Source organism: Dokdonella immobilis (assembly GCF_900115085.1).
Taxonomy (GTDB): Bacteria; Pseudomonadota; Gammaproteobacteria; order Xanthomonadales; family Rhodanobacteraceae; genus Dokdonella; species Dokdonella immobilis.
Genome location: NZ_FOVF01000006.1, coordinates 57672 through 115342, shown reverse-complemented (window position 1 = coordinate 115342; position 57671 = coordinate 57672). Strand labels below are relative to the sequence as shown.

At 65.7% G+C, this 57671-nt stretch carries 48 protein-coding genes and 1 pseudogene (2 of these 49 cut by a window edge); 34 read left to right on the top strand and 15 right to left on the bottom strand.

Features of this window, described 5'->3' with window-relative positions:
* The 5 genes and pseudogenes from secA to BM125_RS06680 form a co-directional block, all read left to right on the top strand.
* Nucleotides 1–56: the end of a preprotein translocase subunit SecA gene (gene secA / locus BM125_RS06695; protein ID WP_092406206.1), read on the top strand. Its footprint begins 2677 nt before the window's first position; only the last 56 of its 2733 coding nucleotides appear in the window; the start codon falls outside the window, past its left edge; the stop codon is at nucleotides 54–56.
* A gap of 85 nt (nucleotides 57–141) precedes the next feature.
* A complete protein-coding gene (locus BM125_RS06690) occupies nucleotides 142–1107 on the top strand; it encodes a Nudix family hydrolase (RefSeq protein WP_092406204.1) in 966 nt (321 codons plus the stop codon).
* Nucleotides 1108–1311: 204 nt separating this feature from the next.
* Nucleotides 1312–3465: pseudogene (locus tag BM125_RS06685) on the top strand (proprotein convertase P-domain-containing protein); the annotation flags it as partial.
* Between the two features lie 84 nt (nucleotides 3466–3549).
* The gene (locus BM125_RS20955; RefSeq protein ID WP_425429602.1) at nucleotides 3550–4005 is read left to right on the top strand and encodes a hypothetical protein; all 456 of its coding nucleotides are present in this window, start codon (nucleotides 3550–3552) and stop codon (nucleotides 4003–4005) included.
* A 327-nt stretch (nucleotides 4006–4332) separates the two neighbouring features.
* Entirely contained in the window at nucleotides 4333–8454 is a 4122-nt protein-coding gene (locus tag BM125_RS06680; protein ID WP_175497941.1) for a proprotein convertase P-domain-containing protein, read from the top strand.
* A 114-nt stretch (nucleotides 8455–8568) separates the two neighbouring features.
* Here the strand turns inward: BM125_RS06680 and coaE are convergent, their stop codons facing one another.
* From coaE to BM125_RS06645, 7 genes are all read right to left on the bottom strand, one after another.
* Entirely contained in the window at nucleotides 8569–9162 is a 594-nt protein-coding gene (gene coaE / locus BM125_RS06675; protein ID WP_092406198.1) for a dephospho-CoA kinase, read from the bottom strand.
* A gap of 9 nt (nucleotides 9163–9171) precedes the next feature.
* Nucleotides 9172–10002, bottom strand: coding sequence for an orotidine-5'-phosphate decarboxylase (gene pyrF, locus BM125_RS06670; protein WP_092406359.1), 831 nt, complete (start codon nucleotides 10000–10002; stop codon nucleotides 9172–9174).
* A 213-nt stretch (nucleotides 10003–10215) separates the two neighbouring features.
* Nucleotides 10216–11877 (bottom strand): energy-dependent translational throttle protein EttA, encoded by a 1662-nt coding sequence (ettA, locus tag BM125_RS06665; protein WP_092406196.1) that lies wholly within the window; start codon nucleotides 11875–11877, stop codon nucleotides 10216–10218.
* A 241-nt stretch (nucleotides 11878–12118) separates the two neighbouring features.
* The gene (locus BM125_RS06660; RefSeq protein WP_092406194.1) at nucleotides 12119–15058 is read right to left on the bottom strand and encodes a valine--tRNA ligase; all 2940 of its coding nucleotides are present in this window, start codon (nucleotides 15056–15058) and stop codon (nucleotides 12119–12121) included.
* 101 nt (nucleotides 15059–15159) lie between these two features.
* Nucleotides 15160–15582 (bottom strand): DNA polymerase III subunit chi, encoded by a 423-nt coding sequence (locus tag BM125_RS06655; RefSeq protein ID WP_092406192.1) that lies wholly within the window; start codon nucleotides 15580–15582, stop codon nucleotides 15160–15162.
* Between the two features lie 5 nt (nucleotides 15583–15587).
* A complete protein-coding gene (locus BM125_RS06650) occupies nucleotides 15588–16010 on the bottom strand; it encodes a hypothetical protein (protein ID WP_092406190.1) in 423 nt (140 codons plus the stop codon).
* Nucleotides 16007–17488 (bottom strand): leucyl aminopeptidase, encoded by a 1482-nt coding sequence (locus BM125_RS06645; protein ID WP_092406188.1) that lies wholly within the window; start codon nucleotides 17486–17488, stop codon nucleotides 16007–16009. The genes BM125_RS06650 and BM125_RS06645 overlap by 4 nt, the downstream gene beginning before the upstream one ends.
* A gap of 130 nt (nucleotides 17489–17618) precedes the next feature.
* Here BM125_RS06645 and lptF point away from each other — a divergent pair, with 130 nt between their 5' ends.
* Nucleotides 17619–18728: an LPS export ABC transporter permease LptF gene (gene lptF, locus BM125_RS06640; protein ID WP_092406186.1), complete on the top strand. Its 1110-nt coding sequence runs from the start codon at nucleotides 17619–17621 to the stop codon at nucleotides 18726–18728.
* Nucleotides 18725–19825, top strand: coding sequence for an LPS export ABC transporter permease LptG (gene lptG, locus BM125_RS06635; RefSeq protein WP_092406184.1), 1101 nt, complete (start codon nucleotides 18725–18727; stop codon nucleotides 19823–19825). Before lptF ends, lptG begins: the two co-directional genes overlap by 4 nt.
* A gap of 82 nt (nucleotides 19826–19907) precedes the next feature.
* Here lptG and BM125_RS06630 read toward each other — a convergent pair whose 3' ends face one another.
* Nucleotides 19908–20363: an RDD family protein gene (locus BM125_RS06630; RefSeq protein ID WP_092406182.1), complete on the bottom strand. Its 456-nt coding sequence runs from the start codon at nucleotides 20361–20363 to the stop codon at nucleotides 19908–19910.
* A gap of 61 nt (nucleotides 20364–20424) precedes the next feature.
* Here BM125_RS06630 and xerD point away from each other — a divergent pair, with 61 nt between their 5' ends.
* The 26 genes from xerD to BM125_RS06505 all read left to right on the top strand — a co-directional run bounded on the left by xerD (nucleotide 20425) and on the right by BM125_RS06505 (nucleotide 50743).
* The gene (xerD, locus tag BM125_RS06625; RefSeq protein WP_092406180.1) at nucleotides 20425–21375 is read left to right on the top strand and encodes a site-specific tyrosine recombinase XerD; all 951 of its coding nucleotides are present in this window, start codon (nucleotides 20425–20427) and stop codon (nucleotides 21373–21375) included.
* A 148-nt stretch (nucleotides 21376–21523) separates the two neighbouring features.
* Nucleotides 21524–22285 carry a DsbC family protein gene (locus BM125_RS06620; protein ID WP_092406178.1) on the top strand — a complete coding sequence of 254 codons (762 nt, stop codon included), beginning with the start codon at nucleotides 21524–21526 and terminating at the stop codon, nucleotides 22283–22285.
* Nucleotides 22286–22303: 18 nt separating this feature from the next.
* Nucleotides 22304–23035, top strand: coding sequence for a DsbC family protein (locus BM125_RS06615; protein ID WP_092406176.1), 732 nt, complete (start codon nucleotides 22304–22306; stop codon nucleotides 23033–23035).
* Between the two features lie 29 nt (nucleotides 23036–23064).
* Nucleotides 23065–23805: a DsbC family protein gene (locus BM125_RS06610; protein WP_092406174.1), complete on the top strand. Its 741-nt coding sequence runs from the start codon at nucleotides 23065–23067 to the stop codon at nucleotides 23803–23805.
* A gap of 112 nt (nucleotides 23806–23917) precedes the next feature.
* On the top strand, nucleotides 23918–27787 hold the full coding sequence (gene purL, locus BM125_RS06605) for a phosphoribosylformylglycinamidine synthase (protein ID WP_092406172.1): 3870 nt from the start codon (nucleotides 23918–23920) through the stop codon (nucleotides 27785–27787).
* Nucleotides 27775–28428: an exosortase H-associated membrane protein gene (locus tag BM125_RS06600; RefSeq protein WP_139224888.1), complete on the top strand. Its 654-nt coding sequence runs from the start codon at nucleotides 27775–27777 to the stop codon at nucleotides 28426–28428. Before purL ends, BM125_RS06600 begins: the two co-directional genes overlap by 13 nt.
* Nucleotides 28429–28449: 21 nt before the next feature.
* Nucleotides 28450–30177, top strand: coding sequence for a type II secretion system ATPase GspE (gene gspE, locus BM125_RS06595; protein WP_092406357.1), 1728 nt, complete (start codon nucleotides 28450–28452; stop codon nucleotides 30175–30177).
* Nucleotides 30178–30340: 163 nt separating this feature from the next.
* Nucleotides 30341–31558: a type II secretion system F family protein gene (locus BM125_RS06590; protein ID WP_092406169.1), complete on the top strand. Its 1218-nt coding sequence runs from the start codon at nucleotides 30341–30343 to the stop codon at nucleotides 31556–31558.
* A gap of 11 nt (nucleotides 31559–31569) precedes the next feature.
* Entirely contained in the window at nucleotides 31570–31992 is a 423-nt protein-coding gene (locus BM125_RS06585; RefSeq protein WP_092406355.1) for a type II secretion system protein GspG, read from the top strand.
* A 124-nt stretch (nucleotides 31993–32116) separates the two neighbouring features.
* Nucleotides 32117–32596, top strand: coding sequence for a GspH/FimT family pseudopilin (locus BM125_RS06580; protein WP_281243934.1), 480 nt, complete (start codon nucleotides 32117–32119; stop codon nucleotides 32594–32596).
* Nucleotides 32597–32631: 35 nt separating this feature from the next.
* Entirely contained in the window at nucleotides 32632–33210 is a 579-nt protein-coding gene (locus BM125_RS06575; protein ID WP_092406166.1) for a type IV pilus modification PilV family protein, read from the top strand.
* Nucleotides 33207–33944 (top strand): prepilin-type N-terminal cleavage/methylation domain-containing protein, encoded by a 738-nt coding sequence (locus BM125_RS06570; RefSeq protein ID WP_092406164.1) that lies wholly within the window; start codon nucleotides 33207–33209, stop codon nucleotides 33942–33944. The genes BM125_RS06575 and BM125_RS06570 overlap by 4 nt, the downstream gene beginning before the upstream one ends.
* Nucleotides 33941–34867, top strand: a complete 927-nt coding sequence (locus BM125_RS06565; protein WP_092406162.1) for a type II secretion system minor pseudopilin — start codon at nucleotides 33941–33943, stop codon at nucleotides 34865–34867. Before BM125_RS06570 ends, BM125_RS06565 begins: the two co-directional genes overlap by 4 nt.
* Before the next feature lie 30 nt (nucleotides 34868–34897).
* Entirely contained in the window at nucleotides 34898–36097 is a 1200-nt protein-coding gene (locus BM125_RS06560) for a PilN domain-containing protein (RefSeq protein WP_092406161.1), read from the top strand.
* A complete protein-coding gene (gene gspM, locus BM125_RS06555) occupies nucleotides 36084–36692 on the top strand; it encodes a type II secretion system protein GspM (RefSeq protein WP_092406160.1) in 609 nt (202 codons plus the stop codon). Before BM125_RS06560 ends, gspM begins: the two co-directional genes overlap by 14 nt.
* Entirely contained in the window at nucleotides 36689–37414 is a 726-nt protein-coding gene (locus tag BM125_RS06550; protein WP_139224887.1) for a hypothetical protein, read from the top strand. The genes gspM and BM125_RS06550 overlap by 4 nt, the downstream gene beginning before the upstream one ends.
* Before the next feature lie 13 nt (nucleotides 37415–37427).
* Nucleotides 37428–39725, top strand: a complete 2298-nt coding sequence (gene gspD / locus BM125_RS06545) for a type II secretion system secretin GspD (protein ID WP_245778825.1) — start codon at nucleotides 37428–37430, stop codon at nucleotides 39723–39725.
* An 11-nt stretch (nucleotides 39726–39736) separates the two neighbouring features.
* Nucleotides 39737–40189 (top strand): hypothetical protein, encoded by a 453-nt coding sequence (locus BM125_RS06540; protein WP_139224886.1) that lies wholly within the window; start codon nucleotides 39737–39739, stop codon nucleotides 40187–40189.
* Nucleotides 40190–40436: 247 nt separating this feature from the next.
* The gene (locus BM125_RS06535; RefSeq protein ID WP_092406154.1) at nucleotides 40437–42014 is read left to right on the top strand and encodes a hypothetical protein; all 1578 of its coding nucleotides are present in this window, start codon (nucleotides 40437–40439) and stop codon (nucleotides 42012–42014) included.
* 129 nt (nucleotides 42015–42143) lie between these two features.
* Nucleotides 42144–43373, top strand: a complete 1230-nt coding sequence (locus BM125_RS06530; RefSeq protein ID WP_139224885.1) for a hypothetical protein — start codon at nucleotides 42144–42146, stop codon at nucleotides 43371–43373.
* Nucleotides 43374–43796: 423 nt separating this feature from the next.
* Nucleotides 43797–44735, top strand: a complete 939-nt coding sequence (locus BM125_RS06525) for a peptidylprolyl isomerase (RefSeq protein WP_139224884.1) — start codon at nucleotides 43797–43799, stop codon at nucleotides 44733–44735.
* 361 nt (nucleotides 44736–45096) lie between these two features.
* On the top strand, nucleotides 45097–45867 hold the full coding sequence (locus BM125_RS06520) for an ABC transporter permease (RefSeq protein WP_092406148.1): 771 nt from the start codon (nucleotides 45097–45099) through the stop codon (nucleotides 45865–45867).
* Nucleotides 45864–47057, top strand: coding sequence for an ABC transporter ATP-binding protein (locus BM125_RS06515; protein WP_092406146.1), 1194 nt, complete (start codon nucleotides 45864–45866; stop codon nucleotides 47055–47057). Before BM125_RS06520 ends, BM125_RS06515 begins: the two co-directional genes overlap by 4 nt.
* Nucleotides 47050–47937: a class I SAM-dependent methyltransferase gene (locus tag BM125_RS06510; RefSeq protein ID WP_175497940.1), complete on the top strand. Its 888-nt coding sequence runs from the start codon at nucleotides 47050–47052 to the stop codon at nucleotides 47935–47937. Before BM125_RS06515 ends, BM125_RS06510 begins: the two co-directional genes overlap by 8 nt.
* A gap of 17 nt (nucleotides 47938–47954) precedes the next feature.
* Nucleotides 47955–49820: a hypothetical protein gene (locus BM125_RS19735; RefSeq protein WP_139224883.1), complete on the top strand. Its 1866-nt coding sequence runs from the start codon at nucleotides 47955–47957 to the stop codon at nucleotides 49818–49820.
* 17 nt (nucleotides 49821–49837) lie between these two features.
* Nucleotides 49838–50743 (top strand): glycosyltransferase family 2 protein, encoded by a 906-nt coding sequence (locus BM125_RS06505; protein WP_245778824.1) that lies wholly within the window; start codon nucleotides 49838–49840, stop codon nucleotides 50741–50743.
* A gap of 21 nt (nucleotides 50744–50764) precedes the next feature.
* On the opposite strand, the gene BM125_RS06500 is transcribed toward BM125_RS06505, so the two are convergent.
* From BM125_RS06500 to BM125_RS06485, 4 genes are all read right to left on the bottom strand, one after another.
* A complete protein-coding gene (locus BM125_RS06500; RefSeq protein ID WP_175497948.1) occupies nucleotides 50765–51118 on the bottom strand; it encodes a DMT family protein in 354 nt (117 codons plus the stop codon).
* 117 nt (nucleotides 51119–51235) lie between these two features.
* The gene (locus BM125_RS06495; RefSeq protein ID WP_092406140.1) at nucleotides 51236–51562 is read right to left on the bottom strand and encodes a PilZ domain-containing protein; all 327 of its coding nucleotides are present in this window, start codon (nucleotides 51560–51562) and stop codon (nucleotides 51236–51238) included.
* Nucleotides 51563–51618: 56 nt separating this feature from the next.
* Nucleotides 51619–54102: an ABC transporter permease gene (locus tag BM125_RS06490; RefSeq protein WP_092406138.1), complete on the bottom strand. Its 2484-nt coding sequence runs from the start codon at nucleotides 54100–54102 to the stop codon at nucleotides 51619–51621.
* On the bottom strand, nucleotides 54099–54788 hold the full coding sequence (locus tag BM125_RS06485) for an ABC transporter ATP-binding protein (RefSeq protein WP_092406136.1): 690 nt from the start codon (nucleotides 54786–54788) through the stop codon (nucleotides 54099–54101). Before BM125_RS06485 ends, BM125_RS06490 begins: the two co-directional genes overlap by 4 nt.
* Between BM125_RS06485 and BM125_RS06480 the strand changes: the two genes are divergently transcribed.
* Nucleotides 54787–55407 (top strand): arylesterase, encoded by a 621-nt coding sequence (locus tag BM125_RS06480; RefSeq protein ID WP_092406134.1) that lies wholly within the window; start codon nucleotides 54787–54789, stop codon nucleotides 55405–55407. The genes BM125_RS06485 and BM125_RS06480 overlap by 2 nt on opposite strands.
* A 39-nt stretch (nucleotides 55408–55446) precedes the next feature.
* On the opposite strand, the gene BM125_RS06475 is transcribed toward BM125_RS06480, so the two are convergent.
* The 3 genes from BM125_RS06475 to BM125_RS06465 form a co-directional block, all read right to left on the bottom strand.
* Nucleotides 55447–56010, bottom strand: coding sequence for a response regulator transcription factor (locus BM125_RS06475; protein WP_092406132.1), 564 nt, complete (start codon nucleotides 56008–56010; stop codon nucleotides 55447–55449).
* Complete coding sequence (locus BM125_RS06470) at nucleotides 56000–57316, bottom strand: ATP-binding protein (RefSeq protein ID WP_245778823.1); 1317 nt, start codon at nucleotides 57314–57316, stop codon at nucleotides 56000–56002. Before BM125_RS06470 ends, BM125_RS06475 begins: the two co-directional genes overlap by 11 nt.
* Before the next feature lie 64 nt (nucleotides 57317–57380).
* Nucleotides 57381–57671, bottom strand: partial view of a phosphatase PAP2 family protein gene (locus BM125_RS06465; protein ID WP_175497939.1) — the final stretch only. The gene runs 348 nt beyond the window's last position; only the last 291 of its 639 coding nucleotides appear in the window; its start codon lies beyond the right edge, outside the window — the gene reads right to left on this strand; it ends in the stop codon at nucleotides 57381–57383.

Genomic DNA, 57671 nt, shown 5'->3' with positions numbered 1-57671 from the left:
CCTGCCCGTGCGGCTCAGGCAAGAAGTACAAGCAATGCCACGGCAGCCTGACCTGACCCGCCATCTCTGCTGAACGAACACGGCAGCCCTGCAATCGCGTCGAGCTGAGCCCGACGCCCCGGAAGCGCGTCGCTGAATCGCATGGCTGACCCCGCCCCCGGTTCGTCCCTGGTCCATGTCGTTGCCGGAATCCTGCGTGATCCCGGCGGGCGTGTCCTGGTTGCCCAGCGACCCGAAGGCAAGCAGCACGCCGGCTGCTGGGAGTTTCCGGGGGGCAAGGTCGAACCGGGCGAGACCCCCGAGGCGGCCCTGACCCGCGAACTCCGCGAGGAACTGGGCATTCGCGCGCGCGTCGGCCGCCGCCGGATCGCGATTCCGCACGCCCCGATCCGGCTCGATGTCCGTGAAATCGAATCCTTCGAGGGTCATCCGCGCTCGCGCGAGCATCAGCGCCTGCGCTGGATCGAGCCCGAACGCGTCGATCGAACCCTGTTGCCGCTTGCCGACCGACCGGCGCTGACCTCCTTGTGTCTCCCTGACCGTTACATGATCACGCCGGTCCCCGAGGACGGCCGGGAGTCCGCGTTTCTCTCGACGATCGAATCGGCGCTGGAAGACGGTATCGGACTGATCCAGCTGCGCCTGCCGGCTTGGTCGCGCGAGCACGTGGCGGCGCTGGCCCGGCGCGTGCGCGATCTGTGCCGGGGAAGCGGGGCGCGAATCCTGCTCCATGCAGACTGGCGGCTCGCCGCGATCCTCGGCCTGGACGGCGTGCACCTGCCCGCTCGCGTCGCCCGCGCACTGGCGGCCCGTCCCCTTGGCCATGGCTCGCTGGTCGCCGTGTCCTGCCACGACCGGGCGGAATTGCGGCATGCCGCTGAGATCGGTGCCGATTTCGCGACCCTTTCTCCGATCGAAGCCACCCGCAGCCATCCACAGGCCAATGCGCTGGGCTGGAAGACGGCCAGCGCCTGGCTGGATGATGCCGGATTACCGGTCTTTGCCCTCGGCGGCCTCGGAGCCGAGCAGTGCATCCGCGCCCTCGATTCAGGCTTCCAGGGAATCGCCGCCATAAGCGCTTTCTGGCGACCGGACCGGATCTTCTGAGCATTTCGCGGCCGGCGGACTCGACTTTGGCCAGACATCGGTCTATTTTTGACAAACAGGTCACACTTTGCGGGGGTGAGTGGGCCGGCTTCATGAACCGCTGTGGCCGCATGCGAAGCTGAAGAAATGCGGCAGCTTGCGGTCTGACTGAAGTCTTCCCGTGATCCGGGAACACGGGTTCGCATTGCTTCTTTGATTCATGCCATGGCACTGGGGTCCGGACTCGTTGCACGAGCTGCCGGGGCCCAGCATCAATCACGGGGTAGGGAGAGGGCTTCCATGAAGAATGTTTCGTTGGCTTGCGGTACGTCCCGCTTTTCCTGGCGGACCAGCATGTTGCTGGTCACGCTGATTCTGCTGGCAGGTGCAGGTCAGGCCGCGGCCGATGTCGACAAGAGCGCCAGCTACGCCGAAATGGCGAGCCTCGGCCAGCAACTTGGCGCGTTGAAGCCTCAGGCTGCCGGAAATCCGACCGCGGCCCTGGCCTACGAAACCGCCATGAATCGCTATCTCGAGCTGTCCCTGGCCCTCGGCGGCGACGACCCCGCGCAGATCGCGCATCCGGTCGTGCAATCGGAAGTCCGTCCGTCGGCTGCCGGCACATTCGGCGGATTGCCGGCGGGATGCAATACCACGACGACCAATTTCACCAATACCACCCCGGCAGCGATCCCGACCGGGCCGGGCGTGGTGACCTCGACGATCGTCGTTTCGGGCGCGGCACCCTACCTGCTCGACCTGAACATGACGACCCAGATCCAGCACACTTTTTCCGCCGACCTCGACATCACGCTGACCTCGCCATCCGGCACCGTGGTGACGATCAGCACCGACAACGGCGCCGGCAACGACGACGTATTCAACGGCACGCTCTGGGACGATTCCGCCAATCCCGCTGGACAGGTGCCCTATACGACCAACAATGGGCTGGTGACCGACCAGGCCTACGTCAACCTGACCACGGCGACCCCGCTTGTGCCCGAAGAGGCCATGGGTGCGTTCATCGGTGAAGATCCGAACGGTACCTGGACCCTGACCATCTCCGACGATCTGGCCGGTGACGGCGGCAACCTGAATGCATGGTCGCTCGATGTGACGACGTTGCCGAATGCGCCGATCACTGCGACCGTGCCGACCCAGACCCAGGCGACGCCCGTGGCGATTCCGACCGGCCCGGGCGTGGTGACCTCAACCATCGTAGTCGCCGGCGCCGGCAGCGCCATCCTCGATGTCAACGCCACGACCTTCATCCAGCATACGTTTGATGCCGACCTCGACATCACGCTGACCTCGCCAGCCGGAACCGTGGTCACCCTGACTACCGACAATGGTGCCGGCAACGACAATGTCTTCAACGGAACCGTCTGGGACGACAGCGCCAACCTCGGCGGACAGGTGCCGTATACCACCAACAACGGACTGGTGACCGACCAGGCCTACGTCAATCTCACAACGGCCACTCCGCTGGTTCCGGAGGAGGCACTGGCTGCGTTCATCGGTGAGGATCCGAACGGAACGTGGACGCTGACGATCTCCGACGATCTCGCTGGCGACGGCGGCAATCTCGACAGCTGGTCGCTGGATATCGAGACCTTTACCTGCGCCTCCGCCGACCTTTCCATCACCAAGACCGACGGCGTCACCAACGTCGCGGCCGGGCAGTCGACGACCTATACGATCACCGCCAGCAACGCCGGCCCGACCGATGCGCCGGCCAGCCTGGTTTCCGACACCTTCCCGGCGCCGCTGACCGGCTGCAGCTGGACCTGTGCCGGCGCGGGCGGCGGCACCTGCGCCGCGTCCGGAGCCGGCAACATCGCAGATGTCGTCAATCTGCCGAATGGTGGTTCGGTCACCTATACGGCAACCTGCAGCGTGCCGGCGGCAACCGCGGCCGGAGTCAACATCGCCAATACCGCGACCGTCACAGGGCCGATGGGCATTCCGGATCCGACCCCGGGCAACAACAGCGCCACCGATACCGATACCACCATTGTTTCGGCCGACCTTTCGATCACCAAGACCGACGGCGTCGCCTCGGTCGTCGCCGGTGGCGCACTGACCTACACGATCGTCGCCGGCAACGCCGGTCCAAGCGATGCGATCGGCAGTACCGTTGCCGATACGTTCCCGGCAGCACTGACCTGCAGCTGGACCTGTGCCGGCAGCGGTGGAACCTGCGCGGCATCGGGCAGCGGCAACATCAACGACGTCGTCAACCTGCCGGTCGGATCGGTCGTGACCTATACGGCCAGCTGCACGGTCGCTCCCGGCACCCCGAACGGCACCGTAATCAGCAATACCGCCAATGCAGCGGTTGCTGGCGGTGCCAGCGATCCGGTGCCCGGAAACAACTCCGCTACCGACACGACCTCGGTCATTGCCGGATCCGGCGTCACCGGTACCAAGACGGTTGCCGGCGCGACCATACCGGGCGGTGCGATCGTCTACACGATCATCCTGAACAACGCCGGGCCGGGTCCGCAGGCCGACAATCCGGGCGACGAGTTCGTCGACGTCCTGCCGAGCCAGGTCACGTTCGATTCGGCCTCGGCCAGTTCGGGCACGGTCGCCAATGCCGGCAACACGGTGACCTGGAACGGCGCGATCGCGGCCAGTGGCAGCGTGACGATCACGATCAACGCCACGGTCAATGCCGGTGCATTCGGCCAGATCAACAACCAGGGCACGATCAACTACGACACCAATGGCGATGGCAGCAACGACGCCAGTGCCCTGACCGACAATCCGGCCGCGCCTGGGGCGGCCGATCCGACCGGGTTCCTGATTGCGCAGAACATTCCGGCGCTCGGTCCGGCTGGATTGCTGCTGCTCGCCCTCGGGCTGCTGATGCTTGCATACCGCCGCAAGACGTCGGGATCGCGTCTGGGCGGCTGACAGGCATTTAGATCGAAACAAGGCCGGATGTCGCAGGATGTCCGGCCGCTTCTTCCGGTTGAACGAGGCGCCTTCCCGGGGCCCTCGTGACCGTCTTCTGCTGCTGCGGCGCGCCGACAAATCCTCCTCGACAATTGCAGGGCGAAGGACTACCGTTCGCGCGTCGACCCCGTGCGGCATTGGCCGGGCGACCAAACGTCGTTCCTCTTGGGGAGAAAGTCCATGTTGCGGGGAGTTCGTGCTCTGGCGCGAGGTGCTGTCGCCCTCGTCGTTACACTGATGTGTGCGGGCCAGGCCCAGGCCGGCGCGGAATCTGTATCGCCCTCGGTGTCGCCGGCCCTTTGGGCGGCGGTTCGTGCGCAGGCGAGCACGTCAAATCCTGCTTCCACGCCGTATGTCTTCAATCAGGCCATCTCCGACCCGCAGGAAGTCAAGGGCCACAGCCCTGATGCCAAGCCCACTCCGCCGACACAGGCCCCCTCGGCCCTGGCGCCCGGGGCGGTTCTCGGCCAGACCTATGGCGACGAAATCGAGCCGAACGGTTCACCGGCAACGGCAACGCCGCTGGCAGGCACCAACCTCGTCCTGCACGCGGCGCTGTTTCCCAATGGCGATGTGGACTTCTATTCATTTACTGCGGCGGCCGGCGACCGCGTCTACGCGGCGGTCATGACCAGTTTCTCGGCAGGCAGCAGCACGGACAGCCAGCTGACGTTGCTGGCCAGCGACGGAACCACGGTGGTTGAATTCGACGACGACAATGGCAGCTTCGCGGCTCTGTCCTCGTCGATCGCCGGCGCTACGATCGCGAGCGCCGGCACCTATTATCTCAAGGTCAACGACTTCACTGCGGGGACCACATCGGAGCGCCCATACGAGCTTCATTTCCGTCTGCAAAGCGGCGCGCCGACCCCGGAAGTGGAGTCCAACGATACGCCGGCGACGGCCACGCCGCTGCCGGCAAACGGGTGGGTCAGCGGTGCGCGTAACCCGGCAGCGGCGACCGAACAGGATTGGTACAGCCTGAATCTCAATGCCGGCGATACCGTGTTCCTGTCCCTGGATGTCGACCCCGAGCGCGATGGAACAGTCTGGAATGGCCGACTCGGCTTCGGCCTGTTCGGTGATGCATCGAACCAGATCCTCGTTGTCGACGACGCTGGCACCGGCGATGTTGCGCCGAATCCGGTGATCCCCTCCGAGGCGTTCTTCCTGACCGTGAAGAACGCCGGCACGTATTTCGCGTTCGTGGATTCCGCCTCGGCCGCGACCGGGGGACCCACGGCCACCTATAACCTCAGCGTCAGCGTGCATCCGGCCGCGAACGAAGGCGTGAACTGCACGACCTATACCAGCACCGACGTACCCAAGACGATCGGGCCCGGAACCGGCCTGGTCAGTTCGGTCATCACGGTGCCCGGCAATCCGCGCATTGCCGATGTCGACGTCGATATCGTGCTCAACCATGCCCTGATGGCCGATATCGACGCCCATCTACGCTCACCGGCCGGCAACGACAACGGCTTGTTCACCGACATCGGCGCGGCGGCCACTGGTGGCCAGACCCAGATGGATGTCGTCTTCGACGACGAGGCCGGTGTCACCCCTGCCTTCACGGTCCTGAAAGGCCTTCAATTGAAGCCCGAAAACAATTCGACGGCCGGCACGGCGAGCACCTCGGGCGCCTATCGGCTCGCAGCCTACGATGGCGAGAATGCGGGAGGAACCTGGACGCTGGACCTGCGTGATGACACGGCAGGAGCCAATGGCGGAACGCTGACCTCGTGGTCGTTGCGCATCTGCGAGGCGCCGCCGCCGCCGGCCTGCCCGTCGGGCTTCGCGGTTCAGACCGTGTACGCGACGGACTTCGAGTCCGGTGCCGCGGGCTTCACGCATTCGGGTGCACAAGACGAGTGGGAACTCGGAACACCAGCGACGGCGGCGACCACGACGGCCAATCCATTGGCGGCGTTCAATACCTGCAACAGCGGGACGAGCTGCTGGAAGACCGACCTCGACAATAATTACAACGCATCCTCGAATCAGGATCTGCTGTCCCCGAATATCAACCTCTCCGGTCTTTCAGCGCCTATCGTGGTGAGCTGGGCTCAGCGGCACCAGGTCGAAACGGCGAATTTCGACCACTATTTCGTCGACGCGCAACAGGTTGGCGGCGCGACCCCCGTGCGTCTGTACGAGTGGCTTGATCCGACACCGATCAGCGCCTCCGCCGGTACCGGAAATCCGCAGGCGAACATCGGTGGCAGCTACGGCTGGGGCGTCATGTCGCGCCGAGCGGACAGTCTGGCCGGACTGAACGCCGAACTGCGCTTCCATCTGGACAGCGACACCACGGTCAATTTCTCGGGTGTCGGCATCGACGACGTCAGCGTCACCGGATGCCGTGCGCTGTCTGCGGATCTTTCGATCACCAAGACCGATGGTGTGACGACGGCGATCCCGGGCGGCAGCGTGACCTATACGATCACGGGCAGCAATGCCGGCCCGGATCCGGTCAGTGGCGCGACGATTGCCGACACGTTCCCGGCCAGCGAAACCTGCACATGGACCTGCGTGGGTGCGGGCGGCGGCACCTGCACGGCGGCCGGCTCGGGCAACATCAGTGATGGCGCGGTCGATCTGCCTGTCGGCGGTAGCGTCACCTACACCGCCAGTTGCAGCATCGCGGCTTCGGCGACCGGAAGCCTGAGCAATACGGCGACGATCAGCAGCGCGATCACCGACCCGACGCCGGGCAACAACTCGGCCACCGACACCGACACGCTGACCCCGCAGGCGGATCTCGCCGTAACCAAGACCGACGGCGTTACCACGGCGACGCCGGGTGGCAGCGTGACCTACACGATCACCGCCAGCAATGCCGGCCCGAGCAATGCTCCGGTCAGCACGGTCGCCGATACGTTCCCGGCGGCACTGACCTGCACCTGGACCTGCGTGGGAGCGGGCGGCGGTACCTGTACGGCCTCCGGCTCGGGCAACATCAGCGATCCAGTCAACCTGCCCGCCGGTGGCAGCGTCACCTACACGGCCAGTTGTGCCGTTGCGGCTTCGGCGACCGGAAGCCTGAGCAACACGGCTACGATCAGCAGCGCGATCACCGATCCGACACCGGGCAACAATTCGGCGACCGACACCGACACGCTGACCCCGCAGGCCGATCTCGCCGTGACCAAGACCGACGGTGTGACCACGGCGACGCCCGGTGGCAGCGTGACCTACACGATCACCGCCAGCAATGCCGGCCCGAGCAATGCCGCGGGCAGCACGGTCTCCGACACCTTCCCGGCCGCACTGGCCTGCACCTGGACCTGCGTGGGTGCGGGCGGCGGAACCTGCACCGCGTCCGGCACGGGCAACATCAGCGACATCGTCAACTTGCCGGCAGGCGCCAGCACGACGCATACGGCAACTTGCTCGATTTCCGCAGCGGCGACGGGCAGCCTGTCGAATACCGCAACGGTGACGGCGCCAGGTGGTGTCAGCGATCCGACTCCGGGCAACAACAGCGCCACCGATACCGATGCCCTGTCCGTGCTCGCCGACCTTTCGATCACCAAGACCGACGGCCAGACGACGGTCGCGGCAGGCGCCAACTCGACCTATACGATCGTCAGCAGCAATGCAGGGCCGCAGGCGATTGCCGGGGCGACCGTTGCCGATACCTTCCCGGCGGCGTTGACCTGCACCTGGACGTGCACCGGCACAGGCGGCGGCACCTGCACGGCAACCGGCTCGGGCAATATCAGCGACAGCGTCAACCTGCCGTCCGGGGCCAGCGTGACGCATACGGCGACCTGCACCGTGGCCCTCGCCACGCCGAGCGGAACGGTGATCTCGAATACGGCCACCGTGGCCGTCCCCGCCGGTGCGACCGATCCGACGCCCGGCAACAATTCGGCGACCGACACGACCACGGTAATCGCCGGCGCCGGCGTGAGCGGCACGAAGTCGGTCAGCGGCGCGACCATTCCGGGTGGTGCGATCGTCTACACGATCGTGCTGAACAACGCCGGGCCGGGTTCGCAGGCCGACAATCCGGGCGATGAGTTCGTCGATGTGCTGCCGAGCCAGGTCACGTTTGGTTCGGCCTCAGCCAGTTCCGGGGCCGTGACCAATGCCGGCAACACGGTGAGCTGGAACGGCGCAATCGCGGCCGCAGGGAGCGTAACGATCACGATCAACGCCACGGTCAATGCCGGCGCCTTCGGCCAGGTCGACAACCAGGGCACGATCAACTACGACTCCAATGGCGACGGCAACAACGATGCCAGTGCGCTGACCGACAATCCAGCCGCACCGGGACTGGCCGATCCGACCGGATTCCTGATTGCGCAGAACATTCCGGCGCTGGGCCCGCTCGGTCTGTTCCTGCTGGCAGTGGGTCTGATCGCGATCTGGTATCGGCGCGAGCGTGCCATTCGCCGATAGGGAAGGCGCATACCGCCAGGACTCGACGGCCAGGCATCGTCCGATGCCTGGCCTTTTTTCCGGGGTGGTTCCGCCAGGGCCACGGGACACTGGCCCAGGAGCGGATCGCGCAGCTCAGTCGGCCAACACGAGGTATCTCTCGTGCAATGCATCCACGGCGGCGTCGAGCGCCTCGAGGTCGGAGGTGTTGTCGATTACGTCGTCGGCCACCGCCAGGCGCTGTTCGCGCGTGGCCTGGGCGTCGAGCATCGCTTCGGCAAGCTCGGGCGTGATGCCGTCACGCTTGAGCAGGCGGGCGATCTGGGTCGACCGATCGACGTCGACGACGAGCACGCGATCGACCCAGCCGTATTCACCCGTTTCGACGAACAGCGGAACCACCACCAGGCAATAGGTGCCGCGCATGTTGCTGAGCGCCTCCTGCATGGCATGGCGGACGCGGGGATGCACGATCCGTTCAAGGCGGCGACGGGCCTCCGCATCGGCGAAGACCCGCTTCCGCATGGCCTTGCGGTCGAGCGAACCATCCGCGGCGAGGACCCCTTCGCCGAAGGCCTCGACGATTTCGGCCAGGCCGGGCGTTCCCGGCGCGACCACTTCGTGGGCGATAACGTCGGCATCGATGATGCCGACCCCACGCAGGGCGAAGCGGCGTTCGACGGTCGACTTTCCCGAGGCGATGCCGCCGGTCAGGGCTACGGTAAACATGTTGTCTGCCTAGTCGGTGGGCATGCGGCGATGGCGATTGATTTCATCGCGCAGGGCAAGCGTCGCCTGCCGCGCCGCAGCGGCGAAATCGTCCGCGGCACTCGCGTAGAGGATGGCGCGCGATGAACTGATCAGCAGGCCCGCGCCATCGCTGGCCTGGCCATGCCCGAGCACGGCCTCGACGTCACCGCCCTGGGCGCCGATCCCGGGGACCAGCAGCGGCATGTCGCCGACGATGCGGCGCACTTCGGCGAGCTGGCTGGGGTAGGTGGCGCCGGTGACCAGCAGGCAATTGCCATTGCCGTTCCACTCGTGAGCCACGCGTTCGGCCACGCGCTGGTAAAGCGGCATGCCGCCGACATCGAGATCCTGCAGGTCGCCGGCACCGGGATTGGAGGTTCGGCAGAGGATGACGGCGCCCTTGTCGGCGCGATCGAGGAACGGCTGCAGGCTGTCGCGGCCAAGATAGGGATTCAGCGTCACCGCATCGGCCCCGTAGCGCTCGAAGGCCTCGCGGGCATAGTGCTCGGCAGTCGAGCCGATATCGCCGCGCTTGGCATCGAGGATGACCGGCACCCCGGGCTGCCGGGCATGGATATGGGCGATCAGGCGTTGCAGAGCGCCCTCCGCCCCTAGCGCCGCGAAGTGCGCAATTTGCGGCTTGAAGCAGCAGACCAGGTCGGCGGTGGCATCGACGATGTCGCGGCAGAAAGCAAACACCGCATCGTCGTCGCCGGCGAATCGCGTCGGCAAACGCGCCGGCTCCGGATCGAGGCCGACGCAGACCAGCGAGCGGTTGCGCTGCCAGGCAGCCTGGAGGGATTCGATGAAGGTCGTCATGCAGTTTTCCACGAACTTGGGGGACTTGGCCTTTGGACGACCGGGATTCGAGATTCGGGATTCGGGATTCGACAATAGCGAAAAGCGCCATATCCCCCGAAAAACCTACCACCCGGCCATCCGGCTCTCCAACCAACGGCGAGGCTTGGCTCTTTCAAATCCCGAATCCCGGTTTTCAACAGCCGAAAGGCTGGTCATCCCGAATCCCCGCTTCTAGGCCAGCTTCTTGTAACGCAGCCGGTGCGGCCTGGCGGCTTCGTCGCCGAGGCGGCGCTTCTTGTCTTCCTCGTATTCGCGGTAGTTGCCGGCGAAGAACTCGACATGCGAGTCGCCTTCGAAGGCGAGGATGTGGGTGGCGATGCGGTCGAGGAACCAGCGGTCATGCGAGATCACGAAGGCATTGCCAGGGAATTCGAGCAGGGCGTCCTCGAGCGCGCGCAGGGTTTCGATGTCGAGGTCGTTGGAGGGCTCGTCGAGCAGCAGCACGTTGCCGCCCTGGAGCAGGGTCTTGGCCAGGTGCAGGCGACCGCGCTCGCCGCCCGACAGCGTGCCGACCAGCTTCTGCTGGTCCGGACCCTTGAAGTTGAAGCGGCCGATGTAGGCGCGCGACTGGATCTCGATGCCATTGATGTTGAGGATGTCGGCACCGCCCGAGACCTCCTGGAACACGTTGTGGTCACCCTCGAGCTTTTCGCGGCTCTGGTCGACGTAGGCGATCTTGACCGTCTGGCCGACGCTGATTTCACCGGAATCGGGTTTTTCCTTGCCGATGATCATCTTGAACAGGGTCGACTTGCCGGCGCCGTTGGGGCCGATGATGCCGACGATGGCCCCCGGCGGAACCACGAAACTGAGGTCGTCGATCAGCAGGCGGTCGCCGAAGGACTTGCTGACGTGCTTGAATTCCATGACCGAGGCGCCGAGGCGTTCGCCCGGTGGAATGAAGATCTCGTTGGTTTCATTGCGGCGCTGGTAATCGACCGATTGCAGTTCCTCGATCCGGGCCAGGCGCGCCTTGCCCTTGCTGCGACCGCCCTTGGCATTGCTGCGGGCCCATTCGAGTTCGCGCTGGATCGCCTTCTGGCGTGCCTTCTCGCTCGATTCTTCCTGCTTGAGACGCTCGTCCTTCTGCTCCAGCCAGGACGAGTAGTTGCCCTTCCACGGAATGCCGCGACCGCGATCGAGTTCAAGGATCCATTCGGCGGCATTGTCGAGGAAGTAACGATCGTGGGTGACCGCGACCACGGTGCCCGGAAAGTCGGCCAGGAAGTTTTCCAGCCACTCGACCGATTCGGCATCGAGGTGGTTGGTCGGTTCATCGAGCAGCAACATGTCAGGCTTCGACAGCAGCAGGCGGCACAGCGCGACGCGGCGCTTTTCGCCGCCGGAGAGCTTGCCGACGTTGGCATCCCACGGCGGCAGGCGCAGGGCGTCGGCGGCGACCTCGAGCTGGCGCTCGAGCGCATGCGCGTCGGTCACTGCGAGCAGGTTCTCGAGGCGCTGCTGTTCGGCGGCGAGCTTGTCGAAATCGGCGCCTTCCTCGGCATAGGCCGCATAGACCTCGTCGAGGCGCTTCTGCGCATTGATGACCTCGGACACGCCTTCCTCGACCACTTCACGCACGGTCTTGTCGGGGTCGAGTTTCGGCTCCTGTTCGAGGAAGCCGATCTTGGTGCCGGGATTGGCGCGCGCCTCGCCCTGGAAGTCGGTATCGATGCCGGCCATGATCCGCAGCACGGTCGACTTGCCGGCGCCATTGAGGCCGAGCAGGCCGATCTTGGCGCCCGGGAAGAACGAGAGCGAGATGTCCTTGATGATCTGGCGCTTCGGCGGAACGATCTTGCTGACGCCGATCATCGTGTAGATGTATTGCATGCCAACTCCGGGTGTGGGGCGATGCCGACGCGGCCGCGAGGCCAGGGCTGTCGGTCAGGGAAAAGGGGACTGCGGATTATCGCCGATCCGGGGGCGGGGCGGCAGGGGGCCGGGAATGGGGAGTGGAGAATAGGGAATGGTTGGAAGCGGCACCCCATGGCGCGCCCGAGGGTTTGCGCCCTCGGCTGAAGGCCAAATTGGTAGGGCCGCTCCCGATTCCCTATTCCCCATTCCCGGCTCTTCAGAGCCGCCCCAGCTGCTCCAGCAGTCCATTCAGCGTGGTCGTGAAATCAGCCAGGCGCTGGCGTTCCTGTTCGACCACCGCGGCCGGGGCGTTGGCGACGAAGGTCGCGTTGCCGAGCTTGCCGTTGCATTTGACGATCTCGCCTTCGACGCGCTTTATTTCCTTGCCGAGGCGGGCCTTTTCAGCGTCGAGGTCGATCAGGCCGGCGAGCGGGATCAGCACCCGCAGCTCGCCGACGATGGCCGATGCCGAGGCCGGCTCCTGTTCGCCATCGGCCAGCCAGCGCTGCGATTCGGTACGGGCCAGGAACGCGATCTGGCCGGCGAAGCGCTCGATGCGCGGGCGATCGCCGGCACTGCCGCGGGCGAACAGCAGCGGGATCTGCTTGCCCGGGGCGATATTCATTTCGCTGCGGATGCGGCGGACTTCGCCGAGCACCGACTTCAGCCACTCGATGTCGGCCACGGCCCGGGCATCGACACCCGGGGTGAATTCGACGCTGCGCGGGTAGGGGCGCTGGGCCACCGAATCGCCGCTGATGCCGAGGCGCGGCGCGACGTTGTGCCAGATTTCCTCGGTGATGAACGGGGTGATCGGGTGCAGGGCGCGCAGGATCGCTTCAAGCACGCGCATCAGGGTGTGCCGGGTCGAGCTGACCGCCTCGGCGTCGCCGCCATTGAGGGCCGGCTTGCTCAGTTCGAGGAACCAGTCGCAGTAGTCGTTCCAGACGAACTCGTAGAGAGCCTGGGCGACCAGGTCGAATCGATAGGTCGCGAACTGCGTTTCGATTTCGTCGAGCGTGGCCGCCAGTCGCGACAGGATCCATTGTTCGGCAGCGGTCGCCGGCAAGGCCGTGCCGGGTTCGGTCGATTCGACGTTCATCAGCACGAAACGCGCCGCATTCCAGAGCTTGTTGCAGAAGTTCTTGTAGCCCTCGGCGCGCTTGAGGTCGAAGTTTATCGTGCGCCCGTAGGTCGCCAGGGCGGCGAAGGTGAAGCGCATGGCATCGGTGCCGACCGCGGCGATGCCGTCGGGATAGTCCTTGCGGATGCGCTTTTCGACCTTCTCGCGCACCTGCGGAATGAGCAGCGAGGCGGTCGATTTCCGGACCAGCGATTCGAGGTCGATGCCGTCGATCAGGTCGAGCGGGTCGATCGTGTTGCCCTTGGACTTCGACATCTTCTGGCCTTCGGCATCGCGCACGATGGCATTGATGTAGACCTCGCGGAAAGGCACCTTGCCAGTGAAGTATTGAGTCGCCATGACCATGCGCGCGACCCAGAAGAAGATGATGTCGAAGCCGGTGACGAGCACCGCGCTCGGGATGAAGGCCTGGTCCTGCGACCAGTCGGCGACGACATGACCATTTTCGCTGACCGCGCCCATGGCCGGCCAGCCCATGGTCGAGAACGGCCACAGCGCCGAGGAGAACCAGGTGTCGAGCACGTCCTCGTCCTGGCGCAGCGCGCCGACCGGTTCGACCTCGGCATGGGCCAGGGCGTCGGCCTCGTCTTCACCGACGAAGATGTTGCCGGCCTCGTCGAACCAGGCCGGGATGCGATGGCCCCACCAGAGCTGCCGGCTGACGCACCAGTCCTGGATGTTGTCGAGCCACTGCGTATACGTGCTTGACCAGTTCTCCGGCACGAAACGGATCGCACCGCCGCGCACGGCTTCGAGCGCCGGTTCGGTGATCGCCTTGCGTCCGCCCGGACCCGGCTTGCCGTCGACGCGCGTTTCGCTGGTCAGGTCGAGGAACCACTGATCGGTCAGCATCGGCTCGATCACTGCGTCGGTGCGCTGGCTGATCGGCACCTGCAACTTGTGTTTCTTCGTCTCGACGAGCAGGCCGAGCGCTTCGAGATCGGCGACAATCTCCTTCCGCGCGTCTTTCGTGGACTTGCCCCAATACTTCGTCGGGATCAGCGCGCGAATCTCGAGCTGCGCATAAGCCGCTTCCGCGGCTTGATCGAGTGAGTGCTTTTTCGTCGCCGGCGCCGCTTCCTCTCCGAGAATTCGAGCTTGCTTGTCCAGTATCGAGAGTAGGCCTCGACTCGGAAGGGAATCGAATACGCCTGAATCAACGTGACGTTGCCAGACCTGATAGTCATTGAAATCATGCGCCGGCGTGATCTTGACGCAGCCGGTGCCGAATTCGCGTTCGACATAGCTGTCGGCGATGACCGGGATCTCGCGATCGGTCAGCGGCAGCCTGAGGGTCTTGCCGATCAGCGCCTGGTAGCGTTCGTCGTCCGGATGCACGGCCACGGCAACGTCGCCGAGCATCGTTTCTGGACGCGTCGTGGCGACGACCAGGCCTTCGCCGCCATCGCTGGCGGGATAGCGGATCGACCACAGGCTGCCATCCTTCTCTTCGCTGTTGACCTCGAGGTCGGAGACCGCGGTCATCAGCACCGGGTCCCAGTTGACCAGTCGGCGGCCGCGATAGAGCAGGCCGTCGCGGTACCACTGCACGAACACGCGGCGCACTGCGGCCGACAGGCCCTCGTCCATCGTGAAGCGCTCGCGCGACCAGTCGATCGAGGCGCCGAGCCGGCGCATCTGGTTGCTGATGGTCGAGCCCGACTCCTGCTTCCAGTCCCAGACCCGCTCGATGAACTTCTCGCGGCCGAGGTCGTGCCGCGTCTTGCCTTGGGCGGCGAGCTGGTTCTCGACGATCTTCTGGGTGGCGATGCCGGCATGGTCGGTGCCGCCCTGCCAGAGCGTGCGCGAACCGCGCATGCGCTGGTAGCGGCACAGCGCGTCCATGATCGTCTGCTGGAAGGCATGGCCCATGTGCAGGGTGCCGGTGACGTTCGGCGGCGGCAGCAGGATGCAGTACGGATTGCCGTTGCCATGCGGCTTGAACGCGCCAGCGGCCTCCCACTGCGCGTACCACTTCGGTTCGATCTGGCCGGGTTCGAAACTTTTGTCCATGGGCGGGAATCGGGAATGGGGAATAGGGAATGGGAAGATCAAGGGCAGAGCTTGGGGAACGTGGGGGAGTCCGCTTCTTCCATTCCCCATTCCCGGCCCCCTCACATATCGTGCTTGCTCAATTCGTAGCCGAGCCGCTTGTAGGAACTCCAGCGGCGGCGCGAGCCTTCGCGCTCGGCCGGATCGGCGGCGACGACTTCGAGCACGCGCTCATGCTTGCCGAGCGCGCAATCGTCGCGCAGGTTGATCGCCAGCGGACGATCGCCAGCATCGACGCCGGGCGGCACGATCAGCACGGCGGTGATCGCATCGTCGTCGTCGCCCGCGACCTGGTGCGGAATGAAGGCGTCTTCGTCGAATTCCCACAGGCGCGCGTCGATCGCTTCGGCCTGGTCCTGCGAGCGCGCGAAGATCAGGGTCGGCTGTTCGCTGGCGAAGGCCCTGTGCGCCAGTTCGCAGACCAGCAGCAGCGGATCCTCGCGGAAGCGCGGCTTGTCGATCAGGTAGAAGTCGGCGCGCGGCATGCGGGTCAGAACGTCGGCGGCGGCGGAGCGCCGGGCTGCACGGCGGCCATCAGGACCGTGCCTACCGCCGACGCCATGGCGCAGGCGATGACCAAACCGAAGAACGAAAGGATCGGCACGACACGGGCGCCGGCGGGGCGGGTCTTGTAGAAGTAATACGGAACGAAGACCGCAGCGAGCAGGATGATGCCGATGTTGAGCCACAGCGGGCGCCGGATGTCGAGCTCGGCACTGTCGATCTGCAGCCAGCGGAAGCCGAGCAGCAGCAGGGCCAGGTTGGCGACGAACTGCACCCACATCGGCACCTCGACGACGGCCGGATCCGGCGCCATCGCGGTGACGACGATGCCGGTCACCAGCGACACGCCGAGCATGCCGGCGATCGCGGCCTGCTTGCGCCTGCGGTTCTGGTCGACGATCTCGTTCACGCGCAGCGATCGATCAGGTACTGGGTCAGCAGCGGTACCGGACGACCGGTCGCCATGCCCTTGCGACCTTCGTTCCAGGCCGTGCCGGCGATGTCGAGATGGGCCCAGCGATAGCCGGTCGTGAAGCGCGACAGGAAACAGCCGGCCGTGATCGCGCCCGCATATTTTCCACCGAGGTTGGCGACGTCGGCGAAGGCCGATTCGAGCGCGCTCTGGTAATCGTCCCAGAGCGGCAGGCGCCAGGCCCGGTCGAGCGTGTGGTTGCCGGCATCGAGCAGTTGCCCGGCGAGTTCCTCGTCCTGGGACATCAGGCCGCTGGCGTGCTTGCCGAGGGCGACCACGCAGGCACCGGTCAGGGTCGCCGCGTCGATGATCACTTCGGGTTCGAAGCGCTGGGCATAGGTCAGCGCATCGCACAGGATCAGGCGGCCTTCCGCATCGGTGTTGAGCACCTCGATGGTCTGCCCCGACATGCTCGTGAGTACGTCGCTGGGCCGGTAGGCGTCGCCATCGGGCATGTTCTCGACCGCCGCGGCGATGCAGACCAGGTTGACCGGCAGGGCCAGTTCGACGGCGGCGACGAAGGTGCCGAGCATGCCGGCAGCGCCACACATGTCGAACTTCATTTCTTCCATGCCGGCGCCGGGCTTCAGGGAAATGCCACCGGTATCGAAGGTGATGCCCTTGCCGACCAGCACATACGGCTTGGCGCCTTCGCTGCCGCCGTTCCAGCGCAGGACGACGAGCTTGGGCGGATTTGCCGAGCCGCGCGAGACCCCGAGCAGGGAGCCCATGCCAAGCTTCTCCATGTCGGCGCGCTCGAGGATCTCGCAGGCCACGCCCTCGTGGGCGTCGGCGAAGGCCCTGGCCTGTCCGGCGATATAGGCCGGGTTGCAGATGTTCGGTGGCAGGTTGCCGAGTTCACGGGCGAAGCGCACGCCGCTGGCCATGGCGGCGGCTTCCTTGAGGGCGCGTTCCTGATTTTCGCCGGCCAGGGCCAGCGACTCCAGTTGCGGGGTCTTCGGCTTGTCCTTGGGCTTGAAGGTCGCCGTGTAGCGGTAGGCATGCTGGTCGGCGGCGAGGGCGGCCGTGCGCAGCTTCCAGGCCTCGTCGCGGCCGGGCACGTCGAGTTCGGTCAGCCACGAGCTGGCCGAGGCCACCGGCATCGCGCGCAGCGCGCGCCCGGCTTCGAGCGCGGCGCGGTTGAAGGCCGCGGCGTCGAACTTGTCCTTTTCGCCGAGACCGACTACGAGAACGCGACCTGCCTTGGTGCCGGCAACTCCGTACAAGAGCGAGCTGCTGCCCAGTTTGGCCGTGATGTCACCATTCGCGACCAGGCGCTTGAGGGTGCCGGAGGAGGCTTCGTCGATGCGCGCCGCCGCTGCGCTGAGGGTGCCGTCGGCAAAGGCGCCGACGATCACGCAGGGGGCTTCGCTGGCTTCGGGTGTCTCTCGGGTCAAGCTGAACGTCAGGGTCATTGCGGGTTCCGGATTCGGGAAAAAAATGGCGATAGCCACGCGCGGCGCCGTTCGGGCCGTTAGACTTGCGGGGCTGCGCGCGATTCTTTCGAGGCGCCAAACCCCTCATTCTAAGGCATAGAGAACCCCGTTGCTGCGCATCATCGATCGCTACCTGCTCCGCGAACTTGCGCTGGCGTTTCTCGCCATCACCGCGGTCCTGCTCCTGATCAGCATCGGCGAATCGCTGATCGCCGTGCTCAACCTGGTTGCGCGTGGCCGCGTGCCGGCCGATCTGCTGGTCGCCATGATCGGCCTGCGCGCGATCGACAGCCTCAACGTGCTGCTGCCGCTGGCCACCTTCCTCGGCATCCTGCTGGCCTATGGCCGGCTCTACCGGGACAGCGAAATGGCGGTCCTGAGCACCTCCGGGCTCCGCGTCAGCGGACTCATGCGCCCGCTCGCCCTGCTCGTGGTCCCGGTCGCCCTCGTCCTCGGCCTGGTCGGGTTCTGGATCGCGCCGATGGCAGTGCGCTTTTCCCAGCATCTGGTCGACGAGGCCAACCGATCCCTGCTGATCGCCGGCCTCGAGCCGGGGCGTTTCGTCGCCCTGCCGGGACGCGAAGGCATCATCTATGTCGGCGACATGTCGCCGGAAGGCTCGAAATTCGAGCGCATGTTCGTCGAGAGCGAACGCCTCGACGAGGACGGCACTTCGCGGATCAACATCATCACGGCCCGCCGCGGCGAGCTTTATCGCGATACCTCGGGCGGCGATCGTTTCCTCTCGCTGAAGGACGGTTTCCGCGTCGAGGGCCAGCCCGGCCAGGACGACTTCCGCCTGCTCCGCTTCGAGCGCAACGACATCAAGCTGGCCGACAACGACGCGGTCGACAACTCCGACGCGGTCAAGCGCGCGGCGCCGACCCGTGAACTCTGGACCAGCACCGACACCGTGCAGCGCGCCGAACTGCACTGGCGGCTGGCGCCGCTCGTTTCGACCATGGTCCTGGCCCTGTTGGCCCTGCCGCTGTCGCGCAGCAACCCACGCCAGCCGCGCTATGCCAGCCTGATCGTCGCCGTGCTCGGCTACATCGCGTACGCGAACTTCCTCGCCCTCGGGCGCTCGTGGATCGCGCACGGCAAGCTGTCGCCGGCATTCGGCCTGTGGTGGGTCTACCTGCCGACCCTGCTGATCGCGTTCTGGCTGATCCGTCGTGGTCAGCGTCTCGGCCGCCGGCGTCGGCGGGGGGCGGCATGACCCGCTGGCGTTTCAAGCGGGTCGACCGCCTGGTCGGCCTCTCGGTCCTGGCCGCGGTTGGCCTGACCTGGTTCGTGCTGGTCGGTTTCGACGCCTTCACGATCTTCGTCGGCGAGCTCAACGACGTCGGCCGTGGCAGCTACACCCTGGCCAAGGCCGCCAGCTACACCTTGCTGACCGTGCCGCGGCGGCTCTACGAGATGTTCGGCTATGCGGCCCTGATCGGTGGCCTGGCCGGTCTCGGCGCGCTGGCCGGTACCGGCGAGCTGACCGCGCTGCGTGCCGCCGGCATGTCAAAGCTTCGCATCTGCGCATCGGTCGCACTGACCCTGGTCCTGCTGACCGCTCTCGTCGTCGCGATCGGCGAGACCCTGGCACCCTTGGGCGAACAGAGTGCCAGGGCGCTGGCGCTGTCGGCGAAGTCGAAGGATGTCAGCCTGGCCAAGGGCGGCAGCATCTGGGCACGCGACGGCAATACCTTCGTCAATGCCGGCAGTGGCCGCACCCGGCAGACAGACGACGGCGAAGTCGTGGACCTGAGTCGCGTGCGCGTCTTCGAATTCGACGACGACGGCCGGCTGACCACGCTGTCGGTGGCGGCGCGGGCCGAGCACGCCGCCGGGCAGTGGACCCTTTACGACCTGCGTCGCACGGTGTTCGCCGAGGCCTCGGCGACGAGTACGCAGAGTGCCGAAATGCAGTGGTCATCGGGCCTCGATCCCGACGTGCTGGCGCTCAGCATCGTCAACCTCGACTACCTCAACCTGCGCGACCTCGGGCGCAACATCGCCTATCTCGAACGCAACGGCCAGGACTCGCGTAATTTCCGCGAAGCCTATTGGGCGCGGTTGTTCTATCCGGTCAACGTGCTCGTGCTCGCCTTTTGTGCCTTGCCGTTCGCCTTCGGCGCACTGCGCAGCGGTGGCCTAGCCAAGCGCCTGTTCATCGGCATCGTGCTTTCGATCGGCTTCTTCTTCCTGCAGCGCGCCGCGGTCAACCTCGGCGCCGTCTACGGATTGCCGCCGGCGCTGGCGAACATGATTCCGCCGGCATTGCTGATTGCGCTGGCGTTTGCCTGGTTCCGGCGGTTTGCCTAGAAAGCCGGGATTCGGGATTGGGGATTCGGGATTCGAAAAGCGCTAGCGGCCTGAGCCGCGGTCTGTGCCGAGGTTCAGGCGCTCAGGCGTCGGGCTTGTGGAGATGGACCATGCGGGTCCTCGCGAGGATATCGTGCAGGGCGCGGCGGTCTGGGTCGAACAGGCACCAGACGAAGCCCACGCCGAGCAGCAGGGCCGAGCCTGTTGCGAGCAGGAAGCGCGCAAGCGAGCGGCGCGTATCGGGGAAGTGGCCCTTCGCGTCGAGGATCGAGACGCGCCAGGCGCGCATGCCGATGGTCTGGCCGCCGCGGGTCCAGGAGACGATGAAATAGAGCGCGGTCAGGACCAGCAGCACGCCCTGCAGGACGAAGTGATAGAGCGGCGGCTGATGGGCGACGTCGACCTCGCCGCGAAAGGCCAGCAGGACCAGGGCCGCCGCGCCCATCCAGATCGCGACGAGGACCAGAGCATCGTAGAGGAGGGCAGCCAGGCGCCGCCAGAGCGGGGCGGATTCGAAGGTGTTCATGATCGTGCGCAAGGGAAATTCGCGCTAGCCTCCCCGTTTGTGCAAGCCCACGCAAGAAGGACCCCGCCCGCACGTGCCCGCCGAAGTCTCCAAGCGCAGCGAAGTATCGAGTGCCGATCGCGCGCTGATCGACCAGTTCCTCGAACGCGCCTGGTCCGAACTCGGGCTGGCCGACAATACCCTGGCCAGCTATCGCCGGGACCTCGAAGCCTTTTCGCGCTGGCTGGCGGCACCGGCCCAGGCTTCGGGCCTGGCCGTCTGCGGGCGCGAGCTGCTCTATCGCTATCTTTCGGCCCGTTCGCAGAAGGGAGGTGTCAGCGGACGTGGCTACAGTGCGCGATCGAATGCACGATTGCTCTCCGCTCTGCGTCATTTCTACCGTGCCCTGCAACGCGATGGTGCGATCGCCGAGGACCCGACCCTGCTGATCGACGCGCCGCGGCTGCCGCGCGGGCTGCCCAAGGCGCTCGCCGAAAGCGAGATCGAGGCCCTCCTGAAGGCGCCCGCCGAGACGCCGCTCGGCCTGCGTGACCGGGCCATGCTCGAGCTCATGTATGCGACCGGCCTGCGCGTCAGTGAGCTGGTCGGCCTGCGCTCGGACCAGGTCAACCTGCGCCAGGGCGTCCTGCGCGTGACCGGCAAGGGCGGCAAGGAGCGGCTCGTGCCGATCGGAGCGGAAGCGCAGCACTGGTTGGTGCGCTATGTTGGCGAGTCGCGCATGGGCTTGCTCAAGGGCGCGCGCGTCGACGCCCTGTTCGTGACCGCGCGGCGCAGCGGCATGACCCGGCAGATGTTCTGGAACCTGGTCAAGAAATACGCGTTGACTGCCGGAATCGCCGGCAAGCGCATTTCCCCGCATGGGCTGCGGCATTCCTTCGCCACCCATCTGCTCAACCACGGCGCCGACCTGCGCGCCTTGCAGATGCTGCTCGGACACAGCTCCCTGTCGACCACGCAGATCTACACCCTGGTGGCCAAGGAGGGGCTCAAGCGCCTGCACGCGCAGCACCATCCCCGTGGCTGAACGCCAGAGGCTCCATCCGACCAGGGCTGGCCTGCCGCATCGGGGTTCCGCAGGGCAGCGGTCCATGCGAAAATTGTGGGCTGCAACGGAACCATCGCCGGTTCCCAGGGTCCCTTGAGGACCGGATGCTCGAGGTAATTCCAGCTTGATGAAGGTTCTGTGCGCGCTTTGCGTGGTCGTATCCAGCGCCATCCTGGGCCAGGCCGAGGCCGCCGAGGGCGATGCGGCGCGGGCGGCAATCCAGAAAATCGCGCCGATGCAGCAGGTCAGCGCATTCCGCAAATCCGCGTTGCCCGGCTACTACGAAGGCGTCATCGCGGGCCAGGTCGCCTACGCCAGCGAAGACGGGCGCTACCTCGTCCGCGGTCCGGTCGAGGACCTCGAGAAGGGTGTCAGCCTGAGCGAGGCGAGCATGGCGGCGAAGCGTCGTGAATTGCTTGCAACGCTCGGTCCGAAAGAGCGCCTGAGTTTTGCGCCGGCCAAACCGAAATATCGCATCACCGTGTTCACCGACGTCGATTGCCCGTTCTGCCGCCGGCTGCATTCGCGCATCGACGATTACAATGCGCTCGGCATCGCCTTCGATTACGTGTTCTTCCCGCTCAGCATCCATCCGGGCGCCGATCTCAAGTCGATCGCAGTCTGGTGTTCGGCGGATCGTCAGCTGGCCTACACTGCGGCCCTGCGCGGGCAGTCGCCAGGAGCCCATGATTGTCCGAATCCGCTGACCCGGATGCGCCATGCCGGCAGCGAGATCGGCGTCGTGCAGACGCCGACGGCGATCGCCGCGGACGGCAGCGTCATCGATTCCACCATCCTCATGTCGCCGCAGCGCCTGCTCGCCCAGCTGCAGCGAATTTCCGCCGTTGCCGATCCATCCGCCCTGGCCGCTTCCGCGGCTGGTCGTTGAGACTTTCCGAGGTAATCCATGCGTCACATCGTCCTGCTTTTCCTGCTTCTCTTCGCCTTTGGCGCCTCCGCAGCCACGCCCGAGGAAACCGTGCAAGCGGCGATGGGCAAGCTCGCCCCCCAGGTCAAGATCGATGTGGTCCAGGAATCGGTGATTCCGGGCTTCTACGAGGCCATCGTCGGCAGCCAGTTCATCTATGTCAGCAAGGATGGCCGCTACGTTCTCGACGGCAGTGCCATCGACGTCGACAGTCGCCGTGACATCACCGAGGCGGCCAGGGCCAGGACCCGGCTCGCGTCGCTGAAGGCGATCGGCCCCGACAAGCGGATCATCTTCGCGCCGAAGGATCCGAAATACTCGGTCACCGTGTTTACCGACATCGATTGCCCGTTCTGCCGCCGCTTCCACCAGCAGATCCAGGCCTACAACGATGCCGGCATCGCCGTCGAGTACGTTTTCCTGCCGCTGGACATCCACCCCGGTGCCGACAAGAAGGCCGAGGCCGTTTGGTGCGCGATCGATCGCAAGACCGCGTTCAGCGCGGCCATGACCGGTGCGCCGACCGGCAACGCGACCTGCGACAATCCGATCGCCGAGTCGACCCGGGTCGCTCGTCAGATCGGCATCAACGGCACCCCGACCATGCTTGCCTCCGATGGCTCGCGCGTTGCGCCGCAGATCGCCCTGGCCCCGGACAAGCTGGCTGCCGAGCTCGAGCACCTGGCCAAGAATCCTGTTGCGCCGCGTTGAGCACGGCACTCACTCCAAAGGTAAAACTCATGAAATTCCCCGTCATTGCCGCGCTCGTGTTTTCCGCCGTGGTGCCGTTGGCCCAGGCCGCCGACAAGGGTGACCAGGCGGCCCGCGACGCGATCCAGAAACTCGTCCAGGACCGCAAGATCGAGGCCCTCGAAAAGGCCCCGATCGACGGCTACTACCAGGCCGTGGTCGGCAGCCAGCTGCTCTATGTCAGTGCCGACGGTCGCTACGTCCTGCAGGGCACCCTCTATGACGCCGACGCCAAGCTCGACCTGACCGCGGCGCGCCTCGCCCGCGTCAACGTGGCCAAGCTCGACGCCTACCCGGAATCCAAGCGCATCAGCTTCAAGCCGACATCCAAGCCGAAGTACAAGGTGACGGTGTTCACCGACATCGACTGCGGCTATTGCCGCAAGATGCATTCGCACATCGCCGAGTACAACGAGCGCGGCATCCAGGTCGACTACCTGTTCTTCCCGCGCAGTGGTCCCGGCACGCCTTCGTTCGCCAAGGCCGTTTCGGTCTGGTGCGCAAAGGATCGGCAGTCTGCATTCACCGCCGCCAAGGCCGGCAGCGATCCGGCACCGCTGCAATGCGACAATCCCGTGACCGAGGAATACCAGCTCGGCATCGATGTCGGCGTCGACGGCACACCGACCGTGTTCGCTCCGGATGGCAGCAAGATCGGCGGCTACCTGACCCCGGACCAGTTGCAGGCCCAGCTCGAGCGCGTCGCGGCGCAGGAAAAGCCCGGCGCCTGAGGGTTCCGGCGCGCAGGGGCGACGCCCGTGGCCGAGGGCCGGCCGCGGGTGCTCGGGTTCTCGTCGGGGCGCGGCTTCGGCTATCATTCGCGACCCTTGCAATCCGACTGCCATGATCGTCCTCGACGGCCAGCCGGCCCTCTCCGCCTTTCGCATTGAACGAATGAACGCGGCCCTTGCCGGCGTCGCCGCCGGCTGCACGCTGCGTTCGGCGCGCCATGTCTATGCCGCAGCGGCCGACGACGAAGGTGCGGTCGATCTGGATCGCCTGCAGAAGATCCTGCAGGCGTCCGGGCCACCGAAGCCGGCCGCGCTCTGGGTGGTGCCGCGGGTCGGCACGATTTCGCCGTGGTCGAGCAAGGCCACCGATATCCTGCACGACTGCGGTTTCGCCATCCGCCGGGTCGAACGCGCACTCGCGGTCGAACTGGAGCGCGCCCCGCAACCGGGCTCGGCGGGATGGAAGGCGGTGATCGGCATCCTGCATGATCCGATGACCGAGTCGATCCTGACCCAGCTCGCGGAAATCGATCGTCTCTTCGACGTCGGCGCGGCCCAGCCGCTTGGGCGAATCGCGCTTGGCGGCGAGCCGCTGGTTGCCCTCGAGTCGGCCAATCGGCGCCTCGGCCTGGCCCTGGCCGCCGACGAGATCGCCTATCTGGCCGAGAACTACGCCGTGCTGGGTCGTGACCCGACCGATGCCGAACTGATGATGTTCGCCCAGGCCAATTCCGAACACTGCCGGCACAAGGTGTTCAATGCCGAATTCACGATCGACGGCGAGAAGCAGCCGCTCTCGCTGTTCGCGATGATCCGCAACACGCACAAGCAGTCGCCGGCGCACACCCTCTCGGCCTACAAGGACAATGCCGCGGTGATCGCCGGCAACGTCGGCAAGCGCTTCCTTGCCGATCCGCAGACCGGCGTGTTCGCCGCCAGCAGCGAGGCCGTGCCCTACGCGATCAAGGTCGAGACCCACAATCACCCGACCGCGATTTCGCCGTTCGCCGGCGCGGCGACCGGATCCGGCGGCGAGATTCGCGACGAGGGCGCGACCGGTCGCGGTGGCAAGCCCAAGGCCGGCCTGACCGGATTCAGCGTCTCCCATCTGCGCATCCCCGGGCTGCCGCGTCCCTGGGAGCCCGAGCGCGCGCTGCCGCCGCGCTTCGCCACGGCCTACGAGATCATGCGCGACGGACCGATCGGTGCAGCCGCGTTCAACAATGAATTCGGTCGTCCCTGTCTGGGCGGCTATTTCCGCACCTACGAGCACGGCACCGACGAGACCGGCCTGCTGCGGGGCTATGACAAGCCGATCATGATCGCCGGCGGCCTGGCCAATCTGCGCCCCTCGCACGTGGAGAAACGAAGCCTGCAGCCGGGCGATTGTGTGATCGTCCTCGGCGGCCCGGCCATGCTGATCGGCCTCGGTGGCGGCGCCGCCTCATCGGTCGCGGCCGGCACCAGTTCGGCCGAACTCGACTTCGCCTCGGTGCAGCGCGACAACGCCGAGATGCAGCGACGCTGCCAGGAGGTCATCGACGCCTGCTGCGCGCGCGGTGCGGACAATCCACTGGTCTCGATCCATGACGTCGGCGCCGGCGGACTGTCCAATGCGATTCCCGAATTGCTCAACGATTCGAGCGTCGGTGGCGAGCTCGAACTGCAGCGCATTCCCAGCGACGATCCACACCTGTCCCCGATGCAGCTCTGGTGCAACGAGTCGCAGGAACGCTATGTGCTCGGGCTGCGTCCCGCGGATCTGCCGTTGTTCGAATCGATCTGCGCGCGCGAACGCTGTCCGTTCGCCGTCGTCGGCCATGCCACCGAAGAACGCAGGCTCCTGCTTTCCGATTCCCGATTCCCGATTCCCGATTCCCGGCGAACGCCGATCGACCTGCCGCTCGAGGTCCTGTTCGGCAAGCCGCCGCGCATGCAGCGCAACTCGCGACGCATCGTCGAGAAGCTATCCATCATCGCGGACACCGAGGGCATCGAGCTGCACGAGGCGATCGAGCGCGTGCTGCGCTTTCCGGCCGTCGGCAGCAAGTCCTTCCTCGTCACGATCGGCGACCGCAGCGTCGGGGGCCTGTGCTCGCGCGATCCGATGGTCGGGCCCTGGCAGGTGCCGGTAGCCGACTGTGCGGTGACCCTGAACGATTTCAGCGGCCAGGCCGGCGAGGCGATGGCGATCGGCGAGCGCACGCCGCTGGCCCTGCTCGACGCGGCGGCATCGGCGCGCATGGCGGTCGGCGAGGCCTTGACCAACCTGGTGGCGGCGCCGGTGCGCCTCGACGAGGTGCGCATGTCGGCGAACTGGATGGCGGCGATCGATCATCCGGGTGAAGACGTGGCCCTGTACGACGCGGTGCGGGCGGTCGGCATGGAGTTGTGTCCGGCGCTCGGCATCTCGATCCCGGTTGGCAAGGATTCGATGTCGATGCAGGTTGGCTGGACCCACGGCGAATCGGCGCAGCGCACCGTTTCGCCGGTTTCGCTGATCGCCACGGCGTTCGCCTGCAGCAGCGACGCGCGCCGCGCACTGACGCCGCAATTGGTGCTGGACCAGGGAGATACCGGACTCTGGATCATCGATCTCGGTGCGCGCCGCGGCCGCCTCGGCGGCTCGGTGCTGACCCAGGTCTTCCAGCGCGCCGGCGACCTGCCGCCGGATGTCGATGATCCGGGGCGACTGCGTGCTTTTTTCAATGCCATCCAGGAGGCCAATGCCGAGGGCCTGCTGCTGGCCTACCACGACCGCTCCGACGGCGGTGCCATCGTCACCCTGATCGAGATGGCCCTGGCCGGCCATTGCGGTCTCGACATCGAGCTGGGTGGCTGGGCCGACAACATGCTGCGCGGCCTGTTCAATGAGGAACTCGGCGCGATCGTGCAGGTGCGCGAAAGCGACCGCAACGCATTCCTCGCCCTGATCGAGCGCCATGGCCTGGCCAAGCTGTGCGCGCGGGTGGGTCGGCCGAATGCGCGCATGAAGCTGAAGATCCGCCATGACGACGAACGCGTCGCCAGCTGGGAATGGAGCGAATTGATGGCGATGTGGTCGGAGACCAGCCACGCCATGCAGCGCCTGCGCGACAATCCGGTCTGCGCCGACGCCGAGCTGGAATGGCGGACCAGCGAGTCGGATCCCGGCATCAGCCCGCGCCTGACCTTTGATATCAACGAGGACCTGTGTGCCCGCTACGTCGCCAGTCGCGGGCGGCCGCGCGTGGCGATCCTGCGCGAGCAGGGCGTCAATGGCCAGGTCGAGATGGCTGCCGCCTTCACCCGGGCCGGATTCGATGCGGTCGACGTGCACATGAGCGACCTCAAGAGCGGGCGCCGGAATCTGGCTGAGTTCAGGGGCCTCGCCGCCTGCGGCGGCTTCAGTTATGGCGACGTACTCGGCGCCGGCCGCGGCTGGGCCGCATCGATCCTGTTCAACGACGCCCTGCGCGACCAGTTCGCCGGGTTCTTCGCCGATCCGTCGCATTTCGCCCTCGGCGTCTGCAATGGCTGCCAGATGCTGTCGGGGCTCAAGGAGATCATTCCCGGCGCCGAGCACTGGCCGCGTTTCGAGCGCAATCTTTCCGAGCAGTACGAGGCACGCCTGGTCACCCTGGGCATCTCGGAATCGCCCTCGATCTTCCTGCGCGGCATGGCGGGCTCGCGGATCCCGGTGGTGGTTGCCCATGGCGAAGGCCGCGTCGTTTTCGACAATCCGGCTTCGGCGCGCAAGGCGAAGCCCTGTCTGCGCTATGTCGATGGCAGCGGCCGCCCGACCGAACGCTTCCCGCTCAACCCGAACGGCTCGGTCGACGGCGCCGCCGGCTATTCGGCCGCCGAGGGCCGCGTCACGATCCTGATGCCGCATCCCGAGCGCGTCTTCCGTAGCGCGCAGATGAGCTGGCATCCTCGCGAATGGGGCGAAGCCTCGCCCTGGCTGCGCCTGTTCCGCAATGCACGCGAGTGGGTCAACTGATGGCCGTGTCGCCGATCCGCGGACTGGGCCTGCGTGCCTTGCTCTGGCTGCCCCTGAGCTTCTTCATCTGGTTCGCCTTTTCCTCGCCGCTGGTCTGGCCGGTCGTGCAGATGGCGAAACTGGCCCTGCTGTCGATCTGGCCGACCCTGTTCTCCGATGTCGTGCAGAGCGGGCACAGCATGGAAGTGACCACGCATCTTCTGGTCAACCAGACCGCCCCGGACGGACGCAGCGGTATCGGCGAACTCGTGCTCGTGCAGAATCCGCTGCTCTACGGTTATTCGCTGCCCCTGTTCAGCGGCCTGGCCATGGCCACGCCGATCACGATCCGCCGCCGGCTCGTGCAGTTCGCCATTGCCCTGAGCGCGATGTGGCTCGCCCAGGCCTTCGGCGTCGTCGCCGAGTCCTTCAAGATGCTGGCCTTCGATTCCGGGGCGGCCGGGGCCAATGCGATCGTCGGCGCGGGCATAGCCCCGGACAGCATCGCCCTAGCCTACCAGTTCGGCTATCTGATCCTGCCGGCGGTCATGCCGGTCGCGCTCTGGATTGGCCTGAACCGAGCATTCATCGAGTCCCTGGTGCATCCTGTTGCGGAACCGGCGGCCGGTTTGCCGGGTCCAAACAATGATGCGCAGGAGTAACTGATGTCGGTCGTCACCGAAATGCCACCGCCCGCCAGCGAGGCACCCAAGCTCAGTGGGCCGGCCCTGGACGAGCGAATCTGCCAGTTCCTGGTCGCCAAGGGGCGCCTGAAGGAAGCCGACCTGGCCCGCGGTCGGCGCCTGCACGAGGAGGATCCTTCCGGTCGCCTGGTCGCCCTGCTGACCCGGCTGGGCCTGGTTTCCGAGCGCGAGATGGCCGACGCCGTCGCCGAAATCATGGGTCTGCCCCTCCTGCTGGCCAAGGATTTTCCCGAATCGCCGCCGCCGAGCGTGCAGCTCTCGGTGCGGTTCCTCAAGCACCATCACGTGGTGCCGATCGGCGAGACCGAAACCGAGGTCAAGCTGCTGATCGCCGATCCGGCCGACCACTACCCTCTGGAAGCCATCGAACTGGCAACCGGCCGCTCGGTCAGCCTGTGCGTCGGCCTGCGCCCTGAAATCGACGACCTGATCGAGCGTTTCTACGGCCAGGGCCGCTCGGCGATGGGTTCGATCGTGGAGAGCCTCAGCGACGACAACGCGCGCAGCGAGGATGACATCGAACATCTGCGCGACCTCGCCTCCGAGGCGCCGGTGATCCGCCTGGTCAACCTGGTCATCCAGCGTGCGGTGGAGCAGCGTGCTTCGGACATCCACATCGAGCCGTTCGAAAGCCGCCTCAAGGTGCGCTACCGCATCGATGGCGTGCTGCACGAGGTCGAGTCGCCGCCGGCCGCTTCGACCGCTGCGGTGATCTCGCGCGTCAAGATCATGGCCAAGCTCAACATCGCCGAGCGCCGCCTGCCGCAGGATGGCCGCATCATGATCCGCGTGCAGGGCAAGGAGCTCGACCTGCGCGTCTCCACGGTGCCGACCTCGCACGGCGAATCGGTGGTCATGCGTATCCTCGATCGCGAAGCGGTCGTGTTCGACTTCCACACGCTTGGCTTCACCGACGAGTTCCTGCCCAAGTTCACCAAGGTGCTCGAACTGCCGCACGGCATCCTGCTGGTCACCGGCCCGACCGGCTCGGGCAAGACGACCACGCTGTACACGGCGTTGAGCAAGCTCAACACGCCCGACGTCAAGATCATCACGGTCGAGGATCCGGTCGAGTACCAGATCGAAGGCATCAACCAGATCCAGGCCAAGCCGTCCATTGGCCTCGACTTCTCGCACGCGCTGCGATCGATCGTGCGCCAGGACCCCGACATCATCATGATCGGCGAAATGCGCGATCTGGAAACCGCGAAGATCGCGATCCAGTCGGCGCTGACCGGCCATCTCGTCCTCTCCACGCTGCATACCAACAATGCCGCGGGCGGCATTACCCGTTTGCTCGACATGGGCGTGGAGGACTACCTGCTGACCTCGACGGTCAACGGCATCCTTGCCCAGCGCCTGTTGCGCCGCCTCGATCGCGAGAGCGCCCAGAGCTACGAGGCGCTGCCCGAGGTCATCCGGGAATTCGGCCTCGATAAGCTGACCAGCGAGCGGCCGATCAAGCTCTACAAGCCGGTACCGACCCAGGCCTATCCGAGCGGCTATTACGGACGCACGACGATCATGGAATTCCTGGTCATGACCGACGCGATCCGCCGCCTGATCATGCAACACGCCGGCATGGGCGAAATCGAGGCCCAGGCCCGCGCCGAAGGCATGCGCACGATGTACGAGGACGGTCTGGTCAAGGCCCTCGCCGGGCAGACAACGATCGAGGAAATCCTGCGCGTGACGCAGGAGGGATGACCGTGGGGCCGGGATTCGGGATTCGAGATTCGGGATTGGGCGAGGAGCCGAGATTCGGGATTCGGGATTCGGGATTCGTCAAGAAGCCGGCACCTCGCGACAATATGCATCTCCGCTCTTTCCAATCCCGAATCTCGAATCTCGAATCCCGGCCCCCGAACCCATGACCCTCTACCACTACAAGGCCGTCACACCGTCTGGCGAGACCCTCGAGGGTCAGATGGATGTGGCCTCGGAAGACGAGGTCATCAGCAAGCTGCAGGACGCCGGCAATATCCCGCTCGACGTGCGCGATGCCGACAGCGTCGATTCGGGCGGCCTGCTCGCGGCCTTGATGAAGCGGCCGACCCTGAGCGAGGCGCAGATCGTCCAGTTCACCCAGCAGCTGGCGACCCTGCTCGGCGCCGGCCAGCCGCTCGATCGCGCCCTGCAGATCCTGCTCGATCTCCCGGAAAGCGAGAAGGCGCGCAATCTGCTCGAGCGCGTGCGCGACCTGGTCCGCGGCGGCGCGACGCTGTCCGACGCGCTCGAAGCGGAGCGTGGCACGTTCTCGCGCCTGTACGTCAACATGGTCCGCGCCGGCGAGGCCGGCGGATCGCTGGAAGACACCTTGCGCCGCCTGGCCGATTATCTCGAGCGTTCGCGCGCACTCAAGTCGAGCGTGATCAATGCGCTGATCTATCCCGCCTTCCTGGTCGGCATGGTCCTCGTGTCGCTGTTCGTCCTGCTCGTCGTCGTCGTGCCGCAGTTCGAGCAGATGTTCGCCGACATGGACGTCGAGCTGCCGCTGCTCACGCGCATCGTCGTCGGGGTCGGCTCCACCCTGCAGAATTTCTGGTGGCTGATGCTGGCCGGGCTGGTCTTTTTCATCGCCTGGTTCCGGCGCAAGCTGGCCGACCCGGACAGTCGCCTGGCCATCGACGAGCGCCTGCTGAAGCTGCGCATCGCCGGTGAACTCGTACGCAAGCTCGAGACGGCGCGCCTGTCGCGCACGCTCGGTACCCTGCTCAAGAATGGCGTGCCCCTGCTCGGTGCCCTGAACGTGGCCCGCAACGTCATGGGAAACTCTTTCCTCGGCATCGCGGTCGAAAAGGCCAGCGAGGAGGTGAAAACCGGCAGCGGCCTCGGTTTCGCCTTGTCCCAGTCCAAGCAATTTCCCAAGCTTGCCCTGCAGATGATCAGCGTCGGCGAGGAATCCGGCGAGCTGGACACGATGCTGCTGAAGGTCGCCGATACGTTCGACATCGAGGTACGCAACACGCTGGAGCGCCTGCTCGCCGCCCTGGTGCCGGCGACGACCGTGGTCATGACCGTGGTCGTCGCGATCATCATGATGGCGATCATCCTGCCGATCCTTAAACTGACCAGTTCGATTCAATGAGGAGTGCGATCATGAACAACCGATCCCTGCGCAACCTGCGCCCGATTCCGCGCGCCGCGGGCTTCACCCTGATGGAAATGATCGCCGTGATCGTCCTGCTCGGCATCGTCATCGCCATCGTCGGCGGCAATGTCATGGGGCAATTCGGGGGAGCCAAGTACAACTCCGGCACGATCCAGGTCAAGAAGCTGACCGGCGCGGTCGAGCAATACCAGATGGCGGTTGGATCGTATCCGAATTCGCTCGAAGACCTGACCAAACGCGAAGGCTTGGGCCCCTATGCAAAGGAAGCCGATCTCAAGGATCCGTTCGGCAATCCGTTCGTCTACAAGAAGCCCGGCGACGCCGGTCGCGACTTCGACATCATCTTCCTCGGCAAGGACGGCAAGCCCGGCGGCGACAGCACGAACAAGGATTACGGAAGTTGGGAGTAAAGCGACGGGATTCGGGATTCGGGATTGGGGATTCGTGAGAAGCGTCGTGCATGTCTCGCATTCCGGGCCGAAGAAGTCTGATCCTGGATTCGCTGCGCGTCGCGAGACGTCGCAGCGGGCGCCTTTGACGAATCCCGAATCCCGAATCCCGAATCCCCGCTCCAGGGGCTTCACCATGATCGAGATGATCGTGGTGATCGTGTTGATCGGCATCGTCGCCAGCGTGGTCGCCTTTTCGTTCGCGAAGAGCCTGTCGGGGGCGCGAATCCAGGCGGCCAGCCGCGATCTGGTCGCGGCCCTGCGCTATACGCGCGGCCAAGCCATCGTCAAGGGCGAGCAGAAGGTGCTGGTCCTCGATCTCGAGAAGAACACCTACCAGGCCCCGGGCCGGGGCGAGATCGAATTGCCCAAGGACATGGCCCTGCGCCTGACCACGGCGCAGAAGGAATTGACCGGCGAGAAATCGGGTGGGATCCGCTTCTTTCCCGATGGCAGCTCGACCGGCGGCAATATCGCCGTCGTTCTCGGCGAACGCGAGTGGAAGATCAACGTCGGCTGGCTGACCGGCGAAATCACTCTCGACAAGCCCGAGAACGAACGGTGACGAACTCCGTCGCGAGTCGGCGGTCTCAGCGTGTCATGCGCAAGACACTGCCAGGACGTGCCCGTGGATTCACCCTGATCGAGATGATCGCGGCGTTCGTGATCTTCGCGATCGCGGTCGGCGCCCTGATGCAGATCCTGACCATGTCGATGAACAATGCGCGGCGCTCGGCCGACGAGACGCGCGCGGCGTTGTGGGCGCAGACCCTGCTCGACAACGTCGGCGTCGGCGAACGTGTCGAAGCCGGCAGCAGCCACGGTGAATTCGATCGCAGCTATCGCTGGGAAATGCAGATCGACCAGATCGACCCGGAACTGGTCGTAGCCAACGCCAGCGAACCTTCCGGCAATCCCGTCAATGCCGCTCCTGCGGTCGCCGCCGGTGCGGCCCTGCTTCCGCAGATCGATCTGTTCCACGTGGTCCTCACCGTGATCTGGGGCGACGGTTCCCACGAACGCCAGGCGCAGTTCTCGACCTTGCGCACGGCGAATGCGGATCCGAACCATCCCGGCGGGATGTCGGGTGCGGATCTGAGCGGCGGGCGACGGGATCGCGGCATGTCGACCGAACGGGCAGGGCAGTCGGGGAAACCGGCGGGTCGGGGGCAACGATGAACCGTCCCGGGAGTCGCTCGCCGAGCGCCGGATTCACCCTGATCGAGGTCATGCTCTCGATCCTGCTGCTCGGCGTGCTGCTGGCGGCGGCGTTCGGCGGCATCCGTTCCGCGGTCAAGGGCATGGACGTTGGCGAAGCATTGATCGATCGCACCAACCGCTTGCGCGTCGCCCAGGAGTTCATTCGCCACCAGCTTAGTCGCGCCCTGCCGCTGCCGTTCGGGCAGGAGAGCGGTACCGGCTCCAATTTCCTGTTCCAGGGCGAACACGATTTCATGCGTTTCGTCGCCCCGATGCCGGGCTATCTGTCGAATGGGGGTTCCTACGTGCAGACCCTGGAACTCAAGAGCACGCGGGGCGGCAAGCAATTGTTGTTCACCCATGCCATGCTGAACGGATTCGACCTGAAGAAACTGAGCAAGGAGGACGCCGAGCCGGTCATCCTGATGGACCAGGTCGACAGTGGCCGTTTCCAGTACCGCAAGCTCGACGACCAGGGCGAACTCGAGGACTGGTCGGATGACTGGGACGATCCGAGCGTGACGCCGGTGACGGTGCGCATCCAGCTGAAAATGAAGCCCCAGGCGCTGGTCGGCTGGCCCGACATGGAAATTCCCCTGGTCCTCGACGTCGGCGCTGCGCGCCAGTCCGGGCAGATCCGTTTCGACGATCCGCCACCGCCACCGCCGACACCTGCCGAGGCGCAGTCTGCCGGAGTCAAGCCAAGCCGATGAACCTGACCAACCCGCCTTCCGGATCGCCCCGGCATAACCGCGGAGTGGCCTTTGTCCTGGTCCTGTGGGCGATCGCGATGCTGTCGGTGCTGCTCGGCAGTTTTGCACTTGTGGCGCGCACCGAGGGCCTGCAGTCCCGGCATCTGTTCGACACCACGACCGCCAGATATGCGGCCGAAGCCGGCCTCAATCTCGCCGTCTACGGACTGAGCAAAAGCGATCCCCAGCAGAAATGGGTGGCCGACGGTCGCCCCTACCACTTCGTCTTCGACGATGTCGAGGTGGAAATCTCGCTCACCGACGATTCCGGCAAGATCGACATCAACGCCGCCGATTCGGCATCGCTGAAAAACCTCTTCGTCGGTGTCGGCGTCGAGGAGGAAAGAGCCGAGGAGCTGGCCGATGCCGTCCAGGACTGGCGCGATCCGGATGACCTGACCTCCCTGCATGGCGCCGAGCGCGACGACTACCGGGCGGTCGGACTTCCCTACAGCCCGCGCAACGCCCCGTTCGAAACCCTGTCGGAGATCCAGCAGGTGTTCGGCATGGACTACGATCTGTACACGAAGATCGAGCCGGCGATCACGATGTTTTCCGGGCGCAGCACGCCGAGTGCCGCCTATGCGCCGATGGAGGCGATGCTGGCGATTCCCGGCATGACCCCCGATCTGGCCCAGCAGCTCATCGAGCAGCGCCAGCAACTGGCTCCGGGCTTGCTGAACCAGGGCGGCTCGGGCCTGACCCTGCCCGACGGAACCCCCCTCATGGCGGACGGTGGAGGCCTCACGTATAGTGTCAAATCCCGTGCCAAGCTCCCGAACGGAGCCAGTACCGTGCTGGATGCAACCATTCGCATGGGCGGCATGAATTCGGCGGGGCGACCCTTCGTGGTGCTTCGCTGGCGTGACGATGAAAACGCGTAACTCACTGTGAAAGAAGCCCTGGACAGACTGTTGGCCCGTCTGCGGACGCGCCTTGCCAAGACACCGCTACCGCGATTCTTCTCGTGGTGGGGCACGGAGCTGCTTGCCTGCCTGCCGAAACGCTGGCGCGAACGCCTCGGCGGCCACTCCGAAGCGCTGCTGCTCGAGGTGGGTGACACCGACATCGTCGTCCTGCGCGAACGCAATCAGACGGTTTCCGAATTCGGCCGGGTTGGCCGCGACCTGCCCGAGGACGCGCGCGCCGCCGAGATTCGTCGACTGCAGGCGCGGATCGAGAATCCCGGCGTGCGCACGATCTTCTGCCTGCCCGAATCGAAGGCACTGACCCGGACCATGACCCTGCCGGCCGCGGCCGAGGAGAACCTGCGCCAGGTCCTGACCTTCGAGATGGACCGGCAGACCCCATTCAAGGCCGACCAGGTCTATTTCGACAGCCGGGTGGCGGCGCGCGATGCGGCCACCCGCAGCCTGCGCGTCGAACTCGTGGTCCTGCCGCGTGCCCTGCTCGATCCGCAGCTCGCCGCAGTGGCCGGCGAGCGGATCCAGTTCGACGGCGTCGACGTGCGCAGCGATGATGCGGCGGGCGGAGTGCGCCGCGGTGTCAACCTGCTACCGGTCGAGCGCCGGGCGCGCCGCCGCGACCTGGGCCTGCCGATCAACCTCGGCCTGCTCGCGCTGGCCCTGATCCTGCTCATATTCAACATGTCCGAATCGCTCGACAATCGCGCACTTGCCGTGGCAACGATGCAGGCTGAAGTGGAAAAGGCGGCGGTTGCCGCACAAGAAGTGGTCGAACTCAAGAAGACCCTGCAGGATTCGATCAACGGCGCCAACTTCCTGGCCGAAAAGAAGCGCAACGGTCCGCTCATCGTCGCCCTGCTCGATGACCTCGCCGCCCGCCTCAACGATGACACCTACCTCGAGCGCCTGAGCATCGAGAACAACCAGATCCAGTTACAGGGCCAGAGCAAGGAGGCTGCGGGCCTGATCAGCGTGCTCAGCGCCTCGCCGTTCCTGGCCAACCCGAAGCTGGAGGGGCAGATCCAGCCCGATCCGCGCACCGGCAAGGACCGCTTCACGATCAGCGCCGAGCCGAAGAACGTTCCGGCCGACCGCGTGCCGGTGCCGGTCGAGCGGGCAGGCGATACCGATTCCGGGAACGCGACCGGCAAGGTCGAGGCAATGGAGAAAGCCGATGGCGCGCCTTGAATTGCGCCCCAAGGACGGGCGCTTGCTCGCCGTCACCCTGCTGCTGATCGTCCTGCTGGCGGTCTACCTGTTCGGCGTGCACTGGTGGTTCGTTGCCCCACACCTGGACTACTACAGCCAGATGGCCGACCTGCGCGAGCAGCAACAGCGCTACAGCCGGGTGATCTCGGAGCGGCCGGCGATCGAGCGCAAGCTGACCGAGGTCCGTGCCTACGAACAGAGCAACCAGGCCTTCCTTTCCGAAGCCGATGCGAATGCCGCTTCGGCCGGACTCATCACCCGATTGCGCCAGGCACAGACCGACCAGTCCGATCCGAAGCGTTGCTCGGTGATCAGCAATACCCCGTACAGCGGTGGCAAGGAAGAGCTGTACAAGAGCGTCATCGTGCAGGCGCGCCTGCGCTGCGATCTCGAATCGCTGGCTGCGATCCTCTACGATCTGGAGAGTGGCAAGCCCTATCTGTTCATCGATCAGCTGATGATCTACAAGCAGCAGACCTACGTGCCGCCGGGCGCGAAGCGCGTGGCCAGCCCGCTCGATGTGCGCTTCAACCTGTCCGGCTACCTGCGCGAGCCCGGGAAGCCTGCGCCATGATGGACGTCAAGGTTGCGCGCATGATCACCTTCGTGCTCGGCGGCGCCTGCGGCCTGCTCACGGTCACGGCGATGGTGCAGCTGGCCGGCTATGGTCGCGGCTACGGTTGGCTACCGCCCGATGCCGAAGCGGGGCCGGCGATCGCCGGCGACATCGACCGCAATCCGTTCACCCTGCCGCCCCTATCGGCATTTCGTGAAGTCGATGGTCGCCCGCTGTTCAACGAGGACCGCAAGCCGACTCCCGTCAGCGAAGGCGAAGTCGCCGACGCCGGTCCGGCGCCGGTTCCGCTCAATGTGACCCTGACCGGTGTCATTCTCGTGCGCAAGACCGAAACCACCCCGGAGTTGCGCATGGCCATGGTGCGCGACAACATGCGGAACGAATCGGTAGCCCTGAAGGTCGGAATGCCGTTGACCGGCGATCAGGCAGGCTGGACGCTGGTGGCACTGGCGCCACGCCTGGCCACGTTCAGGAACGCCAACGACGAGACGGCGGAAATCGAGCTTTATCCGGCGGCTGCAGCACCGCCGCCGCCGAAGGTCGATCGGCCTCCGCCGGTAGCGCCGTCGGCGCCGGGCACGGTAGCGCCGGGCAAGGACAACAACGCGGCCGAATCCGATCTGGCCCGGCGCATCGAAGAGCGTCGACGGCAGATGCGCGAAGAAGCCGAACGCCTGCGCTCACAACGCAACAGCTCGCCCAACGATCAGAAGAATTGACGGAGTGATCCACGTGTCTTCAAGAATCATCTATCTCTCGATCGCTCTGGCGTTCACCCTGCTTTCCGGTTGCTCGACCCTGCCGGCTGCGCGCGGCGATTCGGCGCGTTCCGCCGCCGCCGACGCCCCGTTGACCACGGATACCTTTGCCGCCAAGTCCTCCACTCGAACCGAAAGCGCCGATGCCGGCATCGACATGGGGGCCGGCGAGGAGAAATCCTTCGAACCGCCGAAACCCGAAATCCAGCTCGGTACCGGCAAGTTCATCGACGAAAAGGCCGCCAGCCGGCCGATACCGGGGCCCGGCGCAGAGGGACAGGTCGATTTCAACTTCGAGAACAATCCGATCCAGGCCGTGGTCAAGGCGATCCTCGGCGACCTGCTCCAGCAGAACTACACGATCGCGCCGAATGTCGGCGGTAATGTCTCGTTCTCGACGGCCAAGCCGATCCGCGCCGACCAGGCCATGTCGGTCCTCGAAATGCTGCTGTCCTGGACCGGCAACACCCTCATCTACAAGGACGGTCGCTATACGGTCCTGCAGATCAAGGATGCCTTGCCCGGCAACCTGACCCCGCGCACCGCGCCGCCGAACCTGGCTCGCGGCTATGAAGTGCGCGTGTTTCCGTTGCGCTATGTCTCGCCCAGCGAGATGGCCAAGCTGCTCAAGCCGTACGCCAAGGCCGACGCCTTCATCAACATCGATACGGCACGCAGCATGCTGGTCCTGGCCGGCACGGCCTCCGAACTCAGCAACTATGCCCAGACCATCGAGATCTTCGACGTCGACTGGCTCAAGGGCATGTCGATCGGCGTGTTCACCCTGCAGCGTGTCGAGGTCGGCACGCTGATGCCGGAACTCGAAAAGGTGTTTGGATCGGCAGGGGAATCGCCGCTGGCCGGCATGTTCCGCTTCATCCCGATCGAGCGCTCCAATGCGATCATCGCCATTACCGCGCAGCCGGAGTACCTGAAGCAGGCCGAGGAGTGGCTCAAGCGCCTCGATCGCGCCGGTGACGAAAGCTCGACCCAGCTGTTCGTCTACGATGTCAAGAACATCAAGTCGACCGATCTCGCCGACTATCTTGGCCAGATCTTCCTCGGCAGTTCGGGCGGCGGTGGCTCGCGACGCACCGATACCTCCGGAGCGGTGGCCCCGGGCCTCGCCGCGGCGACAATCGGCAATGCCGCGGCAACGAATGCGACCGGGAGCAGGGGCGGCGGCAGTCCGCGGCGCTCGAGCCGATTTGGTGGCAGCTCGGGCAATGCGTCCACCGGCGCGGCTGCCGGGCCGATCAGTGGCACCGATTCCGACATCCGCATCACGGCTGTCGAGGAGAGCAACCAGCTGCTGGTGATGGCGACGCCGGCGGAATGGGATTCGATGCAGGCGGCAATCCGGCGTCTGGACATCACCCCGCTGCAGGTGCACATCGAGACCAAGATTCTCGAGGTTACCCTCTCCGGCGACCTGCAGTATGGCGTGAAGTGGTGGTTTTCGGGCCTGACCGGCGAGAACTACGGCGGCGTGTACGAGAACGACCAGGGCAGGGCTTACCCGAATCCTCTCGACCGCCACCGGGGCCTCGGCGGTGCCGCAGCCACGCCAACGGCTGCGGGTTCGAACATCTTTGCCTCCTACCTGAACAGCAAGTTCCAGGTTGCCCTGAGCGCGTTGCAGAGCAGCGGCCAGGCCAAGGTGCTGTCGGCGCCTTCATTGATGGTCATGAACAACCAGGAAGCACAGATCAATGTCGGCACGCGAATTCCCGTACAGACGCAGAGCATCATCGGACTCGGTTCGGTCACCAACACCGGCACCGGCAACACGACGACGCAGACCGGCATCGGCAACACCTCGTATCTGGATACCGGCGTGATTCTGCAGGTCAAGCCGCGGGTCAATCCCGGTGGCTTGGTCTACATGGAGGTTTCGCAGGAGGTCAGCAAACCCGGGGCGGTGGGCGCCAGCGGCAATCCACCGATCAACACCCGGACTCTCGACACCAGCATTGCCGTGCAGAGTGGCGACACGATCCTGCTCGGCGGCCTGATTTCCGAGGACGATCAGACCGCCGAAGACGGCGTGCCGGGATTGAGCCGGATTCCGGTGCTCGGCAAGCTGTTCGGCAGCACCAAGAAAGGCCGCCAGCGCACCGAACTGATCGTCCTGATCACGCCCCAGGTCGTGAACAACTCCGACGAGGCGCGCGAGGTTACCGAGGAATACAAGCGCCAGTTCCAGAGCCTGGCCCCGCTGCGCGCCCAGATGCGCAAGACCCCATCCACAGTTGAAGAACCGCAACAATGAGGAATGCAACCTTGATTCACGCACTAGCACGTCGAGCAGCAGCACTACTGGCCCTCGGCCTCCTGTTGGCCGGTTGCGCCAGCGAAGGGACCCGGCCGGATGCCAAGCCTGATGGCAAGGTGGCCGAAAAGCGGGCCATCGAACGCTGGGAATTCCTGATCAAGCACGAGGCCGAAAAGGCCTACGACTATCTCAGCCCCGGGTTCCGCGCGACCAAGAGTCGTGAGGACTATGCCAAGGAAATGAACAACCGGCCGATCCGCTGGACCCGGGTCCTGCCCTATCGCAGCACCTGCGACAAGCCCGATGTCTGCGTTCTCGACCTGCAAATCGACTTTGCAACAAAGATGCCAGGGGTCGGAACCGACGTGAGTTCGGTCGGATTTGTGAAGGAAACCTGGTTAAGGACCGGTGGCAAGTGGTATCTGTTGCCGGAAGCCAAGTCGGAAACTGGTGGCAAGTGAGGGATGCGGGTATAGTGGGCGCAAGCGCGAACCTGAACGGTTCGCAGCCCGTTGGAGGTATTCCCGCCAGGTGTCTGGGGAGGCGGGCAACGATTGGTTGCCCGGGAGGGATTGCACCGCATTGGACCTTGCCGTACGATTGGTCCGCTGTTGCCTAACCCTGCCCTGTGAAAAGCGGGACAAAACTGCTGTTGGACAGAAGTTAGCCGTAAGCAAAAGCCCTGTGGTCAATTTAGGAGTGTCTGTAATGAAGCGAAATAGCTTGACGACCGCCGTCGTCGCCGGCATCGCCGGTACGGTGGGCATCGCGAATCTCGCGAGCGCAGTTAATCTGAACCCGGATGGTCTGGGTCAGGTTCTTATCTACCCGTATTACACCGTCAATTCGAATGGTTCCGGTGAGAACCTGCAGACCCTGTTCTCCGTCGTCAACACCACGGATCAGGGCAAGGCGGTCAAGGTCCGCTTCGTCGAAGGCTATAACAGCCGCGAAGTTCGCGACTTCCACGTCTACCTGTCGCCGTACGACGTCTGGACAGCCAACCTGTTCAAGCTCCCGGACCAGGCCCAGGCCAACCTCGTCACCGATGACAATTCGTGCACGGTTCCGCGCATCAAGGGCGCCACTGGCAACGGCCTCGGCCAGCTGCCGGACGGACGTTCCTACCTGCCGTTCACCAATGCCCGTTACTCGGGCGTTTACGAGGACGGCGGCCCGACCGGCCTGAGCCGTACCCGTGAAGGCCATTTCGAAATCATCGAAATGGGCACGGTCGTCAACCGCACGAACGATTCGCTCGATGCGATCACGCACATCGCTGGTACGCCGGCTGATTGCGCGCAGGTCGTCGCGGCATGGGTTGGCGTTCCGGCTGGCTACTGGATCACGGATCCGAACATCGACATCGATCCGCCGACCGGCGGCCTGTTCGGTTCGGCCCTGCTCGTCGACCTCAGCACGGGCGTCAGCTCGGGTTACAGCGCCGACGCCATCGACGGCTTCGTCAGCAACGGCATCGACAACCTGCACGGCGTGCCGGGTGACGTCAATCCGTCGCTGATCAGCGTGGGTGCTTCCGACGCGGATGCCACGGCTTACGTGTTCAACAACGGCCAGCTGATCCAGGCGACCTACGGTGCGTCCGCTCCGGGCAGCCGCAAGATCGACGCCGTCAGCGCCCTGTTCACCCAGAACAACATCTTCAACGAGTACGTTCTCGGTGGTCCGGCTGCTGCAACGACGGACTGGGTGGTCACGTTCCCGACCAAGCGCTTCTACGTCGACAACCTGATCGTCGGCGCAACCGCGATCGCTCCGTTCGTCAACGTGTTCGATGGCACCTCCGACGTCGAAGTCGGCCTGTTCCCGTTCAATCGTGAAGAGGCTTCCCCGGGTTCGTGCACGGGCTCCGACGCCGACAACCCGAACTGCGGCGTCTGCTTCTCGCCTTGCGACGATCCGACCTTCAACGCTCCGGTTCTGAGCTACGAAGCGCAGATCATCTCGTTCCAGACCGCTGCCGACTTCTCCGCGGACCCGACTTCTCCGGTCCTCGGTTCGGCTCTGGCCTCGAACGTCGACGTCCGCGCCGACAACCTCAACGAAGGCTGGATGCGCATCGGCTTCAACCCGACCAGCGAGCCGCATGCGCTCAATGCGTCGAGCGAAGGCGAAGTGTTCGATGGTCTGCCGGCTACCGGCTTCGCCATCTCCAACTTCGTCAACAACAACGTTGCTGGCAGCCTTGCCAACTACTCGGGCCTGTGGCACCACAAGGGTTCGCGTAGCTGCTCGGCCGCTGCCGGAACGCTCGCTTGCTCCTGATTGTGATCTGAGTCAGGTTTCAAGAGTGACGGAAAGCCCCGCGCAAGCGGGGCTTTCTTTTTTTTTAAGGCCCCAGGGTCTATGCTTCGCTCCATACCCCCGCAATTTGCGACCCGAGAGACTGCATCCGTGTCTGAATTCATGAAGAAATATCTAGTTGGCCTCAGCGGCGCCGTTGCCTTGTGCGTGGCGCTCGTCAATCCACAACCGGCCAATGCCGCCGATTTCCAGGTTGCCCTGAAGCGCCTGGCCGTCACGCAGTGCTCGATGACCGGTTCCCTGCTCAACATCGATCCGGTGACGGGCAACGTCTCGATCGACCTGAGCGCCGATATCGCCTGCTATCCAACGGTCGTCAACGCGATTGCGAACAACGCCTCGATCAGCATCACCGGCCCGACCACGGTGGGCGGCGGCCAGACCGGTTCGGGCACGGTCAACCTGCAGCTCAACACTGGACTCTCTGGCCCCACCAGTGGCGTAACCTGCACCGCCGACGGCGTCATCGCCAACAGCGTCACGGTTTCTGGAAGCGGTAGCGGTAGCTGGGGAACCGGCAGCCCGGTCTTGTGCACAAATTGCGGCCCGACCGCGACGGCCAGCGTCAGCGTGCAGAATCCGAGCACCACGGTCACAGGCAGCATCACGTTCAAGGCCAAGTGCAACTACCAGGATCAGGGCAACGCCAATCTTCAGATCGTGCGTACCAATATCATTTCAACACCGGCCGTGCAGGTGCTGCCGGGCCAGGCGCCACCGCCGCCCGACTACTGCGAAAGTGTGGCCGAGCTGGCCACACCGAACGGCCTGACCGACGCCATGCGCCAGTCCAGCGGAACGGTGACCGGTGGCACTACTCCGGGTACCAATATCGATTTCCTCAACTACACCTCCGTCTTCGGGGTTCGGCCGAACGTCTATCCGCCGGGTACAATCGACACCGCCGGCTATGGTTTCCCGGGAACGAATCCGACCAACGTGCAGTTCGGGCTGAAGAGAAATTTTTATATTTCGTGGAAGTTCCGCACTCCGACTGCGAGTAGCTATAGCGAACAGGGCGGCGCGTTCCAGTTCATTCCGGGCCCGGCCTTCACCTTGGCCTCGATCGCCCCGTGTCCGGGTCAGTTCTCGACCGACGCCAATTATCCTATGGTGGGCTTCTGTCAGATATCCGGCAAGGGTTCGGATTTGCCTTGGAAGATCACGACAGGCACGACTACGGCCTGCAAGCTCGAGCCCGGCAAGACCTATTATCTCAACGTGATCCAGGCGACCGGGGTCGGCACGTTGACGACGCCAACCTGCCCGAGCACGCTGTGCAGTCCGAAGGTGAATTTGATAGGTACCTTCCCCAACTGACCGGGATAGTCGGTGCGCCATCGGCCTGATGGGCCGTTTGGCGTATCCGCCCTGCATTGAAACTCTTCGAAGCGATGCCGTAGACGGTGTCGCTTCGTCGCTGCAGGTGCCTTGATCGCACGGCGGCAGATGCAACTTCGCGCAGTGGCGCCCCGCTAGCGAGAAGCTGCCATTGCAGATGTGGCGCGAGCGTCACGCCTCGCGGCAGAGGCCGCCAATGGCGCGACGATCCGACGGGATTGGGGGGTGCGCCCCAGAATGGGCCCCACCCGGCGTCGGAATCCGAGAACCAACGTCCTCCGCTGCAGTCAAAGCTACGGTCGAATGGACCCAGCGGCAGGCTGCGGCCGTTGCCCGCGGTGCCATCGGCCCTTTCCGAACCATCCGGCCACCGAACAATCAAAACCTTCGGAGTGATCAATCGTGTCAATTGCCCCGCGAATCCTCTTGCCCGCCGCCGCGCTGGTCCTCATCACGTCACTGGCCTCGGCTGAGCCGAAGTATCCCCAGGACACCGTGGTTGCCGAGCGCGGAGGCGCCGTCGTCACCATGCTTGATGTTGATGCAGCCATGCTCGCGGTTCCGCCGCGCATGCGTGCCAACGTCATGAACAACCCCAAGCGCATCGAGGAGCTGATCGATCGTCTCCTGATCAATCGCCAGATCGCCATGGAGGGGCATGCCGCCGGAATCGACAGCGACGGAGTGTTCAAGCAGGCCGTCAAGCAGCAGGAAGAGCGCCTGCTGACCGAGGTGCACCTGACCGACATGCGCGAAAACCTGGATATCGGTGACGTCGGCGCACTTGCGCGCGAACGCTACCAGGTCAATCCCGACGCCTACGCCCTTCCCGGCGCCACTTCGGCGCGTCACATCCTGATCGGTACCAAGCACCGTACGGACGAGGAAGCCAAGGCGCTCGCCGAAAGCGTTCACGCCAAGGTACTCGCCGGCGAGGATTTCGTCGCCCTGGTCAAGCAGTATTCCGATGATCCGTCCAAGGAGACCAACGAAGGCCTGATTCCGGGGGCGGATTCCGACTCGATGGATCCAGCCTTCGCCGAAGCGGTCAAGCAGCTCGGGAAGTCCGGTGACATCTCACCGGTCGTCAAGTCCCGCTTCGGTTACCACATCATCCGCCTCGAAGAGCGGATCGCGCCTACACCGCGCAGCTTCGACCAGGTCAAGGACAAGATCGTCTCGGAACTCGAATCATCGATGCGCGATGCGCGGGTCAAGGAACACGTGGACCAGCTCAAGGGCATGGAAATCAAGGCGACGCCCGACGTCGTTGCCTCGCTGCGCACACGCTATCTGCCCAAGGGTGCGCAAGCGGAGCCGGAGATTCCCGAGAAGAAGTAGTCCTGAGTATCTCGCCGGCCCCGGCATGTCCGTGCCGGGTCCGGCGGGCCACGATCTGCGCTGATGCGCCGCGGCGGCTTGACCCAAGCCGGGAGTGGCTGCTCCGCCGGCCAGGGTACGCTGGTCATGGCTGTTCGCGGCGCACCCATTCGCAGGGAGGGCGCAGCATCGGCTTACACCGGATGTGCGCCTATCGTGTCGGAAAGACCTGTTTGGCCGGGGACGGGATGCATGCCGTCCGCCGGTACACTGTTGCCATGGTGGCTGTCGCCACCCGGCAGGGGGAAAATGAAGATCCAGAACAAATGTTTGCCCGGGGACATGGCGTGTTGAGCAGCGATCAGCGGCGAGAAGCGCAGCCATGAGCCGGATGACGCTGGCTAGCCATTTCATCCGTCGCGAGCTGCGCGAACGTTACCGGGGCAGCTTTACCGGCTTCGGTTGGGCGTTGCTGCAACCGCTGCTGCAACTGGCCATCTATGCCTTTGTCTTCGTGCAGATATTCAAGGCCCGGGTACCTGGCGCCGGCGCGCCTGGATATGTCGCCTTCCTGGTCGTGGCGATGTGGCCCTGGGTGGCCTTTTCCGACGCCGTAGTCCGTTCCACGACCGCGCTGCAGGACAATGCAGCCCTGATCGGCAAGGTCGCGCTGCCGCGGGAGATCCTCGTTCTGGCACCTTGCAGCGCGAGCTTCCTTCTGCACGCCTGCGGCTATGTCGCCATCCTGGTCGTGCTCGCCATCGCCGGGCAGGACGTGCATATTGCGCGGTTGCCCCTCGCATTGCTGATGTACCTGCCCATGTTCGCCTACACCTTCGGTGTGGCGCTGATCTTCGCGTCCTTGCAGGTCTTCGTACGCGACCTCGTGCAGATGCTCGGCCAGCTCCTGACCCTGATGATGTTCGCGGCGCCGATCTTCTACGACCGGGCGAACCTGCCGGAGAGATTTCGCGGATATCTCGACCTCAACCCATTCTCGTTCTATGTCGAATCATTGCGCAGCATCCTGCTCGATTACGGGGATTTCCCGTGGCGGATGTTCGGCGTGGCCATGCTGACGGCATTGCTGACTCTCGGCTTCGGCCACTGGCTGTTCCGCCGTCTCGATCCGCACTTCGAGGATTTCCTGTGAGCCTGCTGATCGAAGCCAGCGGCCTGGGGAAGGCCTATCCGAAAGCCCATCGGTCGGCTGACCGGTTGCGCGCGCTCGGTCGGCTGCTGCGGGGGCGCGAGGATACCGACAGCCAGTGCGTGCTGCGCGATGTCGACCTGACGATCCGGCGCGGCGAGTCCGTCGCCATCGTCGGCGAAAACGGCGCCGGCAAGTCGACCCTGCTGAAACTGATCACCGGTGTGCTGACCCCGACCGCGGGCCAGGTCAGGGTATTCGGCAAGGTCGGTGCCCTGCTCGAGCTGGGCGCCGGCTTTCACCCGGAATACAGCGGCCGTGACAATGTCGCAATGGCGGCTGCCCTGCATGGCCTGGATGCCGATGCGCTGGCGCGGCGGCTGCCGGAAATCATCGCCTTTGCCGATATCGGCGACTACATCGACGAGCCGGTCAAGCACTACTCCTCGGGAATGGTCGTGCGTCTCGGTTTCGCCATCATCGCCTCGCTCAAGCCGGACCTGCTGATCACCGACGAGGTGCTGGCGGTGGGCGACGAATCGTTCCAGAAGAAGTGTGTGCGCTGGATGGAAACCTACCTCGCCGATGGCGGCACACTGTTGCTCGTATCGCACAGCATGTACCACGCGCAGAAGCTGTGCCGGCACGCGTTGTGGCTGAGCCATGGCGAGGTCATGCAGTTCGGCGATGTCTTCGAGGTGACCCAGGCCTATCTGGCCTGGCATGAGCGCAAGCAGGCGAAAGCGGCCGAGCGGCCGGAAACGAAGTCCGGGCTTGAATTCGAGGTCGACGAATTCCAGATCAACGGGGTTGGCGGGAACCTCGCCGAAGTCGTTTCGTTCGGTGAAACGCTGCGCCTGCGGGCCGCCGTGCGCTCACGCGAGGGACGCCCTCCCGTGATCATGTTCGGCATCGTGCGCGCAGATGGCACGCCGGTCTATGGAGTCAGCTCGGAAATGGATGCAATCGAGATCCGATGCGACGCCGAGGGGCGCTTCGTGGCCGAGGTCGAATTCGAAAACCTGAGCCTGCTTCCGGGCAGTTACAACCTTCGCGCCCATGCCATGGACAGCGAGGGCGTACGCCTGTTCGACAGCGAGGAGCGCGGCCTCAGCGTGCGCGGCGCCTCGCGGGAGTTCGGCATGGTCAGGCTGGCCCATCGATGGCTGCCGTCGGGCGGTGATCGTGATTGAGCGCGACGACACGCTCGAATTCACCGGCGAGCGCTTCACGCCCGAGTGCGTACGCGAAATCTGGTGCGAGCACTGGCATCGCTATGCATTCGCCATGCCGCTCTGTCGTGGCCAGCGCGTGCTCGATGCGGCCTGCGGCGAAGGCTATGGCTCCGACCTGATTGCCCGCGTCGCCAGCGAGGTCGTCGGTGTCGACATTTCCGAGGCTGCGGTCTGCCACGCGCGCAAGCGCTATGGGAGCAGGGAGAACCTGCAATTCGCAGCCGGCGATGCATCAGCACTGACCTTCGACGACGGTTGCTTCGATGTTGTGGTTTCGTTCGAGACGCTCGAACACCTCGACGCCCAGGATCGCCTGGTGGCCGGGTTCGCCCGCGTCTTGCGCGAGGATGGCCTGCTGCTGATTTCGTCGCCGGACAAGCGCACCTACAGCGAGGTCGCGGGTTTTCGCAACGAATTCCACGTGCGTGAGCTGTATCGCGAAGAATTGCTCGAGCTGCTCGGCCGGCACTTTCCGCATGTCCGTCTGTACGCGCAGAAGCTGCTCTTCCAGTCTGCGCTGTGGTCGCTCGATGGCAGCGGCCAGGGCAGCCTCGTGCAGACCGCCTCTGCCGATGGATCCAGCATCGAGGACGGCTTTGCCTACGCGCCGCTCTACTATGTCGCCGCCTGTTCCCGCCAGCCGCTGCCGGCCGTACTGCCGACCACGGCCTGGTTCGGCGATCGCGAAGAGGCGGTCTATACCCACTACAATGGCGAAGTGCGCAAGAACATGAAGGCCGGCGCTCGCATCGCCGAACTCGAAGCCGAGATCCTACGGCTGCGCCAATCCACCGTACCCAGGCCGCCATCCCGATGGCTGCGCTGGCTGCGCCGCTGACAAGACACGGCACCTTGATGACCACGACACCCGAATTCCAGTTCAACTACGGCAACCCGGGCCTTGCCACCACCCCGGTCGCGCGCAGATCCGCCGATGCGCCGCTGTTCGCCGCGATCGACGCCATGGTCGCCCCGCTGTCGAGCGAGGAATATGCCTTCATTGCCAAGGATTCCGGCGAGCGCCATGTGCTCAGCCACCATGTCCTGCAGTCGCTCGACCAGTGCAGGGAGTTCCGCAGCATCGACGAACACGTGGCCCGGGTCGCGGCGGTGGTTCCGGGCCTGACCCAGCATGAGCGCATCCGCAAGGGACTCGAAGGCCTGGCCTCGACCGGACTGCTGATTTCCGATCGCGACTACATCGCCCGCCTCGAGCGCGCGCCGGATACGCGGCCGCGGAGCCTGCACGCGGTGTACATCCGCGCATGCGACCGACCGGGCCAGTTGCGCCTGTTGCTCGATTCGCTGGCCAACTACGAACGCAAGCACCGCGTGGCGCGGTCGGTCGTCCTGCTCGACGACTCGGTCGAGGAAAAAAACCGCGACACGAACCGCGATCTGCTGCGCGAATTCGCGCGCGCGGTCGGCAACCCCGTCAGCTATGTCGGTCCGGCCGAGCGCGCGCGCCTGCGCCAGCGCCTGGTCAAGGCGGTGCCGCAAGCGAAATCGATCGTCGAATGGCTGCTCGACCGCGGACCGCGCACCCGTCGCGGCGGCGGCGGGCGCTCCTGGAACATCGCCCTGCTGCTGTCGGCCGGACGTCTGTTCGCGATGCTCGACGAGGACTTCCGTTTTCCGCTGCACCGGCATGCGGACACGCGCCCCGGTCTTGAGCCGAATCCCGCGGTCGCCGCCTCGGCGCGCTTCTATCGACGCCTCGAGGACGCCCTCGATTCCGGCGAAGAGGAAATGCAGGATCCATTCGAGGCGCATCTGGCCGTGTGCGGCGATCGACTCGGCGCTGCGATCACGCGCGACGAGTATCGCCTCGATCGTGAGAGCCTGCGTGGGATCAATCTCGGCCGCCTCGAGCACCTGCGCGGAGACGCCCGCATCCTCGGTACCCTGAACGGAACCAGCGGCAGCTCGGGCACCGAGAGCGCACTCTGGCTGTACCAGCTCGATGCCGAGAGTCGGGCCAGCTTCTGGGCCGATCGCGAGTCCTACCTGCGCAACATCGAGGCACAGAGCCTCTGGTACGGTTGGTTGCGCGCGAAACCGGCCACGCATGCCTACTTCCTGCCCTTTCTGTTCGACAACCGGCAGATCCTGCCGTGCACGAATCCCGACGGACGCGGCGAGGATGGCCTGGCCAGTGCGGCGACCCACTATTGCCATCCCGATTCGCTGGTCATGCACCTGCCGACGGCCATCGGCCATGCCCAGGAATCGCCGCGCAAGCGCTCCGAGGTGACGATGGCTCCGCACACGCCACGCTTCAACCACTATCTGCGCGACTACGTGACCAACCAGGTCGGCAGCGCCAAGGCCAGCGATCCGGCCCGCCGGCTCGCCCTGCTCGGCGAGATCACCGCCGATCTCGCCGCCGCCGATGATTCGACCCTGGTCGGCTCGTTGCAGGAGTATCTCGGCTTCGTCCGAGCCGACGTCGTCGAGCGCCTGCAGAACCAGTTCGAACTGCTGCCCGATGCGCCGGTCTATTGGCAGGCGGACGTGCGCGAAATCGTGCGCAACAACGGCAGCGCCCTGCTCAGGCAGGCCTCGCCGCGTCTCGCCGACTGGCCCGAGGACTTCGGTGCCGGCGCATGCGCGGAGGCCGCTCGTGCGGAACTGCTCGACATGGCCCAGGCCTGGCGCGACTGGCCGGCCTTGTGGAATGCGGCGCGAGAGCAGGGCGATCGATTGATCAGCGGACTTTGACGCGGGAGCGCGAGGCCGTGCCCCGACCCAGCGAGCGCGGACTCACCAGCGTCATCGTCGTCACCGCCAACAGCGGTCTGCTGGCCAGCCAGTGTGTGGAGCGCGTATTGTCCTCGGACACCGCCGTAGAACTGATTCTGGTCGACAATGCCTCGCGCGACGGCCACATCGAACGCATCCACCACCGCTTTTCGGCCGACTCGCGCCTGCGCATGCTGCGCAACGAAGCGAACATCGGATTCGGCCCGGCCTGCAACCGCGGCGCGGCGCTGGCCCGCGGCGACGCATTGCTGTTCCTCAATCCGGATTGTCTGATCGAGAAGGACACGATCGCCGGCCTGCGAGATTGCGCGGAACGCCACCCCGAGGCCGGTGTGCTCGGCATCCGCGTGCTCGATGCCGCCGGCAAGGTCGAAGCAGCCAGCCGTCGACGCGAGCCGACCCTGAGGCGTTCCCTCAACAGCCTGACCGGCCTTTCCCGTCTCGAGCATCGATTTCCAATCTGCGCCGGCATCGACATGCCGAATCCGAAAGCGTCGATCCAGGTCGAGCCAGTCGATGCGATTTCCGGCGCCTGCATGTTCGTGCCGCGCATGGCCTACGATCGGCTAGGTGGCTTCGACGAGGACTACTTCCTGCATTGCGAGGATCTTGACCTGTGCCGGCGCGCCCGCGACGCCGGCCTCGCCGTGTTGTACGTGCCGTCCCTGAGCGCTCGCCATGAGCAGGGCAGCTCGAGCTTTCGGCGGCCCTTGTTCGTGTCCCGGCACAAGCACCGCGGCATGTGGCGCTATTTCCGGAAATTCGACCCGGCCGCGCGCAACCCCGTGCTCAAGGCTCTGGTATTCTGCGGCATCTGGCTGCACTTCGCGTTGTCCGCGCCGATCCGTGCCTGGAGCGAGTATCGCCATCGTTCGCGTTGACGAACCTGCACCGGACCCCGCTCAATCGAGAAAGATGAAGAACGCGGCGATCACGATCAGCACGAATCCGACCACGTGGTTCCATTTGATCGTGGCACCCAGCCAGCCCACCGAGAACACGACGAAGACGAGCAGGGTGATGATTTCCTGGATCGTCTTCAGCTGCGCCGGGTTGTAGACCGTGTAGCCGATGCGGTTGGCCGGTACCTGCAGGCAGTACTCGAAGAACGCGATGCCCCAGCTGACCAGGATGACCAGCAGGAGCGGACGGTTGGTGTAGCGAAGATGGCCGTACCAGGCGAAGGTCATGAAGACATTGGACCCGGTCAGCAGCAGGATCGGCGCAAGGTAGTTCCACATCGGGGATGGCTCCAGGTCGGATTCCGGCAGGCGGCGGAATTCTGACATGCCGACGGATCTCAGCATGTCCCCAAGTGAATGAGAAACGGGCAGGCTGGGCCGGCGCCAGCGCAGGCCCCGTCAACCACCGCCTTATGGATCGTCCTTGTCGAGGAAGCGCGATTCGTAGAGCAGCGCCTCGAGCTGGCTTTCCTGGCCGTCCGCGAATGCGAATCCCAGGTCGTCGCTGCCCTCGCGCACGCAGCGCGAATCGATGCCGATGACGGTTTCCTGGTCGAAAATGAAGTAGATGCGGCAGTCCGAAGACGCCGCAGGTTGCCAGTGCCGGGGGCGCCCGAGGCAGGCACCACCTTGGGACAGGTCCCGCACTTCGCTGAGCCAGCCCTGGCCGGCCCGTGTGATCAGCGCCGCCGAGAAGATCGGCAGGCGCGGAAAGCGGCGTTTTTCACTGGCGTCCATCGCCGCACCTTAGCGGCCGGACGGCGTGGCGCGCAAGCGAGCGCGGACGGGCCGGGTCAGTTGCCGTAGCGAAGCACGCGCATTGGCGGCGTGCGCGCGATGCGACGCGTTCCGGCGAGTCCGGCAAGCATGACCACGAGCGCCGAGGCCAGCGCCATGCCGGCCAGTTCGACGGCCGGCGGCCAGTAGTCGGGCATGCGGAACACGTTGCGCGCCAGCGCGATTCCGGTGCCGGCCGCGCCGGCCGCGGCGACGGCGCCAGCGAGCAGGCCGAGTGCGGCGAATTCGCCGAGCACCGCGGCCGTCAGCTGCCGGCCATGGGCACCGAGCGTGCGCAGCAGGGCGATTTCGAAGCGTCGTTCGTCGGCCGTCGCAGCGAGTGCGGCGAGCAGGACGAGGATGCCCGCCGCGAGGCTGAAGCCGAGCACCCAGGTCACCGCCGAGGAGACCCGGCTGATAATGTCGCGGACCCGGTCAAGGATCGAATTGACGTCGATCAGCGAGAGGTTCGGCATCGCCCTCGAAAGGGTCGCAAGGGCGGCATTGCCCACCGGCAGGTGGAAGCTCGAGATCAGGCTGTGCGGCAGCGGATCGCCATGCGCCGGATCGAGCATCATGAAGAAGTTGACCCGGAACGAATCCCAGTCGATCTCGCGCACGCTGGTGACCGTCGCGGTGACTTCGCGGTCGCCGACGCGCAGGGTCATGCTATCGCCAAGCTTGAGCCGAAACAGTTCGAACCAGCCCCGGTCGACCGACAATTCGGCGGCTTGCGGATCGGGACCGGGCCAGGTGCCGGCGATGATGCGGTTCGACGGCGGCAGCTGTTCGCTCCAGGACACCCGTACCTCGCCCTCGATCCAGTTCCCGGCGCGCGAATCTTCGGCGTAGTCGCTGGCGCGCAGCGGCTTGCCATTGATCGCGACGAGCTTGCCGGCGGCCAATGGCAGCAGGCTCAGGTTGCTGGCGCCGAGCGCGGCCAGGCGCTGTTCGAATTCGGCGCGCTGCCCGGGCTGCAGGTTCAGGACGAAATAGTTGGGCGTGTCCTGCGGCAGGTCGGCGCGCCAGCGATCGAGCAGCGAGGGGCCGACCACGGCCAGCAGGTTCAGCGCCGTCAGGCTCAGGGCCAGGGCGCCGACCTGGATCAGGGTCAGTGCACGCCGGCGGCTCAGGTTGGCCAGGCCGAAACGCAGCGCCCCCGGCAGCTTGCGCGAACTTGCGCGCAGGCCCTTGAGCAGGAGCAGGCTGAGCAGCAGGGTCGCCACGGCCACTGCGCCGAGCGCACCGGCGAGGACCCCGGCCAGTTTCGTTGAGCCGCTCTCCAGCAGGATCAGCCCGCCGCCGACCAGCAGCGGCAGCAGGTAGAGGGCGTCGAAGCGGCGCAGGCGGGTCTGCAGATCGCGTCGGAAGACGCGCATCGGTTCGACATCGCGCAGACGCAGCAGCGGTGGCAGGGCGAACCCGAACAGCACGGCGAGGCCGACCACGAAGGCCGAAGCGGCCGGCGCCAGCGGCAGGGCCGGGGCGGCGCCGCCAAGCAGCTCGCTGGCGAACAGGAAGGCGACCTGTTGCATACCGATGCCGAGTGCTCCGCCCAAAAGGCAGGCGGGCAGGGCCAGCAGGACCAGTTCGAGGCTCAGGGCGAGGACGATTTCGCGGCGGCTGGCGCCGAGGCAGCGCAGCAGGGCGACCTCCTCGGTCTTGCGCCGGGCGAAACGCTGCGCGGCCAGGGCCACCGCGATACCGGCCAGCAGGGCGGCCAGCAGGGCCGCCAGGCGCAGGAAATTCTCGCCGCGCTCGAATGCGGTACGCAGATTGGCCTGGGCTTCCGCGACCGTGGTCAGGCGTGCCATCGCGGGCAGGTTCTGCCCGGCCCACCCGGCGTAGCGGCTGATTGCGTCGGCATTGCCGGCAACGAGAACGCGGTAGGTGGCGCGGCTGCCGATGCCGAGCAGGCCGCTGGACTCGGCATCATCGAGGTTCATGAGCAGGGTCGGGGCAAACTGGAACACCGAGCTGCCGGGCGCGGCGACGATCTCGCCGGCGATGGTCAGGTCATGGCCCCCCAACTGGAGGACGTTGCCGACCGAAGCCGCCAGCGCACTGAGCACGGCGCGATCGGCATAGACCTGTCCTCGCTTTGGCGCATGCGCCACGACCTGACTGCCGGTTGCGTCGGCGACGACCAGCTTGCCGCGCAGCGGGAAGGCCGCGTCGACCGCACGGACTTCACTGAACTGGCTGTTCTCGCCGGCGAACACGACACTCGAGAATTCGACGCTGCGACTGCTGGCGAGTCCAAGACGGGCCGCCTCGGCGGAAAACGATTCGGGCAACGCCTCGCGACGCGCACTGACCCCGAGGTCGCCTCCAAGCAGCTCGGCGGCCGAGGCGAGGATGGCGCTCTCGACGCGGCTGGCCAGGGTGCCGACCGCGCTCAGGGCGGCCACGGCGAGGACCAGGGCCGCCGCCAGGGTCGCCAGTTCGCCGTGGCGGAATTCGCGGCGCAGGCTGCGCGCGGCGAAGGCGACCGGCTTCACTGGTCGCTCTCGACGACGCGGCCGTCGCGCAGGCGCAGCGTGCGCGCGCAGCGCGAGGCGAGGCCGAGGTCATGGCTGACCAGGACCAGGGTGGTCTGGTGTTCGCGATTGAGATCGAACAGCAGGTCGCTGACCGCGGCACCGGTGCGCTGGTCGAGGTTGCCGGTCGGCTCGTCGGCGAACAGCAGCTGCGGTCCGTGCACGAAGGCGCGGGCCAGGGCCACGCGTTGCTGTTCGCCGCCGGAGAGCTGGTGCGGGTAATGATGCAGGCGCTTGCCGAGCCCGACCGCGGCCAGCACGCTGCCGGCGCGCTCGCGGGCGTCGTCCAGGCCCTCGAGTTCGAGCGGCAGCATTACGTTCTCCTCGGCGTTCAGGGCCGGCAGCAGGTGGAAGGACTGGAACACGAAACCGACCATGCGCCGACGCACGCGGGCGCGCGCTTCCTCGTCGAGTGCGCCGAGATCCTCGCCAGCGATCACGACCGAGCCGCTGCTGGGCCGATCGAGCCCGGCCAGCAAGCCGAGCAGAGTGGTCTTGCCGGATCCGGAAGCACCGACGATTGCGAGGCTGGCACCGCGTTCGACGCCGAGGCTGACCTCCTCGAGGATGGTCAGGCGGCCGTCGGGACCCTCGACCACTTTGCTAAGCTTCTCGGCACTGAGCACCACCGCGGGTTCGATCGTCATGCTTCGATTCATCCTTCCTGTCTTGTTCGTCTTGCTGTCGTCGGTCCCAGCGCAGGCGCTGACCTCGCCGCAACCGGTGCTCGTGCTCGGCGATTCCCTGTCGGCAGGCTACGGCATCGAGCCCGAATCCGGCTGGGTCAACCTGTTGCGCGAGCGTCTGGGCACTGAAGATCCCGCGCGCGATGTGGTCAATGCGTCGATCAGCGGCGAGACCACGGCCGGCGGTCTCGCCCGTATCGAGAAACTGCTCGACGAGCACCGGCCGGCCCTGGTCGTGCTCGAGCTCGGCGCCAACGACGCCCTGCGCGGCTTGCCGCTCAGTGCGCCCCGGCAGAACCTGACCCGCATCATCGAGCTCAGCCGCAAGGCCGGCGCCCGAGTCGTGCTGGTGGGTATCGAGATTCCGGTCAACTACGGTCCGCAGTATCGCGACGGCCTACGCAACCTGTATCGGGACCTGGCGACGGAATTCAAGCTGCCATTGGTCCCGTTCCTGCTCGATGGCGTGGCCCTGGACCCCGAACTGATGCAGGCGGATGGCCTGCACCCGACCGCAGCCGCGCAACCGCGCGTGCTGGCCAACGTCCTGCCGGCTCTGGAAAAGGCCCTGAAACCCTGATCGACTGGCCCCGGCCGGCAGGCCGGTGGACCGCGTGATTCAGCGCGGTGGTGTCTCGCGCACCGGCCGCTTGGCCAGCTTGCGCTGCAGGGTGCGCCGGTGCAGGCCGAGCCGGCGCGCGGCCTCGGAGATGTTGCCGTCGCATTCCGTCAGCACGCGCTGGATGTGCTCCCATTCCAGGCGCTTCAGCGGCGGTGGCGCATCCGGTAGCGGTTCGCTGGTGGCGACCGCCGACGATGACGTACCGAGCAGGGCCTGAACGACCTGGTCGGCATCGACCGGCTTGGCCAGGTAGTCGTGGGCGCCGCGCTTGATCGCCTCGACCGCCGTGGCGATCGAGGCATAGCCGGTCAACAGCAGGATGCGTACGCCGGGCCGTGCCGCGATCAGGCGCGGAATCAGGGCCAGTCCGCTTTCCGCGCCGAGCTTGAGGTCGAGCACGATGAAGCGCGGCTGGAAATCGGCGCAACGCACGAGGGCTTCCTGGCTGCCGTGGGCGCCGGCCACTTCGAAACCGCGCGCGGCCAGGGCGCGCGAGAGGACGCGGACAAACACGGCATCGTCGTCGACGAGCAGGACACGGCCTGCGGTTTCATTGCTCATGCGGGGGATTGTCCAGTGTTGCCAGTGGCAGACGCAAACGCTGCCGGGTGCCGCCGGATTCGACGGCCTCGGCGCTCAGGGTACCGCCGAAGCGCTCGGCCGTCGCGTTGGCCAGGGCCAGGCCCAGGCCCAGGCCATCGCGTTTTGTCGTTTCGAAGCGCAGTCCTGCGGTCGGTTGCAGCGCGACAGCCATGCCCTTGCCATGGTCGCGGACGACCAGCTCGAGGGTGCCGCCGGCGCCGCCGACGCGCATCTCGACCCGCGTATCGGCGTTCGCCAGCGAGGCATCGGCGGCATTGTTGAGCAGGTTGATGATGGCGTGGTGCAGGGCCGGAACAACCGCAATGCGACGTTCGCCGAGGGCCGGGTCGATCACGTACTCGATTTCGATTTCCGGTCGCAGCAGGCTGAATGCATCGCGCGTCGAATCGGCGAGGTCGGCGACGCTGATCCATTCGGCCACGCCGGCCAGCTGGTTGCTGCCAACCTTGACCAGTTCGCGCAGGATGTCGCGGCAGCGGTCGGCCTGGCCGATCAGCAGATCGAAATCCTCACTCAACGCTGAGTCTTGCGCGTGTTCGCGACCGAGCTCACCGAGCAGGGTGCGCATCGTAGACAGCGGCGTATTGAGTTCATGCGCGGTGCTCGCCGCCTGGGTGGCGATGGCGAGTATGCCTTCATCGCGCAGGGCGCGCTCGCGCTCGAGCTCGGCCTCGGCCTGCTGGGCGCGCAAGGCGCGCGCCAGGCGGGCGATGAAATAGCCGAGCATGCCGGCGGTGATCGCGAAGCTGATCGCCATGCCGGTCAGATGCAGGTTGAATCCACTCAACGTGTCGACCGCCCCAGTCTCGGGCAGCGGCACGTAGAACCGCATCAGCAGCAGGTAAGTGCTCACGGCCAGCGCCGCCACCAGCGAGACCGAACGCAGCGGCAGGGCCGTCGCGGCCAGCGTGATCGGCATCACCAGCAGCGAGATGAACGGATTGGTCGCGCCGCCGGTCAGGTACAGCAGATAACCGAGGACGACGGTATCGATGGTGATGTGGATCATCGATTCGGTGGCGCTGACCCGGGTCTGCCGACGCAGGCGCCAGAATGCAACCAGGCTGAATGCCGCAAGCACGCCGATGCCCGCGAAAAGCGGCCCGACCGGGATGGCGATGCCGAGCCAGACGGCTACGAAGGCCACGGTCAGGGCCTGGCCGCCGATCGCGCACAGGCGCAGCCAGGCCAGCGTGCTGAGCAACTGTCGCGAGCCGTGCGGCCAGGTCTGTCCCGTGGCCACGGTGCGTTTGCGCGCGCCCACCATCAATGCGCACCGCCAGGGAATCCGCGAGCGTGCCGGGTCGATGCAGGGCGCGGCACGCGGTTCACTGCACTGGCCGCCAGCGCCGGATCGCCGCGACCATGAGCAGGGACCAGGCGGAGGCGACCAGCGCCGAACTGGCTACGTCGGAGAGGAAATGCCGGCTCATGTCGATACGCGCGAGGGCGACGAAGATCGGAACCAGGATCAGGCCGACGCGTTGCCAGGTGCGCGGCGCGCTGGCCGCCAGCGGCAGGAAAAGCCCGAAGTAGAACGACGCGTGCCCGGACGGAAATGAACCGCCCGCGGAAAACCAGATCGCACTCCAGTCGCCCGATTCGAACAGCTGTTGCGG

Bases quoted from the DNA above. Each gene is read 5' to 3' on its own strand.
- BM125_RS06565 (WP_092406162.1), top strand. From the start codon at position 33,941: ATGAACCTGACCAACCCGCCTTCCGGATCGCCCCGGCATAACCGCGGA.
- BM125_RS06475 (WP_092406132.1), bottom strand. From the start codon at position 56,010: ATGAGCAATGAAACCGCAGGCCGTGTCCTGCTCGTCGACGACGATGCC.
- BM125_RS19735 (WP_139224883.1), top strand. From the start codon at position 47,955: ATGACCACGACACCCGAATTCCAGTTCAACTACGGCAACCCGGGCCTT.
- gspE (WP_092406357.1), top strand. From the start codon at position 28,450: ATGCCACCGCCCGCCAGCGAGGCACCCAAGCTCAGTGGGCCGGCCCTG.
- BM125_RS06570 (WP_092406164.1), top strand. From the start codon at position 33,207: ATGAACCGTCCCGGGAGTCGCTCGCCGAGCGCCGGATTCACCCTGATC.
- BM125_RS06520 (WP_092406148.1), top strand. From the start codon at position 45,097: ATGAGCCGGATGACGCTGGCTAGCCATTTCATCCGTCGCGAGCTGCGC.
- pyrF (WP_092406359.1), bottom strand. From the start codon at position 10,002: ATGACGACCTTCATCGAATCCCTCCAGGCTGCCTGGCAGCGCAACCGC.
- BM125_RS06610 (WP_092406174.1), top strand. From the start codon at position 23,065: ATGAAATTCCCCGTCATTGCCGCGCTCGTGTTTTCCGCCGTGGTGCCG.
- BM125_RS06550 (WP_139224887.1), top strand. From the start codon at position 36,689: ATGATGGACGTCAAGGTTGCGCGCATGATCACCTTCGTGCTCGGCGGC.
- gspM (WP_092406160.1), top strand. From the start codon at position 36,084: ATGGCGCGCCTTGAATTGCGCCCCAAGGACGGGCGCTTGCTCGCCGTC.
- purL (WP_092406172.1), top strand. From the start codon at position 23,918: ATGATCGTCCTCGACGGCCAGCCGGCCCTCTCCGCCTTTCGCATTGAA.
- BM125_RS06645 (WP_092406188.1), bottom strand. From the start codon at position 17,488: ATGACCCTGACGTTCAGCTTGACCCGAGAGACACCCGAAGCCAGCGAA.
- BM125_RS06655 (WP_092406192.1), bottom strand. From the start codon at position 15,582: ATGCCGCGCGCCGACTTCTACCTGATCGACAAGCCGCGCTTCCGCGAG.
- BM125_RS06690 (WP_092406204.1), top strand. From the start codon at position 142: ATGGCTGACCCCGCCCCCGGTTCGTCCCTGGTCCATGTCGTTGCCGGA.
- BM125_RS06535 (WP_092406154.1), top strand. From the start codon at position 40,437: ATGAAGCGAAATAGCTTGACGACCGCCGTCGTCGCCGGCATCGCCGGT.
- BM125_RS06660 (WP_092406194.1), bottom strand. From the start codon at position 15,058: ATGGACAAAAGTTTCGAACCCGGCCAGATCGAACCGAAGTGGTACGCG.
- BM125_RS06480 (WP_092406134.1), top strand. From the start codon at position 54,787: ATGCTTCGATTCATCCTTCCTGTCTTGTTCGTCTTGCTGTCGTCGGTC.
- BM125_RS06495 (WP_092406140.1), bottom strand. From the start codon at position 51,562: ATGGACGCCAGTGAAAAACGCCGCTTTCCGCGCCTGCCGATCTTCTCG.
- BM125_RS06620 (WP_092406178.1), top strand. From the start codon at position 21,524: ATGAAGGTTCTGTGCGCGCTTTGCGTGGTCGTATCCAGCGCCATCCTG.
- coaE (WP_092406198.1), bottom strand. From the start codon at position 9,162: ATGTTTACCGTAGCCCTGACCGGCGGCATCGCCTCGGGAAAGTCGACC.
- ettA (WP_092406196.1), bottom strand. From the start codon at position 11,877: ATGCAATACATCTACACGATGATCGGCGTCAGCAAGATCGTTCCGCCG.
- BM125_RS06590 (WP_092406169.1), top strand. From the start codon at position 30,341: ATGACCCTCTACCACTACAAGGCCGTCACACCGTCTGGCGAGACCCTC.
- BM125_RS06585 (WP_092406355.1), top strand. From the start codon at position 31,570: ATGAACAACCGATCCCTGCGCAACCTGCGCCCGATTCCGCGCGCCGCG.
- BM125_RS06615 (WP_092406176.1), top strand. From the start codon at position 22,304: ATGCGTCACATCGTCCTGCTTTTCCTGCTTCTCTTCGCCTTTGGCGCC.
- BM125_RS06575 (WP_092406166.1), top strand. From the start codon at position 32,632: ATGCGCAAGACACTGCCAGGACGTGCCCGTGGATTCACCCTGATCGAG.
- lptG (WP_092406184.1), top strand. From the start codon at position 18,725: ATGACCCGCTGGCGTTTCAAGCGGGTCGACCGCCTGGTCGGCCTCTCG.
- BM125_RS06485 (WP_092406136.1), bottom strand. From the start codon at position 54,788: ATGACGATCGAACCCGCGGTGGTGCTCAGTGCCGAGAAGCTTAGCAAA.